Origin of the sequence: Candidatus Nanosynbacter sp. TM7-087, assembly GCF_022828365.1 — a bacterium.
Classification (GTDB): Bacteria; Patescibacteriota; Saccharimonadia; order Saccharimonadales; family Saccharimonadaceae; genus Nanosynbacter.
Window position 1 is genome coordinate 57,672 of record NZ_JAJQJU010000002.1, and the last position, 54,328, is coordinate 111,999.

59 protein-coding genes, 4 tRNA genes and 2 pseudogenes (1 of these 65 running past the window's edge) are annotated in these 54,328 nt (G+C 42.8%); 19 read left to right on the top strand and 46 right to left on the bottom strand.

Features of this window, described 5'->3' with window-relative positions; genetic code table 11:
- The 10 genes and pseudogenes from LRM41_RS03185 to tilS all read right to left on the bottom strand — a co-directional run.
- Positions 1-398 carry the 5' portion of a 5' nucleotidase, NT5C type gene (locus tag LRM41_RS03185; protein ID WP_243819428.1) on the bottom strand. Its footprint begins 61 nt before the window's first position, so 398 of the gene's 459 nt are visible here — the first part of the coding sequence; the start codon lies at positions 396-398; its stop codon lies off the left edge, out of view.
- A 2-nt stretch (positions 399-400) separates the two neighbouring features.
- Positions 401-1,363 carry an elongation factor 4 family protein gene (locus LRM41_RS03190; protein WP_129744684.1) on the bottom strand — a complete coding sequence of 321 codons (963 nt, stop codon included), beginning with the start codon at positions 1,361-1,363 and terminating at the stop codon, positions 401-403.
- Positions 1,364-1,473: 110 nt separating this feature from the next.
- Positions 1,474-1,944, bottom strand: coding sequence for a hypothetical protein (locus LRM41_RS03195; RefSeq protein WP_243819429.1), 471 nt, complete (start codon positions 1,942-1,944; stop codon positions 1,474-1,476).
- A 75-nt stretch (positions 1,945-2,019) separates the two neighbouring features.
- Positions 2,020-2,334, bottom strand: a complete 315-nt coding sequence (locus LRM41_RS03200) for a dUTP diphosphatase (protein ID WP_129744686.1) — start codon at positions 2,332-2,334, stop codon at positions 2,020-2,022.
- A 217-nt stretch (positions 2,335-2,551) separates the two neighbouring features.
- Positions 2,552-2,815, bottom strand: a complete 264-nt coding sequence (locus tag LRM41_RS03205; RefSeq protein ID WP_061582780.1) for a SemiSWEET family transporter — start codon at positions 2,813-2,815, stop codon at positions 2,552-2,554.
- A 46-nt stretch (positions 2,816-2,861) separates the two neighbouring features.
- Positions 2,862-3,038 (bottom strand): annotated as a pseudogene (locus LRM41_RS03210) (transposase); the annotation flags it as partial.
- 48 nt (positions 3,039-3,086) lie between these two features.
- Complete coding sequence (locus tag LRM41_RS03215; protein ID WP_243819430.1) at positions 3,087-3,962, bottom strand: GTP-binding protein; 876 nt, start codon at positions 3,960-3,962, stop codon at positions 3,087-3,089.
- The gene (gene murJ, locus LRM41_RS03220; RefSeq protein WP_243819431.1) at positions 3,962-5,614 is read right to left on the bottom strand and encodes a murein biosynthesis integral membrane protein MurJ; all 1,653 of its coding nucleotides are present in this window, start codon (positions 5,612-5,614) and stop codon (positions 3,962-3,964) included. Before murJ ends, LRM41_RS03215 begins: the two co-directional genes overlap by 1 nt.
- A gap of 6 nt (positions 5,615-5,620) precedes the next feature.
- Positions 5,621-7,489, bottom strand: a complete 1,869-nt coding sequence (gene ftsH, locus LRM41_RS03225) for an ATP-dependent zinc metalloprotease FtsH (RefSeq protein ID WP_243819432.1) — start codon at positions 7,487-7,489, stop codon at positions 5,621-5,623.
- A gap of 28 nt (positions 7,490-7,517) precedes the next feature.
- On the bottom strand, positions 7,518-8,354 hold the full coding sequence (gene tilS / locus LRM41_RS03230; RefSeq protein ID WP_243819433.1) for a tRNA lysidine(34) synthetase TilS: 837 nt from the start codon (positions 8,352-8,354) through the stop codon (positions 7,518-7,520).
- Between the two features lie 74 nt (positions 8,355-8,428).
- Here tilS and LRM41_RS03235 point away from each other — a divergent pair.
- Positions 8,429-8,505 (top strand) — tRNA-Met (locus LRM41_RS03235).
- Between the two features lie 51 nt (positions 8,506-8,556).
- Here the strand turns inward: LRM41_RS03235 and LRM41_RS03240 are convergent.
- Complete coding sequence (locus tag LRM41_RS03240; protein ID WP_243819434.1) at positions 8,557-8,721, bottom strand: hypothetical protein; 165 nt, start codon at positions 8,719-8,721, stop codon at positions 8,557-8,559.
- A gap of 140 nt (positions 8,722-8,861) precedes the next feature.
- On the opposite strand from LRM41_RS03240, the gene LRM41_RS03245 reads away from it, so the two are divergent.
- The 6 genes from LRM41_RS03245 (at position 8,862) to LRM41_RS03270 (ending at position 11,999) form a co-directional block, all read left to right on the top strand.
- Positions 8,862-9,599 carry a hypothetical protein gene (locus LRM41_RS03245; RefSeq protein ID WP_243819435.1) on the top strand — a complete coding sequence of 246 codons (738 nt, stop codon included), beginning with the start codon at positions 8,862-8,864 and terminating at the stop codon, positions 9,597-9,599.
- Positions 9,593-9,880, top strand: coding sequence for a hypothetical protein (locus LRM41_RS03250; protein WP_129631704.1), 288 nt, complete (start codon positions 9,593-9,595; stop codon positions 9,878-9,880). Before LRM41_RS03245 ends, LRM41_RS03250 begins: the two co-directional genes overlap by 7 nt.
- Before the next feature lie 8 nt (positions 9,881-9,888).
- Positions 9,889-11,259, top strand: coding sequence for a dihydrolipoyl dehydrogenase family protein (locus LRM41_RS03255; protein ID WP_243819436.1), 1,371 nt, complete (start codon positions 9,889-9,891; stop codon positions 11,257-11,259).
- Between the two features lie 30 nt (positions 11,260-11,289).
- Positions 11,290-11,365, top strand: a tRNA-Ile gene (locus LRM41_RS03260).
- Between the two features lie 64 nt (positions 11,366-11,429).
- Positions 11,430-11,879: a hypothetical protein gene (locus LRM41_RS03265; protein WP_243819437.1), complete on the top strand. Its 450-nt coding sequence runs from the start codon at positions 11,430-11,432 to the stop codon at positions 11,877-11,879.
- A gap of 43 nt (positions 11,880-11,922) precedes the next feature.
- Positions 11,923-11,999 (top strand) — tRNA-Met (locus tag LRM41_RS03270).
- Between the two features lie 37 nt (positions 12,000-12,036).
- Here LRM41_RS03270 and LRM41_RS03275 read toward each other — a convergent pair.
- The 3 genes from LRM41_RS03275 to LRM41_RS03285 form a co-directional block, all read right to left on the bottom strand.
- Complete coding sequence (locus LRM41_RS03275) at positions 12,037-12,528, bottom strand: hypothetical protein (RefSeq protein WP_243819438.1); 492 nt, start codon at positions 12,526-12,528, stop codon at positions 12,037-12,039.
- Between the two features lie 136 nt (positions 12,529-12,664).
- Positions 12,665-12,871, bottom strand: coding sequence for a hypothetical protein (locus LRM41_RS03280; RefSeq protein WP_082001355.1), 207 nt, complete (start codon positions 12,869-12,871; stop codon positions 12,665-12,667).
- Between the two features lie 67 nt (positions 12,872-12,938).
- On the bottom strand, positions 12,939-13,604 hold the full coding sequence (locus LRM41_RS03285; protein WP_243819439.1) for a hypothetical protein: 666 nt from the start codon (positions 13,602-13,604) through the stop codon (positions 12,939-12,941).
- An 84-nt stretch (positions 13,605-13,688) separates the two neighbouring features.
- Between LRM41_RS03285 and LRM41_RS03290 the strand changes: the two genes are divergently transcribed.
- On the top strand, positions 13,689-14,939 hold the full coding sequence (locus tag LRM41_RS03290) for a UDP-N-acetylmuramate--L-alanine ligase (RefSeq protein WP_243819440.1): 1,251 nt from the start codon (positions 13,689-13,691) through the stop codon (positions 14,937-14,939).
- Here the strand turns inward: LRM41_RS03290 and LRM41_RS03295 are convergent.
- Both LRM41_RS03295 and trmB read right to left on the bottom strand, forming a co-directional pair.
- Entirely contained in the window at positions 14,936-15,283 is a 348-nt protein-coding gene (locus tag LRM41_RS03295) for a nucleoside triphosphate pyrophosphohydrolase family protein (RefSeq protein ID WP_243819441.1), read from the bottom strand. The genes LRM41_RS03290 and LRM41_RS03295 overlap by 4 nt on opposite strands.
- A 17-nt stretch (positions 15,284-15,300) precedes the next feature.
- Positions 15,301-15,942 carry a tRNA (guanosine(46)-N7)-methyltransferase TrmB gene (gene trmB / locus LRM41_RS03300; RefSeq protein WP_243819442.1) on the bottom strand — a complete coding sequence of 214 codons (642 nt, stop codon included), beginning with the start codon at positions 15,940-15,942 and terminating at the stop codon, positions 15,301-15,303.
- Positions 15,943-15,966: 24 nt separating this feature from the next.
- Between trmB and LRM41_RS03305 the strand changes: the two genes are divergently transcribed.
- On the top strand, positions 15,967-16,869 hold the full coding sequence (locus tag LRM41_RS03305) for a mechanosensitive ion channel family protein (RefSeq protein ID WP_243819443.1): 903 nt from the start codon (positions 15,967-15,969) through the stop codon (positions 16,867-16,869).
- Positions 16,870-16,872: 3 nt separating this feature from the next.
- Here LRM41_RS03305 and LRM41_RS03310 read toward each other — a convergent pair whose 3' ends face one another.
- From LRM41_RS03310 to LRM41_RS03325, 4 genes are read right to left on the bottom strand one after another with little or no spacing between them, the layout of a single operon-like run.
- Positions 16,873-17,217: a hypothetical protein gene (locus LRM41_RS03310; RefSeq protein WP_243819444.1), complete on the bottom strand. Its 345-nt coding sequence runs from the start codon at positions 17,215-17,217 to the stop codon at positions 16,873-16,875.
- Positions 17,210-17,752 (bottom strand): hypothetical protein, encoded by a 543-nt coding sequence (locus LRM41_RS03315; RefSeq protein WP_243819445.1) that lies wholly within the window; start codon positions 17,750-17,752, stop codon positions 17,210-17,212. The genes LRM41_RS03310 and LRM41_RS03315 overlap by 8 nt, the downstream gene beginning before the upstream one ends.
- A 40-nt stretch (positions 17,753-17,792) precedes the next feature.
- Entirely contained in the window at positions 17,793-18,062 is a 270-nt protein-coding gene (locus LRM41_RS03320; protein ID WP_129631738.1) for a YtxH domain-containing protein, read from the bottom strand.
- A gap of 18 nt (positions 18,063-18,080) precedes the next feature.
- The gene (locus LRM41_RS03325) at positions 18,081-18,302 is read right to left on the bottom strand and encodes a hypothetical protein (RefSeq protein WP_129636661.1); all 222 of its coding nucleotides are present in this window, start codon (positions 18,300-18,302) and stop codon (positions 18,081-18,083) included.
- 162 nt (positions 18,303-18,464) lie between these two features.
- On the opposite strand from LRM41_RS03325, the gene LRM41_RS03330 reads away from it, so the two are divergent.
- On the top strand, positions 18,465-18,998 hold the full coding sequence (locus LRM41_RS03330; RefSeq protein ID WP_243819446.1) for a VIT1/CCC1 transporter family protein: 534 nt from the start codon (positions 18,465-18,467) through the stop codon (positions 18,996-18,998).
- Here the strand turns inward: LRM41_RS03330 and LRM41_RS03335 are convergent.
- The 3 genes from LRM41_RS03335 to LRM41_RS03345 are packed head-to-tail and all read right to left on the bottom strand — an operon-like array spanning position 18,945 to position 22,608.
- Complete coding sequence (locus tag LRM41_RS03335; protein ID WP_243819447.1) at positions 18,945-19,730, bottom strand: N-formylglutamate amidohydrolase; 786 nt, start codon at positions 19,728-19,730, stop codon at positions 18,945-18,947. The two genes, LRM41_RS03330 and LRM41_RS03335, sit on opposite strands and share 54 nt — an antisense overlap.
- Positions 19,731-19,768: 38 nt before the next feature.
- Entirely contained in the window at positions 19,769-21,547 is a 1,779-nt protein-coding gene (aspS, locus tag LRM41_RS03340; protein WP_243819448.1) for an aspartate--tRNA ligase, read from the bottom strand.
- Positions 21,548-21,585: 38 nt separating this feature from the next.
- Positions 21,586-22,608 (bottom strand): CBS domain-containing protein, encoded by a 1,023-nt coding sequence (locus LRM41_RS03345; RefSeq protein WP_243819449.1) that lies wholly within the window; start codon positions 22,606-22,608, stop codon positions 21,586-21,588.
- Positions 22,609-22,661: 53 nt separating this feature from the next.
- Between LRM41_RS03345 and LRM41_RS03350 the strand changes: the two genes are divergently transcribed.
- Positions 22,662-23,354, top strand: coding sequence for a DsbA family protein (locus LRM41_RS03350; RefSeq protein ID WP_243819450.1), 693 nt, complete (start codon positions 22,662-22,664; stop codon positions 23,352-23,354).
- Positions 23,355-23,705: 351 nt separating this feature from the next.
- Here the strand turns inward: LRM41_RS03350 and LRM41_RS03355 are convergent, their stop codons facing one another.
- The 7 genes from LRM41_RS03355 to LRM41_RS03385 all read right to left on the bottom strand — a co-directional run bounded on the left by LRM41_RS03355 (position 23,706) and on the right by LRM41_RS03385 (position 31,120).
- Entirely contained in the window at positions 23,706-24,626 is a 921-nt protein-coding gene (locus LRM41_RS03355; RefSeq protein ID WP_243819451.1) for a CorA family divalent cation transporter, read from the bottom strand.
- 57 nt (positions 24,627-24,683) lie between these two features.
- Positions 24,684-25,598 carry a magnesium transporter CorA family protein gene (locus tag LRM41_RS03360; protein ID WP_243819452.1) on the bottom strand — a complete coding sequence of 305 codons (915 nt, stop codon included), beginning with the start codon at positions 25,596-25,598 and terminating at the stop codon, positions 24,684-24,686.
- Between the two features lie 76 nt (positions 25,599-25,674).
- A complete protein-coding gene (arcC, locus tag LRM41_RS03365; RefSeq protein WP_243819453.1) occupies positions 25,675-26,625 on the bottom strand; it encodes a carbamate kinase in 951 nt (316 codons plus the stop codon).
- Positions 26,626-26,628: 3 nt separating this feature from the next.
- Complete coding sequence (locus tag LRM41_RS03370; RefSeq protein ID WP_243819454.1) at positions 26,629-28,173, bottom strand: YfcC family protein; 1,545 nt, start codon at positions 28,171-28,173, stop codon at positions 26,629-26,631.
- Positions 28,174-28,212: 39 nt separating this feature from the next.
- Positions 28,213-29,202, bottom strand: a complete 990-nt coding sequence (gene argF, locus LRM41_RS03375; RefSeq protein WP_243809784.1) for an ornithine carbamoyltransferase — start codon at positions 29,200-29,202, stop codon at positions 28,213-28,215.
- The gene (arcA, locus tag LRM41_RS03380) at positions 29,202-30,440 is read right to left on the bottom strand and encodes an arginine deiminase (protein ID WP_243819455.1); all 1,239 of its coding nucleotides are present in this window, start codon (positions 30,438-30,440) and stop codon (positions 29,202-29,204) included. The genes argF and arcA overlap by 1 nt, the downstream gene beginning before the upstream one ends.
- 47 nt (positions 30,441-30,487) lie before the next feature.
- Complete coding sequence (locus LRM41_RS03385; RefSeq protein WP_243819456.1) at positions 30,488-31,120, bottom strand: TylF/MycF/NovP-related O-methyltransferase; 633 nt, start codon at positions 31,118-31,120, stop codon at positions 30,488-30,490.
- 98 nt (positions 31,121-31,218) lie between these two features.
- On the opposite strand from LRM41_RS03385, the gene LRM41_RS03390 reads away from it, so the two are divergent.
- The gene (locus tag LRM41_RS03390) at positions 31,219-31,959 is read left to right on the top strand and encodes a hypothetical protein (protein ID WP_243819457.1); all 741 of its coding nucleotides are present in this window, start codon (positions 31,219-31,221) and stop codon (positions 31,957-31,959) included.
- A 7-nt stretch (positions 31,960-31,966) separates the two neighbouring features.
- Here LRM41_RS03390 and LRM41_RS03395 read toward each other — a convergent pair whose 3' ends face one another.
- Together LRM41_RS03395 and LRM41_RS03400 are read right to left on the bottom strand one after the other, a co-directional pair.
- A complete protein-coding gene (locus LRM41_RS03395; RefSeq protein ID WP_243819458.1) occupies positions 31,967-33,961 on the bottom strand; it encodes an ABC transporter ATP-binding protein in 1,995 nt (664 codons plus the stop codon).
- Positions 33,961-35,721 (bottom strand): ABC transporter ATP-binding protein, encoded by a 1,761-nt coding sequence (locus LRM41_RS03400; RefSeq protein WP_243819459.1) that lies wholly within the window; start codon positions 35,719-35,721, stop codon positions 33,961-33,963. Before LRM41_RS03400 ends, LRM41_RS03395 begins: the two co-directional genes overlap by 1 nt.
- Before the next feature lie 118 nt (positions 35,722-35,839).
- Here LRM41_RS03400 and LRM41_RS03405 point away from each other — a divergent pair.
- A tRNA-Pro gene (locus LRM41_RS03405) sits at positions 35,840-35,916 on the top strand.
- A gap of 65 nt (positions 35,917-35,981) precedes the next feature.
- Positions 35,982-36,449, top strand: coding sequence for an NUDIX domain-containing protein (locus LRM41_RS03410; protein ID WP_243819460.1), 468 nt, complete (start codon positions 35,982-35,984; stop codon positions 36,447-36,449).
- A gap of 14 nt (positions 36,450-36,463) precedes the next feature.
- On the opposite strand, the gene LRM41_RS03415 is transcribed toward LRM41_RS03410, so the two are convergent.
- From LRM41_RS03415 to LRM41_RS03425, 3 genes are read right to left on the bottom strand one after another with little or no spacing between them, the layout of a single operon-like run.
- Positions 36,464-37,186, bottom strand: coding sequence for an amino acid ABC transporter ATP-binding protein (locus LRM41_RS03415; RefSeq protein ID WP_243819461.1), 723 nt, complete (start codon positions 37,184-37,186; stop codon positions 36,464-36,466).
- The gene (locus LRM41_RS03420; RefSeq protein WP_243819462.1) at positions 37,167-37,877 is read right to left on the bottom strand and encodes an amino acid ABC transporter permease; all 711 of its coding nucleotides are present in this window, start codon (positions 37,875-37,877) and stop codon (positions 37,167-37,169) included. Before LRM41_RS03420 ends, LRM41_RS03415 begins: the two co-directional genes overlap by 20 nt.
- Entirely contained in the window at positions 37,874-38,665 is a 792-nt protein-coding gene (locus tag LRM41_RS03425) for a basic amino acid ABC transporter substrate-binding protein (RefSeq protein ID WP_243819463.1), read from the bottom strand. The genes LRM41_RS03420 and LRM41_RS03425 overlap by 4 nt, the downstream gene beginning before the upstream one ends.
- 52 nt (positions 38,666-38,717) lie before the next feature.
- On the opposite strand from LRM41_RS03425, the gene LRM41_RS03430 reads away from it, so the two are divergent.
- Positions 38,718-40,283: an LTA synthase family protein gene (locus tag LRM41_RS03430; RefSeq protein WP_243819464.1), complete on the top strand. Its 1,566-nt coding sequence runs from the start codon at positions 38,718-38,720 to the stop codon at positions 40,281-40,283.
- Here the strand turns inward: LRM41_RS03430 and galE are convergent.
- Positions 40,280-41,293, bottom strand: coding sequence for a UDP-glucose 4-epimerase GalE (gene galE, locus LRM41_RS03435; protein WP_243819465.1), 1,014 nt, complete (start codon positions 41,291-41,293; stop codon positions 40,280-40,282). The genes LRM41_RS03430 and galE overlap by 4 nt on opposite strands.
- Before the next feature lie 158 nt (positions 41,294-41,451).
- Between galE and LRM41_RS03440 the strand changes: the two are divergent.
- The 3 genes and pseudogenes from LRM41_RS03440 to LRM41_RS03450 all read left to right on the top strand — a co-directional run.
- Positions 41,452-43,590: pseudogene (locus LRM41_RS03440) on the top strand (ATP-dependent Clp protease ATP-binding subunit); the annotation flags it as partial.
- A 7-nt stretch (positions 43,591-43,597) separates the two neighbouring features.
- Positions 43,598-44,197, top strand: a complete 600-nt coding sequence (locus LRM41_RS03445) for a hypothetical protein (RefSeq protein WP_243819466.1) — start codon at positions 43,598-43,600, stop codon at positions 44,195-44,197.
- Positions 44,194-44,910, top strand: a complete 717-nt coding sequence (locus LRM41_RS03450) for a DsbA family protein (protein ID WP_243819467.1) — start codon at positions 44,194-44,196, stop codon at positions 44,908-44,910. Before LRM41_RS03445 ends, LRM41_RS03450 begins: the two co-directional genes overlap by 4 nt.
- 107 nt (positions 44,911-45,017) lie before the next feature.
- Here LRM41_RS03450 and LRM41_RS03455 read toward each other — a convergent pair whose 3' ends face one another.
- Together LRM41_RS03455 and LRM41_RS04020 are read right to left on the bottom strand one after the other, a co-directional pair.
- Positions 45,018-46,136, bottom strand: coding sequence for an ABC transporter permease (locus tag LRM41_RS03455; RefSeq protein WP_243819468.1), 1,119 nt, complete (start codon positions 46,134-46,136; stop codon positions 45,018-45,020).
- A 1-nt stretch (position 46,137) separates the two neighbouring features.
- A complete protein-coding gene (locus tag LRM41_RS04020; protein WP_243819469.1) occupies positions 46,138-46,899 on the bottom strand; it encodes an ABC transporter ATP-binding protein in 762 nt (253 codons plus the stop codon).
- 95 nt (positions 46,900-46,994) lie between these two features.
- Between LRM41_RS04020 and LRM41_RS03465 the strand changes: the two genes are divergently transcribed.
- On the top strand, positions 46,995-48,431 hold the full coding sequence (locus LRM41_RS03465; RefSeq protein ID WP_243819470.1) for a polysaccharide deacetylase family protein: 1,437 nt from the start codon (positions 46,995-46,997) through the stop codon (positions 48,429-48,431).
- 2 nt (positions 48,432-48,433) lie between these two features.
- Here the strand turns inward: LRM41_RS03465 and LRM41_RS03470 are convergent, their stop codons facing one another.
- From LRM41_RS03470 to LRM41_RS03505, 8 genes are all read right to left on the bottom strand, one after another.
- Positions 48,434-48,655 carry a DUF167 domain-containing protein gene (locus tag LRM41_RS03470; protein WP_243819471.1) on the bottom strand — a complete coding sequence of 74 codons (222 nt, stop codon included), beginning with the start codon at positions 48,653-48,655 and terminating at the stop codon, positions 48,434-48,436.
- Positions 48,656-48,674: 19 nt separating this feature from the next.
- Complete coding sequence (locus LRM41_RS03475; RefSeq protein WP_243819472.1) at positions 48,675-49,277, bottom strand: hypothetical protein; 603 nt, start codon at positions 49,275-49,277, stop codon at positions 48,675-48,677.
- Between the two features lie 90 nt (positions 49,278-49,367).
- Entirely contained in the window at positions 49,368-51,269 is a 1,902-nt protein-coding gene (locus LRM41_RS04030) for a restriction endonuclease (RefSeq protein WP_243819473.1), read from the bottom strand.
- Positions 51,270-51,908, bottom strand: a complete 639-nt coding sequence (locus LRM41_RS03485) for a DEAD/DEAH box helicase family protein (RefSeq protein ID WP_243819474.1) — start codon at positions 51,906-51,908, stop codon at positions 51,270-51,272.
- On the bottom strand, positions 51,889-52,125 hold the full coding sequence (locus tag LRM41_RS03490; protein ID WP_243819475.1) for a hypothetical protein: 237 nt from the start codon (positions 52,123-52,125) through the stop codon (positions 51,889-51,891). Before LRM41_RS03490 ends, LRM41_RS03485 begins: the two co-directional genes overlap by 20 nt.
- A gap of 8 nt (positions 52,126-52,133) precedes the next feature.
- A complete protein-coding gene (locus LRM41_RS03495) occupies positions 52,134-53,072 on the bottom strand; it encodes an SDH family Clp fold serine proteinase (RefSeq protein WP_243819476.1) in 939 nt (312 codons plus the stop codon).
- Between the two features lie 92 nt (positions 53,073-53,164).
- Positions 53,165-53,305 carry a hypothetical protein gene (locus tag LRM41_RS03500; protein ID WP_243819477.1) on the bottom strand — a complete coding sequence of 47 codons (141 nt, stop codon included), beginning with the start codon at positions 53,303-53,305 and terminating at the stop codon, positions 53,165-53,167.
- A gap of 1 nt (position 53,306) precedes the next feature.
- On the bottom strand, positions 53,307-54,328 hold a 1,022-nt coding region (locus tag LRM41_RS03505), incomplete at its 5' end, for a hypothetical protein (RefSeq protein WP_243819478.1).

The following is a 54,328-nucleotide window of genomic DNA, read 5'->3' on the forward strand; positions in this document are numbered from 1 at the left end:
AGCCGACCAGGAAACTCGCCCGCACCATTCGCCGTCCGATCGTCAATCAAAATATCGCCTCGACTCAAATTCTTTGCTGACGAAAAAATAACCTTACGGAAGAAAACATTATCCGAACCTTCGCCGCCAAAATACTTTTTCACCCACGCCAACTTATCACCCAAAGCCGTCGGATTTTCCCACGGAGAGGAAGATAAAATATATAAATCGTATTTGTCTTTCAGAGCGTAAACCGCCTCGATAGCTCCAGGCATAGGTTCCATCAAAGAAAAAATTCCTGGAATATTATCGTGCTGACCAGCAAACTCATCAATCAACTCGGGCGATATTTTTGTTAAAGCAGATTTGAAATCCGCCAAAACACCATCCATATCAATATAAACAATAGGTTTTTTCATAATTAATCCCTTTTTAGCATCACCATAAACGCTTCACTTGGTATGTCAACTTTGCCGAAGCGCTTCATTCGTTTTTTACCACGCGCCTGCTTGGCGAGAAGCTTCTTTTTACGACTGACATCGCCGCCGTAAAGATAACCCGTAACGTCCTTTCGGTAAGCGCCGATATTTTCCCTGGCAATAAATTTACCACCAATTGCCGCCTGCAATGAAACCTCAAAGCTCTGGCGCGGCACAACTTCTTTCAATTTCTTAACAATCTCACGCCCCAAATGTTGAGATTCTGACCGATGGCACATTACGCTCAACGAATCAACCATTTCGCCCGCCACATAAAAATCGACGCGCACCAAATCTTCCACTTGATAATCTGCCAACTCATAATTAAACGAACCGTAGCCGCTGGTAATAGATTTCAATTGGTCATAAAAATCCGTCAATAAATTCGCAAGTGGCGCCGCAAATGAAATCAGCGCCCGCTCGTCAATGTAACTCAGGTTTTTCTGGCGACCACGCTTACTCACAATCAGCTGAATCACCGCACCAATGTAATCCTGCGGCACGACAATTTCGCCATCAATCCACGGCTCGCGAATCTCTTTTATTTGCGCCGGGTCGGGCAATTCACTAGCAGATTTAATATCCAGCTCCTCTCCATTCGTCAAACTAACTTGATAATCAGTACTCGGATTGGTCACAATCAAATCCAAATTATATTCACGCTCCAATCGCTCGCGAATAATGTCCATATGAAGCAGACCCAAAAATCCGATTCGCACACCATAGCCCAAAACCGGCGAATTCTCCGGCTCGAATTGCAGCGCCGAATCGCTCAGGCTCAACTTTTCAATTGCTTCTTTCAGGTCATTATAGTCTTCATTGGACACCGGGAAAAACCCCGCATAGACAAACGGCTTAACTTCTTTATAGCCTGGAAGTGGCTGGACGGTAATTTTTTCAGTCATAACTATTTGTTATTATATCAGCTCAATGTTTTTATATAAACGCACAGTAAATCGCTACTTGCATACCTACTTATTCTCAGCAAATTATTCCTTACACACTGAGGTCTAATCTATAACTGCTCAAAAATCTTATGAGCTTGATTCTTGCTAATAGTCTGAACCAGTTCAGCGTAGCTCATCCACCGACCGCGTTTAGCTTTGTCGCGACGATAATCCTTCTCGTCAGTAATATCACCCTTAACTATCACATCAACATTACGCCAAGCGATCCAAGGTATGTCATCGCTCAAAAAGCTATAATCTAGATGAACATAATTTTCGTTGATCAGTTTATAGTCTGACGATGAAAATCCGCGCGCATACAACTCGCGGAGAATAACGTCTGCTAGTTCGGCAAAGTTGTCAGCAGTGACATACAGAAAGTCATCGTATTCTTCACCAAGTTCGTATGATCGTCCATTCATAAAAATACTATACGAATCATCGTCAACAATTTTCTCGTCCAACCACACGCGGTGGTCGCGTGTTATCGGAATTACGCGACATCTAATCTTCTCTGTAAAGTTTTTGAAATTACTCATAATCGCCAACAACAGATATATCAATACCTATTTCGTGCATTTTATTACATCTGCGCTTTTCAATACTGGTATGTACTATTTCCACTGTCGCGTCTGGTTGATCTTGTGCTTCTCAAAATACACTTCCGCCAAATTGACATCAAACCGATTTGCCAATTCCATCAAATAGTTCAGCACGTCCGCGAACTCCTCGCGCAGATTGTCGTGATTGTCAGGTTTTTTCTCACCCTTAAATCCTGTCTCTTTGCGAACTGCTTTTGCCAGCTCGCCAACTTCCTCAGTAAACAATAAGAACACTTCAGTGACAGAATTTTTATCCCACCCCTTCTCTTTACATGTTTGATCGAGGTGTTTTTGTAATTCAGTTAAGCTGATTGTTTGTGGATTCATGATTTTTCCTTCTTTAATCTTAATTAACTTACACTTGATGGAATATAAACATAGCAGGAAGCAAGAATCTGCTCGCTATCCAATCCTATTTTTAATTACTATTATACTCTGATTTATCAAACAATATATCACTTTGGTTAAATATTTTTTCCTGTGATAGTCCAAAATCTCTACCAGCAACTTTTTTATGAAGTTGCTGGTTTTGTTTATATAACTTTTATAAAGAAGTAATAAAAGTTAAACCGCCTAATATCACTCCCGCTGCATTGGGAATGATGAGGATCCAGTCTTTTTTAGGTTCTTTTGTCCAACCATAGATTACCCAAATTAAACAAGAAACTGCTGCGAATAGTGGTTGGAATGGTTGAGCTTTTTCTCCTTGTAGGTTAGCGATAATTTGTGGAATATATGCAATAAAGACAAGGATCCCAATAAAAGCTCCAATAGATCCGACAAAGCGATTAATTTTTTGTTTAGACATATAATACCTCATGAGGTTTTATTATATTATAAAGGAAAAGATGCTGTCAATAATTTTGTGTAAACACTCTAGTAGAGTCTTCAAACAAAGTAACTAAGTAACGTTCCAGAGCCTCCTCGTTAGGAAAAAGAACCTTCTATTTCGTTTGACGTTTGATTTCTTTATTAAGAGACTTAATGAGTTTTGTCGAATAAATGCTATGCCAAATCTGGTAAGGAAACTGATTTCAGCAATCATACGCGTCAATACTACGAACCAACGCCAAAAAAATTCAGTTAAGCTTATTGTTTGTAGATTCGTGGTTTCCCTTTTTAATCTTAATTAAATATCTCCCCAGTGTTACCGTATCGCCAACCCGCGCCTCGCGTGTCGTTTTCAGGTTTGTCACAATATAGCCAATTTCGCCAGTTTCAAGCGAAGGGTCGGGTTGCATGGCTGGGTTAAGATGACCGACTTCCAGAGCTAGTCCATCTGCGCCAGTCGCCATCATTCGGATAGATTCGCCCTTTTTAATTCGCCCGTCAACCACCCGCACGTATAAAATCACGCCACGATAATCGTCATAATAGCTATCAAAAATCAACGCCCTAGTCGGACCATCAGCCTCGCCAGTTGGTGCCGGAATTCGCTCGACAACCGCATCCAAAACCTTATCTACGTTTTGACCAGTTTTAGCAGAAATATGAATAATCTCGCTCTCGTCGCAACCCAACAAATTAATAACTTGTCTGGATACGCGCGGTATATCAGCGGCCGGCAAATCAACCTTATTCAAAACCGGAATAATTGTCAAATCCTGCTCCATTGCCAGATAAACATTCGACAATGTTTGCGCCTGAATTCCTTGGCTGGCATCAACCACTAATATCGCGCCCTCGCAAGCCTGCAAACTACGCGAAACTTCATAGCTAAAATCGACATGTCCCGGAGTGTCAATCAAATTCAGATCTACATTTTTATATCGCATTCGCACCGGCGCCAACTTAATAGTAATGCCTTTTTCCCGCTCCAAATCCATCGAGTCCAGCAACTGCGACTTCATCTCGCGCTTTTCTACCGTCCCAGTCATCTCCATCATTCGATCGGCCAGCGTAGACTTACCGTGGTCAATATGAGCAATAATACAAAAATTCCGAATATTTTCCATTAGTCCTTAAACTCCAATCGTCCAAATAACACTTTTTTCAATCGCGATAAGATCGGGTCAATTTCTGGCAATTTTAGCCACTTCGAAGCCGCGGCATACGCGCCAAAACTAACCATTGAAATGATAACGAATTTCGGAAAAGCGCTAAAGAAGCTGTCGTCATGGTAACGAAATGGCAAAACCAACACACCAATATAACAAACTACACCCGTAATAATTCCAGCAAGTATCATCTTAAAAATCGCTCGCACAAACGTCATATCGAATAATTTTGGCATTTGACGATTCATAACCGCCAAAAGAACAACCACTTCCAAAACCGCCACTGTCGATTGAGCCCAAGCCAATCCATACGCGCCCATTTTCAAGACCATCGATAAAACAATTGCTAAAATAATATTCAAAGTAATCGAGAAAATTGAAATATACAGCGGAGTTTTCGTATCTTGTCGAGCGTAAAATGCTCGCGCAGCCATATGGTAAATAGTTCGGAATAAAATTGCCACGACCAAACAGCCCAAAATTCCCGCGATTAGTGGAACACCACCATTACTAATAAAGTGCACGACGTATCCCCTGGTAAAGAAAATCACCACCGACACCGGAAGTGCCATCCAAAAAATAATTCTCAGCAGGGAACGCAGGTCTTTTTGAAATAGGTCATTTCGACCTTCGCCCAAATGTTCAGTCAATTGAGGAAAGGCGGCATTTGAAATCGCCACGCCAATAAGATTGATCGGCATCATATGAAGAGTTAAAGCCTGCTGGTACGCCCTAACCGTTCCATCAGCCAAGCGCGAAGCCAAATTGACCTCGACCAAGCTAACCACATAATCCATTCCTTGATCGACAGAACGCGCTGGCAGCAAAGATAAAACTTTCCTAAAACCCTTGTTTCGCCAATAAATCTTGAAATTGTAATCAAACCCAAGTCCAGCCAAGCCAACCGCGCTGACGATCAATTGCAAAAACGACCCCAAAACCACGCCTAGCGCCACGCCCATAATGCCGCCGTCAAAAATCTGCCAGCCGAATAAATTGACGCCACCAGTAAACCACACCGTACCAATAATAATACCGACGTTATACAGCATTGGCGCCAGCGCACAGAACATAAATCGCCCGACCGCTTGCTGAATACTAGCAATCACCGCCGCAACCGCAAAAATAAACGGATTAACCGCGATCACCTGCATCATACTAACCGCCAAAGCATGGCCAGACTCGCTCAGACCAGGTGCGATTAGATACTTCATCAACGGATCGGCAAAGATAATAATCAACACCGACGCCGCCATGGTTATTAGCGCCATAAAATTGATCATGCTCGAGCTAATTTGCCAAGCCGACTGCTTATTACCCTTGACCCAGCGCTCATTAAAAACTGGAATAAACGTCACACTAAGCGCACCAGAAACCAGCACTGCAAACATAAAATCTGGCACCATGAAAGCTGCCGTATAAGCATCTAGTCCAACCGGGTATCCCGCCGATACTCCATTTTTACTTGGCATGTAGGCTGAGTTTAGTAGACGATCACGGAAAAATCCCAGCAAGCTCGACAGCAACGTCGAGCTAGCCATAATCGTAGCAGCCAATTTAACATTAAGCCGCTGATTTATTTTCGTAACTGTACTACGAACGCGCCCCATAGTATTTTACGAATGCAGTTTAGCTTCTTTTGGTAATTTAGTGCCTTTAAGAATCTCGTCAACCTCAGATTCTTCCAGAGTTTCTTCCTTTAGTAGAGCCTCAGCCAACTTATCAAGGAACGAACGATTCTCTTTCAATACCAACATTGCACGATGTTTAGCTTCGGTAATCAATTGCGCGACTTCCTCATCAATCATCTTCGCAGTCTCATCAGAATACGGACGCTCTCTGGTCATCTTATCGAACATCAAGCCGCCGTTATCTTCATGGAATACTTGATCGCGCAAGCCCTTGCCCATTCCTTGCTCAATCACCATATCACGGGCAATTTCAGTCGCTTTTCGCAAATCCGAACCAGCTCCAGTAGTGATTCCGTCATCGCCGTAAATCAACTGTTCAGCGATTCGTCCGCCCATTGCCCGAGCCAAAATATCCTTAAACTCGTAAACATTCGTGTAGCTCTTATCTTCTGGCGGCAAGAACCACGTTATTCCACCGGTACCGCCGCGTGGAATAATCGTAACCTTGTGAACTGGGTCGGAATCAGGCAAGACGTGACCAACAATTGCGTGGCCAGCTTCGTGATAAGCAGTCAATTCTTTCTCGTGATCGTTCATTATCTTAGTCTTGCGCTCTGGACCAATTGCCACACGCTCAAACGCCTCAGTTAATTCGTCATTTGAGATCTTCTTCTTGTTGCGACGAGCGGCAATGATCGCAGCTTCATTAGCCATATTTGCCAAGTCCGCACCAGATGAGCCAGCGGTTTTTGCTGCCAATTTATCAAGATCAACAGTTTCATCAGTTGGCTTTTTCTTAAAGTGAACCTTCAGAATTGCCTCACGATCTTTACGTTCTGGTAATGTAATATTCACACGTCGGTCAAATCGTCCAGGGCGAAGCAAAGCCGGATCCAAAACATCCGCGCGGTTGGTTGCCGCCAAAACAATAACATTATTTTCGCCATCAAAACCATCCATTTCCACCAAAATCTGGTTCAGGGTTTGCTCGCGCTCATCATGACCACCACCCATACCAGAGCCACGCTTACGACCCACGGCGTCAATCTCGTCAATAAATATAATGCACGGCGCATTTTTCTTAGCCTTAGAAAATAGGTCTCGCACTCGGCTAGCGCCAACACCGACAAACATTTCCACAAATTCAGAACCGGAGATCGAGAAGAATGGCACACCAGCCTCACCAGCAACAGCTCGGGCTAGCATCGTCTTACCTGTACCTGGATTACCGACTAACAATACGCCTTTTGGAATCCTTGCGCCCAAATCTTTATATTTCTTCGGATGCTTGAGGAAATCAACAACTTCCTGCAGATCTTGCTTGGCGTTATCATTTCCAGCGATATCCGTAAACAGAACCTTTTCTTTATCTTGTCCATACAGGCGAGCCTTACTCTTGCCAAATCCCATCGCTTGATTATTTTGACCCTGAGCTTGGCGCATCATAAACATAAAGAACACCACGACAATCAGCACAGGCACAACCATAACCGCCAGGTTCCACATAGTTTCGCCGGTTGTGGATGGTGGAATAACCTTCACCTCAACCTTAGCATCCTTGTTCAAGCCCTGCTCATAAATGCTACTAGATTCCTTGACTGAACGTTCAGTAGGTTTTGACTCTCCCTTAGGCGTCACCTTAATATCGTTTCCTTGAATCTCCAATTGAGCAATTTTACCGTCATTTGCTCGACGCACTACATCAGATAATGCAACATCTTTAAGATTTGACGCAGGGAAGAGCGTTGCGTAAAAAATTAACGCTACAAAAATTATAATTGCCCAAAACAATCCAAATCGTAAAATTTGACTTATTCTATTCTTTCCATTTCTTTGAGGCATCTTAACAGCCATTCTCAACTAATCCTTTCGCCTATACTAATCAAACTCTCTTTATTATAACACTTCTTAGCGTCAATTTCATCACAATGCCGCCGCCAGCTTGCCAGCAAGAGCCAGCTTTTCCAATTTTTATAGCAATTAGCATACGCTCCAGTTGAGAACCCAGTAACGACACGTCATAATGTCGTAAAACGTAATAATATAGTAATTCTTGTGCGACATTATCATCTATCATTGTCAAAAAATACCGACTCAGGACTTCTCCATCAAACTTCTCTATCTCCTGCTCAATTTCCCCTCTTAATTCTCTCTGTTTTCGCCACGCCTCATATACTCCAAGCTTCTGGTATTCATCAAGTTCACGATTTATCTTGCGTCTAAATTTATTTCTCTGATACAAGTCGCTTTGATTTGTCTCATCTTCACACCATTCCAATTTCTGGCGAATCGCATATTCATAAATTCTCTGCTTCGTCCATCCATTCATAGGTCTAACTATTTGACTATCGCTCATCCCCGCCAAGCCTCGCCACCTGGAGCCACGCTTAAGGTTCATCGCTACAGTTTCAATAATGTCATCTCGATGATGCGCTGTCACTATCACGCCACCAAAATCCGTCGCCACGCCACGCAAAAATTCATACCGTCTTTGGCGTGCCAATTCTTCACTAGCATCAGCCCCCAACTTTTCACGCCGACAAACAAATTGTATTTTATACCTATCAGCTAAAGCCTCGACAAATCTAGCATCACTAGCCGAATCCTCACGAATTCCGTGGTCAAAATGAGCGACCACCAAATCTTTTTCCGTTCGCGACATCAAATCCAGCAAAACTACCGAATCAATCCCACCACTGACTGCGATAATATATCTCACATATCCATTATCTCACAATTTACCTAAAACGTATTTGGCAAATTTTATACTATCTGTTACAATCAATGCAGTGTGGCACCGTAGCTCAGCTGGTTAGAGCGCAGGACTCATAAGCCTGAGGTCGGTGGTTCGGGTCCACCCGGTGCTACCAGAAATTATCTTTCCTCGTCAATACGACGGGGAATTTTTTATAGATACTGAATTAAATTAGCTCAAGCTCTTCAGATTGAGCGCCGTCCAAAGCCGCCAATCGTCGTGACACAAAACTATCCAATTCCCATGAATTACGCTGACGCTCCCACGTTGCTAAATCCTTTTTTCGAGTTACTTCTAAAAATTCAGCTAATTCACTGGTGTTGATTTCCATATTTTTTCCTTTTTTGTGTTAATTATTTAACTGTCTTTATACTATCATAAATTTGACAAAAAAGCAATACCTTTTTCGGTCATTATTTACCTTTTCATTCCGCTTGTGGTACACTGGTAGAGAAGGATTTATACACAAAAATGACCCCTGTAACAATCTCATCACTGGCTACCATAATTTTTGCAGCGATTATTCACGCTAGTTTTCAGCTTAGCGTCAGTGTTTTAACGTTACTTAGCGGACATTCAATTGGCAAAAAAACCGCCCAGAGAAAAATTTTTCGTATGAGCAACAGTTTTGTACTTGGAGTCGCAATGATCACCTTGTTACTTATCAGCTCAATTTCCTATTTCTTATCACTATTCATCCACCACATCACCAGCGCAGAGCAACTCGTTGCCGCCATCTCTTCAGGGATGATGTTTGGATTAGGAATCGCAATTTGGGCATTCTACTTTCGACGACAACCAGGAACTTCATTATGGCTTCCACGCAATTTTGCGGAATATTTAAACAAGCGCACCAAAAAAACCAAAAATTCCATAGAAAGCTTTGCTCTGGGAATAATTAGCGTTATTGCAGAAATCATATTCATCATCGCGCCAATTATCGCCGCTAGTCTGGCTATTATCACCCTACCAGACCCCTTCTTGCAAATCATCAGCATGACAATCTACGTCATCGTGTCCACGCTGCCGTTGTTTGTCGTTATCGTCTTGATCGGCAGCGGACGCAGCATCTCTAATCTACAACGTTGGAGAGAAGAACATAAGAGATTTTTGCAATTCGCCAGCGGCGGTAGCTTACTAATTTTGGCGGCATTCCTATTTGTCGACCGCGCTATTGGCGTCATTAGCTATGGAGGCAATCTATGGTAAAGCCAGGTCAAATTGACGTCATCAAACAAGGAAAACGACCACCAGAGGAGTTTAGCCCAGATAAGCTCCACAATTCCATAATTGCCACCTGTCTAAGCGTTCGCACACCAGAAGGTCAAGCTCAAGACATTGCAAAAACCGTCACTTTGGGCGTCATGAATTGGTGTGAAACTCACCCAGAAATAACCTCTGCTGATATCCGCCGCCAAGCACAACGCATTATGAAAACTCTACATCCTGACGCAGCCTATTTATATAAAAATTATAAAACCATAATTTAGGAGATTTGATGTCGCAAAAACCAACTTTTGACTATGACTATATCGTAATTGGTAGTGGCGCTGGCGGTTCACCCGCAGCCAGCATACTAGCAAGTGCCGGAAAAAAAGTTGCTGTTGTAGAAAAATCAACATTCGGCGGGGAATCACCAAACTGGGGAGATGTACCAACTGGATTCTTAACTCACGCTCTTAACGTTTATCAAACAGCCAAAGATGCCGCTAGGTTTGGGTTGCGCACTAACTCGGTTGGGTATAATTACCCTTCTCTGCTATCCTGGAAAGACAAAGTTGTAAAGAGAACTGGAGCTGGCGGCAATCGCTATTATTACGAAAAACAAGGCATTAGTGTTTTTGCTGGCAATGCACATTTCTTGAGTCCGAACGAAATAGCCATCAATAGAAGACACTTGTCCGCTCGCAAATTTCTCATTGCAACTGGATCTGATTGGCAAATTCCAGAAATACCTGGGTTAAGCGCCGTTTCTTATCACACTCCAAAAACTATTTTTAGCTTGAAGCGCCCACCAAAAACCATATTCATTGTTGGCGCGGGAGCTACAGCACTAGAATTGGCGCACATCTTCTCCACCCTGGGAACAAAAGTTTACGTAGCAGAGAAATCGTCCAGAATATTATCAACATTTGACCCAGAAGTCAGCACTTTGGTTACGAATGACGCAAAAAATCGCAATATTTCAATCTTAGCTCGCACTAAGGTTATCGCTATACAAAAATCGTCTATACAAAAGCGCGTCACTTTTCTGCAAGGACGAATAGAGAAATCTGTACGCGTTGATGAGATTCTAATTGCCGACCAACAATTGCCTGCAACAGATTTAGGCTTAGAGAACGCCGGCGTAAAATATACCGAAAATGGCATTTTGGTTAATTCTTACCTGCAAACTTCCGCTCGACATATTTTTGCCGCAGGAAATGTAACTGACGCCAATATCCAAACCCACACAGCTTTAGCGCAGAGTCGTATTGCAGCTCATAATTTGCTACATAATAATAAGATTAAATTCAATGATTCCCCACGCCTACAAGTTGCATTTACTCAGCCAGAAATAGCTCAAATTGGAATGAATGAATATGATTGTAAGGTGAAAGGAATAAGCGCAAAAATAGCAATTGTTCCGCTCACGACTACCGTACGCAGCAATATTACCGACCAGCGAATAGGTTTTGTGAAATTGATCGTTGACAAGAAGCGAGTTGTCATAGGCGGAACGATCGTCGGACCACACGCTAGCGATATGGCAGCCGAGCTAACCCTAGCTGTTCGACATAAAATTACCAGCGAAGAACTGGCATCCACTCCGCATTGTTTTACTTCTTGGTCAGAAGCCGTGCGAATTGCCGCTGGAAAACTTCTATAATTACCTCTGATGCGCTATAATAAGTCTCACGGGGGCGTAGCTCAGGGGTTAGAGCAGTCGGCTCATAACCGATTGGTCGCTGGTTCGATCCCAGCCGCCCCCACCACATTCTGAATTCGAATTTGATAATCATAAGATGAATATTTTTACCATTCCTGCTACAATATTATGTGGTAGATATTAAATTTGCAAAAATGAACAAATTAAAACTCAAACGATTAATTTACAGAATACAGCACGACTATTTGACCCTAAATAATGTCGTTATTGCAGCTGCGATTTTAATTGCCATGAGTTGGGCCTGGGGCTCCATTGAATCAATGCAGAAAAACTACGAGTTGCAACGGTCTATAGACAATAAACGCCAACAAGTGGAAATAGAAAAATTGCAAGTCACCTTGCTGGAATACGAATCGAAATATTATCAAAGCGAAGAGTATCAAGAATTAACTATTAGACAGCGCACGGGAAAAGGTCTACCTGGCGAAAAACAGCTCATCACCCAGTCATTTGAAAGCGCCACGCCTGCCCAAAAATTCGCATCAAACACGAAACGGACTGACAGCAACTTCCAACAATGGATGAACTTTCTATTTGGTGGCAATAGTCATAAACACTAAGGTGTTGCAATTATCACGTTAAGCTGATATCATAATTATGTATCGCGGGGTAGAGCAGCCTGGTAGCTCGTTTGGCTCATAACCAAAAGGTCGTAGGTTCAAATCCTACCCCCGCCACCAAGAAAAATCCCTCTTCATTCAGAAGGGGGCTTTTTCTTTACGCATTATTATCTATACAGCCCTTATTCCAACCTGAACGTTTCTTGCCTGCTTTAGTCAGAGATGTGGCTGTGCGAACTTTTTTATAGTCCAAAACATCACTTAGGACAGCCCCTCCTAATTTACCATACAGTTCACAATCAAGCTTAAGTGGACATGCTTCACAAGCACTTATAGCAAGTCTGGCAACTTCAGAAATATCACTACCCCTGTTTCTTTCTATGCGACGAGCTCGATCATAGTCACCACGACCTCTATGACATTCGGCAAAGCCAGCACGACGACGAATCCTGCCGAAAAGATCACACATCTCAACTATAATTCTATTTCTCTTCGTAAAATCTTCATCACTATAACTATTCGCATCAGGAACAAAATCTTCGCCTAAATAATCCAACGGCACAACATTACCGTCCGAATCAACAACATCAATAACGCCCGCTCTGTTTGGCCTAGCAAGCTCCAACACTTCAACCGTCTTCGACTTCATATAGTAACTATTATACCACAATATCCACAAATAATCAACCCCACAAAAAACTCCCCTGCTTTTTACAGAGGAGTTATGGCACCTGTTTGTTTGGTTTTACTATATCACCAAACGCGCTTATGGTGCAAGCAAAGGACTATTTTTTCTTAGAAATTGTCAAAAAGCCGTTGCGTGGGTTTTCTTTCACAATACGATCTTCTGGTAGATCACATGGTGTACCCTTTTCATTCTTCTCAACCTTAGCGAAGAAGTAAATAGTTTGAGTCTTGCCGCCGCGCAAAGTTACGTCAGTCTTATGCAAGTAATATGTGATGCCCTTTGAGTTGGTATGTTTATAAGCCATTTGGTTATATACCTCCTATTAATGATATACCTATATAGATTACTATCTCTATATCACCCCTGTCAAGCTAAAAAAGCTTATTTCGCCGCCTAATCATCAACTTTAACATCCCCAGAACAACCAACCTCATTACGATAATCATAGCAATGAATATCGTCACCAGCAAAGACCACCCCGCGTAATCAGCTGACCATATCGGCGAGACGAAAGTGTGATAATACGGCTCGGTTGAAGGTGCTTCAAACTGCAAGTTAGTGGCTTTCGCGGCAGGATATTTCGCCCACTCCTCGTTAATACAATTGATATACCTCGGATCCGCCTGTGTCGTAAATCGGCCGTAACCGCCTTGTTGCGCCCTAGCATCACAAACAGCCCTAACTTTCGACACAGTGTCATTGTTAGACTGATTTTTTATCTCCTCCTCGAACTCTTTCAGCTTCCGGTCATACATTTGTTTATACGTATGATCCAGCGCAATCTTCCCCGGATCAGCGTTCATATGTGTAGATACATAACGCTGCAAATCGTATAGTCGCTGCTGAAGATTGACTATATCTCCAGCCTTATCTGCATTTTCTACAGATTCTCGTCGCTCGACCATACCAACATTATTCAACCTCAAAAAAGTCGCAGAAATAAATCCAGACATAATCAATAAAATAACCAACTGCCAAGTCTTAATCTGACTGAGTCGCTTAATTCTGAACTTAGTTTTCTTCTTGTCTATAGCCATCCCACCGCCTTCTCTATGATTTTAGTATAGCAAATTATCCCAATGACGTGAATATTGTTACCGCTGCGGTGGTATAATATTTGTATGCGAATTTATTTTTCAGGAATTGGCGGCGTTGGTATCGGACCACTGAGTAGAATTGCTTTAGAAGCTGGATATGACGTTTGCGGCTCCGACAGATCACCAAGTCTAATCACAAACGAATTAGAGTCAGCTGGAATACCTATTTCTTTAGATCAATCTGGCGCATTTTTACAATCAGAACACGAAAAGTCACCATTTGACTGGTTTATTTACACCGCTGCTTTACCGGAAAATCACCCAGAATTAGTCTTGGCGCGAAAATTAGGCATAAAAACCAGCAAGCGTGATGAGCTTTTGGCGCAGATTATTGCTGATAAAAATCTCAACCTCATTGCAATCGCTGGTACGCACGGAAAAACCACAACAACAAGTATGCTAGTCTGGACAATGGAGCAATTGCAAATTCCTGTTAGTTATTCTGTGGGTTCGACTTTAAGCTTTGGACCAAGCGGAACATTTGATAAAAATAGCCAATTTTTCGTATACGAATGTGACGAATTTGACCGCAACTTTTTGCATTTTTCTCCAGAAATTAGCCTTATCACATCTGTTGATTACGACCATCCAGACACATATCCAACAAAAGAATCTTACTTAGACGCCTTCCGTGAATTCGGTGAAAAATCTAAAAAAGTTATCGCGTGGCAAGAAAATTCCGCCATATTTGATGAGAAAAATCTAACAATCTTGCACGATTCCAACAAAAACATCACTCTGCCCGGCGAGCACAACCGAAAGAACGCTACTTTGGTGATCGAAGCTTTGAAGCATATGGGAGTGGACGCGGAGGAGTTAGAAATATACCAAGCAACAAACTCCTTCCCTGGCTCAGGACGACGTTTTGAAAAGCTCGCCGAAAATCTATATTCTGACTATGGACATCACCCAGTTGAAATTCAAGCGACATTACAGATGGCTAAGGAGTTGTCAAACGATGTAATCCTGGTTTATCAGCCACACCAAAATGTTCGCCAGCACGAGATAATTGATCAATACACTGATGATATTTTCCGTGATGCCAATGAAATTTACTGGCTGCCGACTTACTTAACTAGGGAAAATCCAGATTTGCCAACCTTGACGCCGCAACAACTTGCTAAAAATATTGACAAAGAAAAAGTTCATTTTGCCGAATTAGATGGCAGTTTATGGCAAGAAATAACCGCGGCAAGGAACTCTGGCAAGCTCGTCCTGTGCATGGGCGCTGGCACAATCGACGGATGGATTCGCGAGCAATTAGCTAAAAATTAGCGATCATCTCCGCTGCCATGAATCTTTCCCCGACTCTGGCGACTGAGCAGTTTATCATTATTTCTGCGAGCCACTTCCTCTAAACTACAACCGAGCAAATGCGCTATAGAATTGACATACCAAAGCACGTCACCGAGCTCTTTTATTATTGCGTCGCGGTCATTCTCCGAAATCTCGCCATTTTTATCACGTAAAATTTTCTTAAACTTCTCCATAACTTCGCCAGATTCGCCACTTAATCCCAATATCTGTGCCGTCAATCTCGCGTCAACATCGCCATATTTATGAGAATCTTTATCTGTTAAGGTAGAAATTGCTTTAGTTGAATAATCGTTAAATTGCATAATATTCCTTTCATTTATTAGCGGGTAGTTCTTACGAAATTAATAGTTTTTCCTTCGCCAATCCACCTTTGCTCGTAAGTCGTCATTATTTTATATTCGTCATTTAGCGCGGATTCATGAAGATCAAAACTCAACTCTTTAATTTGCCATTTTTCTGCCACCAATTGCTCCAAGCTCCAGCAGAAAAAAATGTGATCGTCGTGTTTGATTAATAAAGACCCGTCCGATTTTAGCAATGAAGAATACTTCTTCAAAAAATTAGGATGAGTCAAGCGGCGCCCAGCGCTATGCTTCCTCGGAAACGGATCAGGAAATGTTACCCAAATTTGCTCCAAAGAATTCTGCTCCACTAATTGGTCTATTTGGTCAGCCCGCGCCCGAACAAAAAACACATTCTCCAGCCCTTTTTCTTCAGCAATTTTCGCGCCCTTCTGTAATCGATCGCCTTTAACGTCAATTGCTAAAAATGTTTTTTCAGGATGGCGCAATGCAAGCTCCACGCTGAATAGTCCAGTTCCGGCACCGATTTCCAAACAATCGATTTCCCGCTTTGCCCACTCGTCAAATTCAAAACACAGAGGTGAATTGTGAAATAAAGCAAACTTATACTTCTTACGTTTTCTAGTGATAATAAATTGATTCGGATCGACAAAACTCATATTTTCTATTATACTAAATCAATAATGGATAAGCTTATAAAACAGTTCTTAAATTCTTCTACGTTAGGTCAATGGCTACACGGCAACAACCTTGGCTGGCTAATTAGTGAACGCATTATCGACACAGTCAGCATTATTATCGGCTCTGTTTTTGTTTATTTTCTGGGGAAATATTTATTATCTTGGACTATCCATTATTCTATACGCTCCACCGCTAAACATCGTTCCTGGCACCGTAAAGACATAGAAAAGCGCGAAAAAACTCTCATCCAATTAACCCGAAGTTTCTGGCAAATCATAATAATTTTCTATGTAGCCGCAATTGTCGCCAATAAACTATTTCTATTTGATTTATCGCCGCTATTCGCTAGTGCTGGCATAATCGGTGTGGCATTAGGATTTGGCGCTCAATCGCTCGTTAAGGACTTCTTGTCTGGTATTTTCATCATCGCCGAAAATCAATATCGTGTTGGCGATGTTGTTGACGTAATGGGAGCCGCTGGAACCGTCGAGAGAGTCGGCACTCGCACTACTGTTATACGAGATTCTGAGGGTAATGTTCATTATGTTCCGAATGGCACGATTCAGCACGTTATCAATAAAACTATGGGCTATAGTATGTCGCGCTTCAGCATTTATATCGACCCAAGTTCCGACATTTCTGCAGTTACAGACATCATTAACGCTACTGGTCAAGAATTGGCTAAAGAAAAGGCTTGGCAAAAGAAAATTATCGATCCGCCTAAATTCGTTTCCGTTGGTGATATTACTGGACGAGGAACAGAATTGATCATTGCTGGAAAAACTCAGCCATCCGATCAGTGGTCTGTGACTTCCGAGATGCGACATCGATTGCTACAGAACTTTGACCGCGAAGGCGTTCTTTTGGCAACCCTGCCGACCCCAACCTCAATAACCAGAAGATAAAGATTAATTATTAGACAAACCTAACTCTTTATCGCTCAACACATCATTAGAAAACGCTTTGATTTTATTAACGCTCTCTACTTCTTTATCATAAATTCCCAAAAATTCCTTCAATGTATCCTTGCTTACTGTACCTTGCGCGTCAAATTCGTGACTTTTTTCATCCGCATCCTTGCTAATTTGATTGCGGCGAGAAGCGTATTCTGGGCGACTCAAGTCTAATCGATAAGCGTCAGTCTTGTAATACATAAACATCGCAATCGATACCAACACAACCGAGACCGCAATAGTCAGCCCAATAAATGTAGCGAATTTATAACTACGAAATAATTCCTTAGCTCTATTCATTAGAACCTCCAGACAGCGAATTTTTAATAACTTGCACTTCTTCTTTATATCTCACCAATAATTCATCCAAGACCTTCACGTCCTCAGAAAGTTTATTACGAGCCTCGCGAGCGACGGTCAATTTTTGATAATAGTCTGCCACATTATTAGAGCAATTTGCGCGCTGAAGATCAGTCATCGCAGTATCGTAATCGTTGTAATTGCTATTAAACTTAAGTCTCGTCAACTCGAATTCATTAGTAATATTCACTAACTTTGAGCTGTCCAGCTTATTGATTGCCAATCGACCGTTCAGCCTGGCCATAAGTTTGGTAGAAATAGAATTATATCTCTGTCCAACGTTAACTCTAGTTAGAGCGTCATTGGTATGGATATTTTTAATAGCAACTCTTACGGAACTACAGTTTCGATCAAGCGTTTTTATAATCTCAGAATCAGCCGTAGCATCGACGGACTGAGCCTCAACTGCCCGTGGCGTCACTAACAAACTAGAAGTAATCAAAAAAGACGCGAGATAGAAAGTAACTTTTTTCATCACTTATATTATCTCACGTCTTCTTGAATAGAGTCAAATATTACTTGAAACGTTTTTCGACGTTACCCTTAACGTCTTTTGCGGTTTCTGCTACAGCATCTCCAACTTTCTGAGAGCCAGCTTTTAACGAACTTAAGCTGTCTTTTGCTGCGGCAGTCGCTTTGCAAGCCACCTTTTCAGTGTCGGCTTTCATTTTTACAGCTTTATCCTTCAAGTCTTTCCTTGTTTCCTTACCGCTCTTTGGTGCAGTTAAAATTCCAGCTGTAAAACCTGCTGCTACCGCTCCGATAATTGCTAAAACTTTTTTCATATATTTACTCCTTTTTAATTATTTTTTACGAAATAAACCTGATATTTCACTAAAAACTTTTGTTGGCGACAACCACTCAGTCGCACTAGCTACGTTAGTTGTAATTTTGCTAACGCTTTTCATGACCGTATTAAGTCTTACCAACAAGGCGATGACCACCGCCAGTAGCGTTACGATAATAACCGACAACAATCCTACGATAATTGATAATAAAACGATGGCTGTTTGGATATCTTCCACGCTTTACCTTTCTGCAAAAGTTTATATTTGTTATGTTTATTTTAGCATGCTTGTTAAATTGTTTGTATTAGATAATCTAACTATTTCACTATAGCATAAGCTTATTAAATTGTCAATAGAGATGTACGCTAATTGTTAGTAATATGATAAACTGGTATGGTTATGCGAGATTTTTTCAAACGATACATACCAGAATTTGTTTACGGCGCCGTCGACGGAACAGTAACAACATTTGCAGTCGTGGCGGCTTCAGCCGGTGCTGGAATATCCAGTTCAGTAATTCTTATATTAGGAATTGCTAATTTAATAGCCGACGGATTCTCAATGGGATCTAGCGCATATTTAGCAGCCAGCGCTGAACACGAAGAATCCGTTCGCGACAGCCAAAAACGCTCATCCCCAAAGATCATAGGCGTAGTAACATTCTTAGCTTTCGTGGTGGTCGGTAGCGTACCAGTATTGCCATATTTGATTGACGTAATTGCAAACTTAAAGGCGCCAAACGCGGTATTATTCTATGTTAGCTCGGCGCTAACTGCGGCAACGTTCTTAGCAATCGGCTTCATCAAAGGCAAAGTCAGCAAACAATCACCCTGGCAGTCTGCAGGCATCACGTTACTCCTTGGGGCAATTGCAGCAGGGCTAGCCTACTTCGCGGGCGACATTTTGGCAGCGTGGCTTGGTATTAGGATTTAGATTTTCTGCAATAAAATTTATTATTTTATCTATATTGCACACAGCATTTTCGCTTACCACACCACCATTCAAATAGATGCGCCTATTGATTTCCAACATCACCGACTGTATCTTTGGATTTTCATCGTGATAAAATTCCATCGGAACTAGCGCCCCAGAATACGGATAATTTAACTCACAGCTATATCCCATTTTTTCAATATATGTCTTTAATTTTGATGCGTTGTCTTTATCGAACCATTTTTCATCATAGCCGAGGCAAATATCAGGTAAATTCTCCGTCCAGCCAAACAATCTTCGCACTAATTCATCGCTATAACTATGAATATCAATAATCACACACGATCCATATCGATCAACAATTTCCCTACTCAATACGTTTAGCTGTTTGTGATGTAAGTCGTATGATTTGCCCAAAATTTCCTCCCGGCGGGATAGTCCTATTTTGCGATATTGCGTACCGTCAGATAAATGCGTATAAGTCGCCCCCATACCCAGCTTAGCCATCGACTCAGCTTCGTCATCACGAAACCTCTCGACGTCACAATATAGCCGCGAATATTTAGCTATAATTTTATGGCTATCTATATTTTTAACAAGCTCATCAACTTTATAATCAGCAATGAAACGCAATTCCCTCTCGATAGTCTCTTTATCTACCGTAACATCGCGCCAAAAATCTGGCGGCAAGCACAACGAGGCGTGAGGAATGTGAAGAATAATATTATCCATCACCCTACGAGCATCTCCCGTGAACTCAATGCTAAATCTCACAAACCCAATTCGCGTAGCTGAGCGGGATCGACAACCGATGGTGAATTCATCATCACATCCACGCCAGAGCCATTCTTTGGAAACGCCAGAGTCTCGCGGACGTTTTGCTCATCGGTCAATTCCATCAAAATACGATCAACACCAAAAGCACATCCTGCGTGAGGCGGAGCGCCGTATTTGAAAGCGCCTAACATAGCACCAAACTTTTCTTCAACATAAGACTCACTGAAGCCCAGCAACCCAAACACTTTATAAAGCACTGCTGGGTTGTGATTGCGCACGCCGCCAGAGCAAATTTCGTAGCCGTTCATCACCATATCAAACTGATCAGCGACAATGGATAATTTTTCGGCATCAGTTTCAGCAGACTCCAGAGCTTGCAAACCACCCTTTGGCATACTGAACGGATTATGACCAAAGTCAAGTTTTTTACTTCGGTCATCCCACTCGTAAAACGGAAAATCAATAATCCAAGCAAACGCCACGACCGATGGATCCTTAAGATTAAAGTGCGAGGCAAATTCATTACGCAAGCGCCCCAATACCGCGTTAACAACCGAGCGAGAATCAGCACCAAAGAACACTGCATCGCCATCAACCGCACCAGTTTTTTGCTGGATATCAGCTAATTCCTTCTCACTCAAGAATTTCGCAATTGGAGATTTTGCTTCACCGTCTTGATATGTGATGTACGCCAAACCGCCAGCGCCTTCGCTTTTAGCGATATTAGTGAAATTGTCAATTTGCTTGCGGCTCAAACTTACGCCATTTTTTACACAAATAGCCTTAACGCATTCAGCATTTTTAAATACACCAAACTCAGTCTCCGAGAACACGTCCGCCAGTTCTATCAATTCCATACCAAATCGCAAATCCGGCTTATCAGAACCGTAAGTTTCCATGGCGTCGCGATACGAAATTCGCGGAATTGGACTACCATCACCAACCGCCAAATCGCTCAAATCCAACAATTTTTTACCAGCAAAATCAGTCGCAAGCTGCTTCATTAAAGGTTCGACCTCAGCACGAACTTCTTCGCCATTTTCAGCAAAACTCATCTCTAAATCAAGCTGATAAAACTCGCCATATAAGCGATCTGCTCGTGGATCTTCATCACGGAAACAAGCCGCCAACTGATAATAACGCGACACACCACCAACCATCAGCAGCTGCTTAAACTGCTGTGGGGCTTGTGGCAAAGCGTAAAACTTCCCTTCCTGCAAACGACTCGGAATCAGAAAATCACGCGCACCCTCAGGACTTGAGTTAGCCAAAATTGGCGTTTGAATTTCAATAAAATCTCGATCGTCCATATATTTATGGATTCGACGATACATTTCGGCGCGCTTTTTAAGCATATTTTGCATTTTTGGACGACGCAAATCAAGATAACGATACTTGAATCTTAGTTCTTCGCCAGCTTGATTATCCTCGGCAAATGGCTGAATTGGCAAAGTTTCGGCTCGGTTCAAAATCTCCAAATTGTCCACAACAATTTCCACATCACCACTGGCAATATTCGGATTTTTCAGACCTTCGCCACGCTCCGCAACCACGCCACAAGCACGAACCACAAACTCATCTCGTAAGCTTTCCGCCAAAGAAAAAGCATCTTTTCTATCAGGATTAATAACCAACTGAACCAGACCTGTATGGTCGCGCAAATCAATAAAAATCAATCCGCCATGATCACGCCTGGAATGAACCCAGCCCGCAACTGTAATATTCTCACCAACTTTTTTAGAAGTTTCTGCCGCCAAAATTCTATTTTTCATATCTGTTATTATAGCATAATCTGGTCAAATTCCCAGAATTAAACGTCACGGCGAGTTTTTGTGGGCAAATTATTTTTCTGCGGATTAGCCGTGGCAGCCTTACGAATATCTCCATAAACATCATATTCGTCAATGATTTTCTGACCTAATAGCGCTTCAATTACGTCTTCTAAGCTCAGTAGGCCAACTGTTTCTCGAAACTCATTTACAACAATAAACAAGTGATGCTGCGTTTTCAAAAATGCAGCCAAGGCGTGCTGTAGAGTTTGATTTTCGCGAATATAATAGACATCTTTACTCATGACTGTTTCCGCACGGTGAGATTTTGCTTTGCGATCAATCGTTAACAAATCTTGAATCCTCAACATTCCAACAACATGGTCAATGTCGCCATCAATGACAGGAAATCTGCTATAACCTTTTTTATGAAGATCATCAAGCACTAGCGGCCCGAGAAGTTCGTTCATAGGTACCGATTCAATCATGCTTCGCGGCGTCATAATTTCCTCGACCTTCATATCGTTGAACTTCAGTCCGTTAGTAATAAGCTTTTTCTCAGAAGATGAAATCGCCCCGCTAGATTGAGCAACCATTTCCAGCAATTCTTCTTTCGATTCAACCACCCGACTATCACCAACCACTGGCGACACCGAACGGATTAGCGACAAAATTACTTGATGTCGCTCAATTGTCGTTAAAATTAGCGGTTCGTATTTCTCGTAAAGTTGCTGTGAATATTTCTGCCACAAGCCAATTCGCGCGACGGCTCCGATTTCTAGAGCTATTATAATTGACAAAAAGAGTCCAGCCGCCCAATTGAACAAATAAACACTAATAGCACTTAAAATTACCAAACATAAAGAAGCCACGGCGCGCTGCAGTGAAATAATATCTCGTAAAAATTCTCTTTGCCGCAAAAGAATTTTAGCCTTTTCATCGCCCAAACTACTTCTCCGCCGCAGCTCAAATTGACTATGCGAAGACGTTTTCGGCTGAACTCCCAGCACTATCAGCAAAACCGCCAAAGTAACCAAATATCCAAAAATTAGCACAATCGTCATAGTTTTATTGTACCGCATTCCGTGCTATACTTACTAGAGTAAATGGAGGTAAAATGAATAAGAAAAGCTGGATAATTTTCGCGATTATTGTAGTGGCGATTGTTGGTGGAATGGTTTATATTTCGACGCAAAATCGACTAAACATTAGCGATATCAATAACGATCAACTGAACACAACTATCAGCGCAGAATCAAGAAATGGCAATATTGCAGATCACGAAATTGGCAGTAAAGACGCCAAAGTAACAATTATCGAATACGCCGACTATCAATGCCCTGGCTGTGGCACCGCTGCACCAAAAGCCGAAGCGCTAGCTAAAAAATATAAAGATCACGTTCGATTAATTTTCCGTAATTTCCCAATTGCTAGCTCACACCCTAACGCGCGCGCTGCCGCTGCCGTAGCTGAAGCTGCTGGCCTGCAAGGTAAATTCTGGGAAATGAATGAGCTTCTATATGCAAATCAGGATGCTTGGAAAAACGCCAACGCTACAGAACGCGACAACATTTTCAAATCTTATGCTGAACAATTGAAGCTTAATATCGATCAATATAAAACCGATATCGCCAGTAACAAGGTTAAAAATAAAATTGACTTCGATATGGCTCTCGGTCGCAAACACGGCGTTGCCGCGACACCAACTTTCTACATAAATGGAAAAAATACTGAGATGGACAGCTCTGGCTCAATCGAATCATCAGTTAAGGAAGCCTTGAAAAAAGCTGGCGTTGAAGTAAAAGATTAACGCATTTTCACACAAACCAAAATCCCGCTCCGGTGCCTTGGAGCGGGATTTGTTTATAGTCGTCCCTATTCTATCATTGGATCGACTGCACTCTTTTTATTGTGCTATGTATGTTTGCCATTCGGCAGGCACCACATCCACCGCGATCTTTTTGCGCCTTGATGGCACAAATTTGATTGCTATTGGCATGTGTTTTGCACTCCTTATTATTATGTGCAGCCCCACGCGCTTCGACCTTTATCACTTAATATCAGCAATTTAATGCTTCGGCGCGAGACATGCTAACAATGTTACCAAACGTTTATTGGTACGTCAATCAAAAACATTTTGAAAATGCTTATTATATCTATATTAGAACAAGCGGAGTCGCTTAGCAATAACCATAACAAGTAAAATCAACAACACTGTAAAGCTAGTGATAACTGGGTATGCCCAAGGTTCACCCTGAAACGGTAACGCGATATTCATTCCATACATCCCGTAAAAAACGTTTGGAATAGCCAGAAGAATTGTTATGGCGGTCAATGCCTTCATGCGTTGGTTCAGCGTATTATTAGCAACCGTCGAATAAGCGTTTTGGATACTGGAAATTGTGTGCGTACTGGAACTGATTGCCACTAAAACTTGCCTGATGTGTAGATCGACGTCCTCCAAGGCTTCCAGATCTCTAGTCTTAAATAAATGACGGCGATTTTCCATCAGTTGTGTAATAACGCGAGACATGCCTTCCAAACTGCTTCGATATTCATTGAGTGTATCTTCAATTGCGACAAATTTAATAAAATCCGAGTTCTCAACTTCATGACGGCTTAATCGCCGACGAGCATCACTAATTTGCTCCGTTAACAAATGCACGCGCTGTTCATATTGAGAAATAATATACGCCAAATTCGCAGCAAAAACTCCCGCTGGACGCTCGGTTGTGCTAAATAAATAATCACTAACCTCCAGAGGTGAAAATTTAACATGAGGTGATATTGTAATATAATGACCGCCGCTAATTGCAATCAAAAACGGTGCCGTTTTGCCAGAATCAGTTTGACCAAACGGTATGCGCGTAAAAATATATTCAACGCCATCAGAAAACTCCGCTCGAGGTAATTCGTGGATGTCCAGTACGTCACGGACAATATTAGCAGACAGCGACAAAGCCTTTGAAACTCGAGTAGCATCAAGGCTCCCGGTCAAATTAATCCAACCGTTTTTATGCATTCGTTGAGCTTGCGTCAACTTCTCAGTCAACGATCTGCGTTCAAAATAGCCCACCATCATAAGAAAATTATAATATACACAAGCAATATTAGCAATCTGTCGAATTGCGATTAAGCTTTATCGGCGGCGCAGAAAATAATAGCCCACAACGAATGCCAGCACTACACTAACTGCGGTAATTCCCCAAAACATCAATGGATTATCGGCACCCGGCACCGGCACATTCATACCATACAAACCAGCGATCATCGTTGGAATAGTCAAAGCTACGGTAATTACGGTTAGCAGGCGAATCGTCTCATTAAGACGCGTATCCATCACCGCCCTATAGCTATCGCGCACATTAGTAATCGTCCTCAACAAACTTTTACAACGCGCGATCACCTGCTCCAAATCAATCGAAATATCCTCAACGTCTTCCTTATCATCAGCTTTCAATCGCAATTTCTGAGTCGCCAAAAGTCTCTCAATTGCCCAGTTCATCGGAATTAGCGCGTCAAGATAATCATTCAATTTTCGCTCATACTCCGCCAAGGTGGCAATGTCATTAACTCTCAGTGTATGAATACTGTCCGTAGCCGCTCGCATTTGGCGATTAATTGTTGCCACGCGCCGCTGATATTGCATTGAAATCGCCTCAACCATCGCCACCAAAAGCTCAACTTGCCGATCCGTCCTAATTCGCACTTTATCAATAAATGGCTGCCACAATCGTCCCAAACTATCTCTAGACAACGTTACGATATGATCTTTATTGATGCAGAATAAAATCGGCGTGGTAAAATCGTTAAAATCGTCATCAGTGTCTGGCAATCGCGCAATCAAATAAGTCCACTCATCGTCAAACTCAATACGCGGCACCTCGTGCGGATCGAGCGCGTCACTTATCAAATCCTCATCCAAGCCCAGCGTCAACAATTGCGACACTTCTTCGTCGCTCGGTCTTTCGCAGCGCACCCACGAACCAGACTGCAAATTTTCTTGCGGGCTAATTATTGAATCACTATTTGTCGAACGAAGATATTGCAACATAATTTCATATTATAAAATAAAACATACATAAACACAAGAAGCTCCTGCGCCATTCACAGGAACTTCTTGATTTTTATTACGATTTGACTATCGTGCCTGCCGAGCCGCTAATGGCTTCAGCGGTTTTATCCAACGAAGTAATAATCGCTGTACGCCCCGACTTTCCATCCAGGAACGACAAGGCAGCCTGAGTTTTTGGCAACATCGAACCTGGCGCAAATTGCCCATCGTCAATATGCTTTTGAAGTTCTTCTATTGAAACTTCCCCGAGAGATTGCTCATCTGGTTTGCCAAAATTAATTTTAGCAGCATCAACCGAAGTCAAAATCAGCAAGGTGTCAGCGTCCAAAAGATCTGCCAATTTTGCCGCGCCGAAGTCCTTGTCAATAACCGCAGCGACGCCTTTTAATTGACCAGTTTCGTCTTGTAAAACAGGAATGCCGCCGCCGCCAGTTGAAACGACCGTCACGCCAGCATGAACCAACGCCTTAATCACATCAGCCTCGACAATTGTCTGAGGTTTCGGCGAAGGAACGACACGCCGCCAGCCACGGCCAGCATCTTCTTTTACCGTGTAGCCGCGTTCGCTAGCGACGGTTTTTGCCTCATCTTCCGAATAGAACGGACCAATTGGCTTGGTTGGGTTTTGGAATGCTGGGTCGCTTAAGCTAACAATTGTTTGGGTTATAACGCTAACAGCGCGATTGTTCATTTGATTAACCATAAAGGCGTCATGAAAAGCCTGTTGTAGCCAAAAGCCAATTAACCCCTGGCTCATAGCGCCAGAATCTTCCAGCGGCAAACTTGGCACATCTGGCGTGTTAATCGCCTCTTCGTGCAACACAATGTTGCCAACCTGAGGACCATTACCATGAACGATTGCTACGTTATGACCAGCCTGGATTAACGGCAAAAGTTGCCGAACCGTTTCATCAGCTACTCGTTGCTGTTGCTCAGACGCGGCTTCGCCCTGCCGTTGCAGGGCGTTACCACCGAGCGCTACTACAATAGTACGCTTCTTATCCATAGGCTACAGTGCTCCGAAAATTGCAATAACTGTAATGCTGATAATAGCAAATATCGCCATAATTGGAGCTGAGCGTTTTAGCCAGTCGCGATATGAAACGCCAGCCAAAGCCAATCCACCCATCAACGACGCGATAGTTGGAGCCATCATGTTGATCAAGCCAGACGCTGTCGCAAATGCGGCAACCATAACTTCTTTGCTTGAGCCAACCAGGTCAGCAATTGGCGCAATAACCGGCATAGTTGCTGCCGCCAAACCTGATGATGACGGAACGATAAATGACATTGGCAAGTAGAATAGATATGCCAACACACCGACAACACCGCCACCAGCATCTTTCAGAAGAGATTCACCCCAGCTGATGATCGTGTCCTGGATTTCGCCATTAGACATCACCACAGAAACACCTGTCGCCACCGCGATAATCAGAGCAACCGGCAAGATGTCTTTCACGCCGTCAATAAATGTATCAACTGGGAAAACACCCTCTTTCTTAAACTCTTTGTAGTAAATTGCGGTTATGACAATTGTTGAAATTAGGAATAGTGCGGTGATTTCATTGAAATACCAATCGCCAAAGGCTGCACTGTGGACTACACCAAGTACCGCGCCAATAACCGGCAAACCTGCAGCCCATTCAAACATATCAGCGAAGAATGTGATATTCCAACTTCCCCATGGAATCAGGGAAAGGATCATTAATACAAACGTAATAGCAAACACAGACATAACAACTTTTCGCGGACCAGTGAATTTTGGTACGTTTGTCATGTCGAGAGCAGCCGTAGCTGGCTTGTAGCGAACATCTTCTTTGTACTTGCCAGCTTTAACTTTTGCGGCGTAACGCATAGTAAAGACAATCGCGGCAATCAAACAGAGTACTAAGATGATAGACATTATTGGAATAACGCTACCCAATTTCACGTCTGCGGTTTTTGCTGCAACACCAGTAGAGAATGGGTTGATTGTCGAGCCGAGCACACCAGTACCAGCACCCAGCACAATCACCATCACGCCGGTCATGGCGTTATAGCCAGCAGCAATCATCATCGGTATGACGAGCGCATAGAACGCCACAGTTTCTTCTTGCATACCGTAAGTAGTACCACCGATAGCGAATAAAATCATCAGAATCGGGATGAGCCACTTTTCCTTGCCCTTCATCTTTCGGAGCAGCGCGCCAAGAGAAGCGTCAAGCGCACCAGTTTTCATAGTGACGCCTAAGAATCCACCAAGCACCATCACGAAGACGATGACATCAAGCTTGTCTGACATACCTTTAATAGGTGCGGTGAAGACGTCCCACAAACCTTGCTGGTCGTGTTTTTTGACCTCTTCCTTTTTGCCGTCTTTCTCTTCCGTGACGGTTCGCTCTTTGTCGACTACGTGATACGAATTAGCTATACGATCGCCGTCCTCGTTTGTCTTATATAAACCCGAAGGAACTATCCACGTTAATGCCGCCATGATAATAATCACGACAAACAAAATAGTAAACGCCGACGGTGATCGAAGCTTCTGCTTTGCTTTTTTAATTTTTTCTACCATTGCCTCGGAGCCTCCTTAACCTCCTTATTACGACAACAACTACAACGTCAAAGCCATCACAGCCTTGATTGTATGCATACGATTTTCCGCTTGATCAAAAACTATCGAATGTGGCGAGCGGAACACCTCATCCGTCACTTCCATTGAATCTAAACCGAAATCTTCCTGAATCTTCTTCCCAGTAATCGTCAATGCGTCATGAAATGCTGGCAAACAGTGCATAAACTTGACCTCAGGATTTCCTGTCAGGTTAATCATCTGGCGATTAACCTGGAAATGTCGCAATTGGTTAATGCGTTCAGCAAACTTGTCTTCTTCGCCCATTGAAACCCAAACGTCCGTGTAAATTACATCAGCACCGCGCAAAGCTTCTTCGAAGTTGTCAGTGATAGTAATGCGTGCGTGACTTGACCTGGCAAAGTGATTTGCTTTATCAACCAAAGCCTGATCTGGATGCAATTCACGAGGCGCCAAAATGCGGAAATCAAGTCCCATAATAGCCGAGCCAATCATCAACGAGTTCGCCATATTGTTGCGGCCATCGCCAACAAATACCAGCTTAGTTCCCTTCAATTTTCCGACATGCTCTTCAATTGTCATGAAGTCAGCCAAAATCTGTGTTGGATGAAACTTATCGGTCAATCCATTCCATACTGGAACGCCAGCGTGACGCGCCAATTCCTCAACAGTTGCGTGATCAAAGCCACGGAACTCAATTCCGTCAAACATTCGACCCAAAACCTTGGCAGTGTCTTCAACCGTCTCTTTCTTACCCAATTGAATATCATCTTTACCGAGGTATTCTGGCGCAACTCCGAGGTCATTAGCAGCCACTGTAAATGCGCAGCGCGTTCGTGTTGAAGCCTTTTCGAATAGCAATGCCACATTTTTACCCTCATGAATTCGGTGCGGAATGCCGGCATATTTCAATCGGCGATATTCACGAGCCGTGTCTAATAGCAAGCGAATCTCTTCAGCAGTGTAGTCGCTTAAAGTCAGTAGCGATCGTCCTTTCAAACTCTGAGCCATTAGAATACATCCTCTCGTACTAGCGGCATACTCATACAGCGTGGACCGCCACGACCGCGTCCAAGCTCAGCACCACTAATTTCAATAACTTCGATACCGTTTTCGCGCAATTTCTGGTTAGTTACGTAGTTGCGATCATAAGTCACCACAACACCCGGCGCAATCGCCAAAGTGTTTGATCCATCATTCCACTGCTCACGAGCAGCAGCAATCGGATCACCACCGCCACACTCAATCAACGTAACACTTGGCAAACCAAGCGCAACCCTCAGAACGTGCTCCAAATCTGTTTCGTGTGTAATTCGTGGGAATGGCTGACCTTCAACCTTCTCCAAAATAAAACAATTCATCCTGCCGCCGTGGTCGCGAATTTCTGGGTGAATCGTAAACTTATCACGATCAATCATCGTAAACACCGTATCAAGGTGCATAAAGGCGTGAGATTTTGGAATTTCCATAGCGATGACTTTCTCGAATTTCGAGCCAGCAAACAGTTTGGTTGCCATCTTTTCAATTGCCTCAGCGGTTGTTCGCTCTGAAACACCAATTGCCATAACCTTATCGCTTAATATTAATTCGTCGCCGCCTTCCATTGAGAATTTCTCTGTGCGGTTGTACCAAACTGGCGCACGATTAGCAAAGCGTGGATGGTGGTCGATGATGTAGCGCATAAATAGCGATTCACGACGACGAGCCGTCCAGTGCATCTTGTTGATTGTCAAACCGTTACCAATTGCGGCAGCTGGGTCGCGTGTAAAGTATAGGTTTGGCATTGGATCGAGATAGAACGGATAATGATTTTTCTCGATCATATTATGAAGTTGCTGATGCTGATCTGGAGGCAAAGTAATTTCATCCTTGCGAACACCAGCCATAATCTTGCGAATCATAGCGTGAGTTGGCAAGTCCAACAAGAATTGGCGCAATGTTTGAGTAACACGGCGTGAATCCTGCTTAGAAGCAGCCAACATTTCATCGACAAATTGTTCACGCAATTGATCTGTGCTAATTGCCTCGGCGACCAATTGATCCAGATACAAAACTTCGATTCCACGACTTCTCAATACTTCCGCAAAAGCATCGTGTTCAGCCTGCGCCACCTTCAGATATGGAATATCGTCAAATAAAAGATCGGTCAGATAGTCTGGCGTCAAATTTTCCAGCTCTTCACCTGGCCGATGCAATAGAACGGTCTTAAGTTTCCCTATTTCAGACGTGATGTGAATTGGTTCGTCCATCACAACCCTCCCCTGTTTATATTAGTGATGTTTTAATTGTAACACGTTTATGTTTTTGGGCAAGAGGAGATAATTGCCAGACTAGCTTCAGTCCTGACTGTGAATTGTCGGTTAATTTTTAGCCATTCATCAGTAGCTTTTGCGGCGCCCGGCAGAGCTTCATTTGCGTAATCATCAACAATAATTATTGCGTCTTCGTTAAATTTACTTTCACAAACCCGAAAAGAATCGACAATTGATTCGTAAAAATCGCCATCAAAAAACGCAAACATAATATTTTCCGGCACGTCATCAGCAGTAAAATCAGAAAACCAGCCTTTATGAATAATCGGCGACTTCAATCCTGCTTTCTTAAAATTCTGGACAAACGTCTTACGCGGCGCTAATAACTCGCCAGCCTTAAATTGATCACCCGCGGCGCTATTGTCCTTCTGGGTTTTTTCCGGCAATCCCGCAAACGAATCGTAAACATGAAACTCGCCCGTAAAATCATAAGCGTCCAACAGTCGCCGAATAAACAAACTAGTCGTGCCAACATAACAACCAAACTCCACAATATTTCCAGTGGCGCCACGGCGTAAAGTTTTTTCCAATTCTCTTAAAAGCGCACCAAGCTCTTTTATATCGACTTGGTCAGAAATGATCGGATATTTAGCGAGGAGTTGATCTGTGATATTCATGACTTAATTATAAATAGTTCGCCAAATATCGACAAATTTATCAACGACGCAGCCCTATATATTTACGGTTTTATGAAGTAAACTATCAATTAGCACCTATGAATAATCACGATATTATCAAAACATTTTTACCGAAACAATTAGACATAAAACGGTTAAATTCGCTTCAATCCACATTGCGAAAATCAAACATAATTGTATATGGCGAAATTCACGGCATAAAAGAAAATTCCGACGTCATCTATACTCTGGTTAAGAAACTTGGCGTAAAACGATTAGCTATTGAAGCCAGCCCCGTCGTATCCAACTTCATCAATTCAGTAAAGACCGGCTCTTGCGATTTTTCCTTAGTTGATGAAGACCTTTTTGATTCGAGCATTTTATCTCTTGAAATGATAAAGACAATAGCAATTCTTCTGCAGCAAAATCAACTTAAAGAGCTCGTTTTTATTGATACATTTTTTGACAATTTAGATGAGGATGTCATCATACCACCAAGCCCGCAAGAACGAGAAGAGCAGCTAGCTAAAAATATCCTCGGAATTGACGACTCTCTACCAACATTATGTATTATAGGGCAATGGCACACGCAACCTAACGTTATTGAAAATGACAAAACGCAACATAAATCAGCGTTATATCGCTTGAGAAAAACAAAACCAAATGTACCGTTTATTCACAATGTTTACAGACAAGGACAATTATTCAACGACGGAAAAATAATTGAACTTCCGAAAAACCCATCAATTCCGCCTTATTATGAAATTGTCCAGAAAACTGATATTGATTTTGAACTACACATACCAAAGGCTACAAAAATATCACTGTATAAAAAGTAACAGACAGCTACTCAGCAAACTGGCTATTGTAAAGCTCAGCGTAAAATCCATTTTGCTTCAGCAGAGTTTCGTGATTGCCTTGCTCGATAATATTTCCGTCCTTAACCACCAAAATCAAATCAGCGTCGCGAATAGTACTCAGACGGTGCGCAATAACAAAACTAGTTTTTCCCTGCATCAACTTATCCATGGCTTTTTGTATAAGGACTTCGGTGCGCGTATCAACCGAGCTTGTCGCTTCATCCAAAATCAACATCGGCGCCTTCTCTAACATCGCCCTGGCAATTGTCAGCAGCTGCTTTTCTCCCTGGGAAATGTTAGCAGCCTCCTCACCAAGAACCATATCATATCCACCCGGCAACGACCTCACAAAATGATCAACATGCGCTTCTTTGGCGGTTTTTATCATCTCTTCCTCGGTAGCTTTTGGATTGCCATACATCAAATTCTGACGAATCGTGCCATTAAATAGCCACGTATCTTGCAGCACCATGCCAAACATTTGACGCACATCGCTACGTTTCATTTTACGAATATCCACGCCGTCAATTTTAATCGAACCACTATTAATCTCATAAAATCGCATTAGCAAGTTAACCAGCGTCGTTTTACCAGCACCAGTCGGACCGACAATCGCCACGCGCTGACCTGGCTTAATGTGCGCCGACAAACCTTTGATGATAGTTTGGTCTGGCTTATAACCAAAGACGACGTTGTCGAATTCAACTTCACCTTTTATGTCGGACAATTTTACCAAGTTATTCGATTCAACCGCTTCTTCTGGCTCGTCCAAAAACTCAAACACTCGCTCGGCGGCAGCAGCTGTCGATTGCAAAATATTAGCGATATTAGCGACCTGAACCAGCGGCTGATTGAATTGATCGACGTATTGAATAAACGCCTGAATGTCGCCGATTTTTAGCCGACCATTAATCGCCAGCCAACCGCCCAAAATTGTCATAGCTACGTAGCCAATATTGCTGATAAAATTTATAATCGGGTGAATCAAGCCAGAAAAGAACTGAGCCTTCCAAGCACTCTCTTGAAGCCGATTATTGATCTTAGAAAACTTAGTAATCGATTTTTTCTGACCATTAAAGACGCGCATCACTTGATGTCCGCCATACATTTCTTCAATGTGTCCATTAAGTTCGCCAAGCTGCGTTTGCTGGCGTAAGAATTGTTTTTGCGAGCTCTTTGCGATCAGCGTAATCACGCCACCCGCCAGCGGAAGCACCAGTAGCGCAACTAGCGACATCTGCCAGCTAATCGAAAACATCATCACCAAAATTCCCAGCACCGTAACTGTTGAAGTTATAATTTGCGACAAACTCTGATTTAGCGTTTGGCTAATCGTATCGACATCATTAGTTATGCGACTAAGAACTTCGCCGTAAGTTTGCTTATCGAAATAACTCAGCGGCAAGCGATTTATTTTTTCGGACAATTGTTGTCGCATCCTGAAAGTTACGGTTTGCGTTACCTGAGTCATTATCCAAGTTTGAATATAACGAAAAATTACACTCAACACATACATTCCGACTAGCAAAATAATTATTCGCCAAATAGCGTCAAAATGAAATTCTGGACGCCGACTAAGATCTAGCTTTTTAATCGACTCAAGCTGACTGGACGGAATCTGTTTTTCAATCTCCGACTTATTCGGCAATCGGTTCAAAATGTCCGCGCCAGTAGTTCCCGCTGGCAAAGAAACACCTTTTGGCAATTTGCTAGTGATCGCCTCGTAGGCTTTCATATTGGCATAATCATCAACAATTTGATTCGTCGCGCCGCCTAAAATCTTCGGGCTGGCAATCGCAAAAATCGTACTCCCAATTGCAAAAACTAACACCATCAACATTTGCCATCGAAAATCCGACAAATATTTAATCAGCTTCTTGACCGTTCCCTTGAAATCTTTAGCCTTTTCGCCAGTGCCCATTCCGCCCATCGGGCCGCCCATTCGTACTTGCTGACGTTTTTTCGTGGTTTGCCTAGACATTACAACACTCCTTTCGCAGCAATAGACATTTTCTGTAAATCATCTTCCGAGAGTTGCGAAGCGGCAATTTCTTGATAAACTTCGCAATCCTTCATCAATTCCTGATGAGTTCCTTGACCGACAATTTTTCCCTCATTAAGCACAATAATTTTATCCGCATTCATAATTGTATTTATTCGCTGACCGACAATTAACACAGTTTTATTCTTAGTTTCCTTCGCAAGCACAGCCCGTAACTTCGCGTCCGTCTTAAAATCAAGCGCCGAAAACGAATCGTCAAAAATGTAAACATTCGGCTCAACTGCAATAGCCCTCGCAATCGACAAACGCTGACGCTGACCGCCAGAAACATTGCTACCGCCCTGGGCGATTTCACTTTTATAGCCATTTTTTAACTCGCTAATAAATTCTTCCGCTTGGGCAATTTTGGCCGCCTTCTCGACCAACTTATCACTAGCCTCAGCGTTGCCGTATTTGATATTGCTAGCAACCGTTCCACTAAACAGCACACCCTTTTGCGGCACGTAACCAATTTGACCAGACAAATCTTCCAATTTCAGATTTTTAATATCAACGCCATCAAGCAAAATCTGCCCCGCCGAAACATCATAAAAACGAGGAATCAAATTAATCAACGTCGACTTTCCCGAACCAGTACTGCCAATAAACGCCGTTGTCTGACCAGGTTCGGCTACAAAATTAATATCCGAAAGCACCGGCAAATCCGCGTCAGGATAAGTAAATGTAACGTCCTTAAATTCAATTTTTCCCTTGGCGTCTTTTGGTAATTTTTTCGGCGACTTCGGGTCAGTAATTGACGGCAAAGTATCCAATACTTCTCCGACTCGACGCACTGATACGGCGGCTCGCGGCACCATAATAAACACCATTGACAGCAACAAGAACGAGATTATCACCTGCATCGCGTATTCCAAAAATGCCATCATATTACCAATTTGCAAATTGCCGCTACTTATCAAATGCGCGCCAAACCACACAATTGCCACACTCGAAAAGTTCATCACTAAAGTCATAATCGGATCAAGCAACATCATCAAACGGTTCACAAATAAATTCATTTTGTTCAATTCCACGTTGGCTTTTTGGAATTTTTTCTGCTCAATCTTCTCGTTATGGAACGCACGAATAACTTTCAGTCCAACCAAATTTTCCCGCGCCACCAAATTAAGCTTATCCACCAGCGCCTGCAATTTCTTAAACCTAGGTACAGCAATCGTAAATAGTGTAGCGATCACCACAAGCAAAACAAACACCGCCAAAGCGATAATCCAGCTTAAATCGGGCGCATTATTCATGGCTTTTTGCAGACCACCAATTGCCATAATCGGTGCCATTAGCGCCAAGCGCAACAACATTAATGATGTCATCTGAATTTGCTGGATGTCATTCGTCGAGCGTGTAATTAATGACGCTGTAGAAAATTTATTAAAATCCGCCAAAGAAAAACTTTCCACTCGCTCAAATAATTTTTCTCGTAGTTGGCGCGCCATCCCTGTAGCAATTCGCGCCGCCAAAAAACCCACGACAATTGAACAAAACCCACCAGCCGCCGTCACCAAAATCATCATCAAGCCATTATTCCAAATCGCCGACATATCTTGTTTAATAATGCCGTTATTGACAATTTCCGACATTTTATCCGGCAGCCACAAATTCGCCATCACAACGCCATACGTGAATCCAATCAAGATAATAAACAGCAACCAATAGCCTCTAAAAATTCGTAAAATATGTTTCATTTATAGCCCTTTACGCTCTAAGTCCACCTTATATTATATCATTTTAGGACTAGTTGATTCCGTTTTAATAATTACAATTGGACAAAAATATCTGTTAGTTTTATACTGTTTTTAGCGTCGGGGTGTGGCGCAGCTCGGTAGCGCGCACCGTTCGGGACGGTGAGGTCGCTGGTTCAAATCCAGTCACCCCGACCATGAAATTATTGGGCGTACGTTCAGCTTAATTGAACCTCTGGCTATTAGCAATCAAAGGAGGTTTTATGCGACGAAGAGTAAACGTACGCGGAATTATTATCAACAATAAGGGCGAAATTTTCTGCCAAAAACTAACAGCAAACACCGGCAAAGGTCGTGATTTTTGGTGTACGCCGGGCGGCGGCTTGGAAATTGGCGAAAGCTTGTTGGACGGCTTGCGTCGAGAAATGATTGAAGAAACTGGCGTCAAACCAGAAATCGGTAAGTTGTTATTTGTCCAGCAATTCGCCGAATCAGGCGAACAATCAGCACACGGCCCAAATGAACAATTGGAGTTTTTCTTCCTCATCACCAACTGGCAAGATTACCAGCACATCAACCTGGGGCAAACATCGCACGGCGTCGAGGAAGTAGCGGAATGCGGCTTTATCGATCCGAAAACGACGCGAATTTTACCGAGTTATCTGACAGAGGTTGACCTGGACCAGCTGGTTAACAAATTGACAGAAGTCCCAGTTCTAAGCGAATTATAGCGAGGTCACTCGGGCTATTTGGCGAAGAATTTTTTGGCACGTTCAGTTTTCGGGTGATCCATAACCTGTTCAGGTGTTCCATTTTCGATAATCTCACCCTTGTCTAAGAAAATCATCCTAGTTCCAACTTCGCGGGCAAATTTCATTTCGTGAGTAACGATTACCATCGTCATTCCCTTTTTGGCAACTTTTCTAATCACATCCAAAACTTCACCAATCATCTCTGGGTCTAGCGCTGAAGTCGGCTCATCAAAAAGCATAATCTTCGGCTCCATCGCTAGCGCCCGCGCAATTGCTACTCGCTGTTTTTGACCGCCAGACAAACTATTCGGCGAAGCGTCCGCTTTGTCTAATAGTCCAACATCGTCCAATAAACTTCGCGCCAATTTTGTCGCTTTTTGATCTGAAAATTTACGCAGCTTTTTCGGAGCTAATTTAATATTTTCAATCACGCTCAAATTCGGAAACAGATTAAATTGCTGAAAAACCATGCCAATATTCTGACGCAAGGCGTTCAAGTTTACGTGTGGATCAGTAATTTTCACTCCATCGACAATAATCTCGCCCGAAGTCGGTTCCTCCAGCAAGTTCAGACAACGCAAGAATGTCGACTTGCCGGAACCAGACGAGCCAACCACCACGACAATCTCGCCCTCTTCAATTTCTACGTCAATATCGCGAAGAACTCGATTTGCGCCGAACGTTTTTTTCAAGTTTTTAACGCTGATTATCGTCATGTTTCAATTTCCTTTCTACTCGCGCCATTACTCGCGTAAAAATCGCCGTCAAAATTAAGTACATCGCCGCAGCAGCAAATAGCGATTGAAAAGCTGTCGCCGTCTGAAAACGAATATTGTCCGCGCCCCGCATAATATCATTCAAGCCAATCCAACCAACAACCGAAGTTTCCTTTAATAGCGCGATAAATTCACTAATCAACGCCGGCAATGAATTTCTCATTGCTTGCGGCAAAATGACTAGCCGCATTGCCTGCCAATTACTCAGACCCAAAGATCTAGCCGCTTCCATTTGCCCCTTGTCAATACTCTGAATTCCGCCACGAATAATCTCGGCGATATACGCACCGCTATTTATCCCAAACGCCACCGCCGCCACAAAAATCTTCGGCATAAATTGATACGACCCAAAAACGACGTAATACATAATCAATAACTGGACCAAAAGTGGCGTGCCGCGAATAATATCGACATAAATTTTTCCCAAACTAGCCAGCGGATTAAAGTTCGCGAGTCTGCTCGTTTTCATCCTGCCAAATGGGCGTAAATTCGACGTACGCATCAGAGCAACAAGTACACCAATTGCCGACCCTAAAATAAGCGACAACACAGTCAAAACCATTGTCACCTCTAATCCATGCCATAAAAATAGCCATCGACCGCCGCCAAAAATCACTTCCCAAAAATTCACGATTTAGCCTCCTCGCCAAAATATTTGCGGATCAGCTTTTCATAGCGACCATCTTTTTTCATCTTGGCAATTTCTTTATTAACCTTTTCTAAGAGGTCTTTATTATCTTTTTTAATAGCAATCGCATAACTTTCATCGCTGAGCGCGCCCGGTAAGATTTCTAAGTCAGAAAACCCAGCCGAATACTGCTTTGCGGGAGCGTCGTCCAGAATGACCGCTTCAATTTTTCCCGAACTTAATTCCTGCAAAACACTCGGCGCGGTTTGGAACTGCGTGACTGATGCGCCGGTAATCTTAGACGCCAAAGTATCGCCAGTCGTACCCAGCTGCACGCCAATTTTTCGCCCTGGTAATTGATACTTATTGCGAATTGGACTTCCCTTTTTAACAATTATTCTCTGCGACGCCGAATAATACGAATCTGAAAACAACGCATTTTTTTCTCGCTCAGGCGTTACTGTCATTCCAGCCGCTACCATATCAATTTGCCCACTATCCAGCGCCGGGAGTAGCCCGTCAAACGACATGTCTTCGACCTTCAAATCTTTACCCAAGCTTTTAGCAATTTCCCTCGCCAGATCAACGTCAAAGCCAACCACTTGATTATTATCAATATATTCAAACGGCTTAAATCCAGCATTCGTGCCCATCACCAAAACATCAGTTTTTGAGCCAATTACGCCATCTCGATGTAAAATATCGCCCAACATCAAACAAATCATCCCCGCAAATAAAACCAGCCCAATCCACCAACTAATTCCGAATGTGTGCGTCTTGTTCTTGCTCATGCTTTTATTATACCCCTCCATCCGCAAAAAACGTAAGTGATATAATAGAATAGTGAGAAAAATTAAATTTACCAAACGTTTCTGGATTAAATCAATATCAATCATCTTGCTTTTTTTGGCGGCATTTTGCTTAATTGCGGCGCGCTATAAATATATCGTCTTTAAAGGTTCACAAATCGACGAGATAATTTTTTATTTCGTCAACGGATTAGCTGGTGGCAAATCTGACAATTTATGGTCGGCCGTCCTGCAAAATCTTCCGCTGGTTTTCCTATTATTCGGCGCATTATTAATCCCAATGTTCGACAAATCGATCTCTTTCATCAATCGCATAATCGCCTTTTGCTTGAAAAAAATCAAATCATCACGAAAATTTACCCTGCCGTTTTTACGATTACGAAATCAAGCAATTTACTCGCTGAGTATGTTTTTAATTGCGATCGTCCTTCTAATTCAAAGTTTCGGCATTCCTAACTATATTTATGCCTTGACCCAATCAACCAAATTATACGAAGAAAATTACGTCAATCCAAAAACCGCCAAATTGACTTTCCCAGAGAAAAAGCGCAACTTAATATACATATATTTAGAATCAATGGAAAACACTTTAGCGTCAAAGGCTAATGGCGGCAGCTCCGAAACCTCCGTTATTCCAGAGCTGGAAGAATTGGCGTTAAAAAATACCTCATTCTCAAACAAAGCATCCGGTGTCGGCGGCGCCTTGCCTGCAACAAACACCGGCTGGACCGTGGCGGGAATGGCTGCGCAATCTACTGGTGTCCCACTGAAAGAAAACTTGGTTGGCGGACGCGACCATAACGCCCTGGGCGAGTTTAAGAAGTTCTTACCAGGCGCTTACAGTCTTGGTGAGATTTTAGAAAAACAAGGCTATAATCAAACATTTATTATGGGTTCTGAAGCAAGTTTTGGCGGACGCGATAAATTATTAACTCAGCATGGCAATTTCAATATCGAAGATTACAATTACGCCAAAAAACACGGAAAAATATCCGAAGATTACAAAGTTTGGTGGGGTTATGAAGACAAAAAATTATTCCAATTTGCCCGCGAAGAAGCCTCGCGCTTGGCGGCATCAGACAAGCCGTTCAACTTACAACTACTCACCGCCGACACGCATTTTACCGATGGCTATTTGGATGAAACCTGCGCCAAAACCTTCAGTAATCAATACGACAATGTTCACGCTTGTTCCTCAAAACAGGTCGCCGCATTCGTCAATTGGGTTAAATCTCAGCCATTTTATGAAAACACCACGATTGTCATTTCTGGCGATCACTTAGGAATGCAGACTTCATACTACGACGAAAAAATTGGCGGAACTAATTATCAGCGAACCATTTACAACACGTTTATAAATCCAGCCATTCCAACTAGTCACTCAAAGAATCGTCAATTCACGACATTCGATATGTATCCGTCAACTTTGGCCGCGCTGGGAGTTAAAATTGATGGCGACCGATTAGGTCTGGGTACAAACTTATTTTCTGGAAAGAAAACCTTGGCCGAACAGTACGGCGGAATTGAAAAATTAAATTCAGAACTTTCCAAACGTTCCGCTTATTACGAAAATAAGATTTTTACCAAATCTGGCAATTAGCCATTGTAGCCATTTGGATTATTGCTCTGCCAATTCCAAGCGTCGCGGCAAGCATCTTCAATTGTCAATTCTGCTCGCCAACCTAATTCTTTTTCTGCCAAGCCTGGGTCTGCATAACACGCCGCAATGTCACCTGCTCGACGTGGCGTAACTTGATACGGAACATCGCGACCAGACGCCTTCTCAAACGCCTTCACTAATTCCAAAACTGAAGTGCCACGACCAGTGCCGATATTATAGACTTTATATTCGTTCGGTCGGCCCAAATTCTCCAGAGCTGCCACGTGAGCCTTTGCCAAATCAACCACGTGAATATAATCGCGCACGCCAGTTCCATCTGGGGTGTCATAATCATCGCCAAAAACGCTCAAATACTCTCGCTTACCAACAGCAACTTGCGACACGAACGGCAGAAGATTGTTCGGGATTCCCGAGGGATTTTCCCCGATGCGACCACTCGGATGCGCGCCAACTGGATTAAAATAGCGGAGAGATGTAAATTGCCAATTTTGATTTGTCGCAGAAATATCGCGAAGCATTTGCTCAATCATCAACTTTGTTTGGCCATATGGATTTGTGGCAGACAACGGCATATCTTCGGTAATTGGTAATCGAGCAGGATCGCCATAAACTGTTGCCGAACTAGAAAACACCAATTTCTTCACGTCAAATTCTTGCATCACATCAAGCAAAACCAGCGTGCTTTCAAGGTTATTTTTATAGTAAAGAAGCGCCTTTTCAACCGACTCGCCAACCGCCTTCAACCCAGCAAAGTGAATCACAGCATCAATTTTTTCAGACTTAAACAATTCTGATAGTCGCTGATGATCACATAAATCGAATTCGTGAAACGGTATTGATTGACCCGTAATTTCTTCAACTCGCTTCAGACTTTCGACGGACGAGTTTGATAAATTATCAACAACCACTACTTTATGATTTGATGACAATAGTTCGATGATAGTGTGACTGCCGATATATCCAGCGCCACCAGTGACAAGAATATTCATACGCTTATTATACTACAAAAAGCCTATTTATTTTATTAGCACTCTTGCACTGAGAGTGCTAATTTGCTATTATGACTATACCAAATTTCACCATTCTGTCTTTTACTGGGGCGCAACAAATTAGGACTAAAAACCAAAAGGATGATTTTATGCCACCAAACATGAATCAAGAAGAAACAACTAAACCGCTCGAAAAGTTCGGTACAGATATAACAGCGTTGGCGCGCGAAGGTAAACTCGATCCAGTAATCGGTCGAGATGAAGAAATTCGACGCACTATGCAAATCCTAAGTCGTCGCACTAAAAATAACCCAGTTCTTATCGGTGAGCCGGGAGTTGGTAAAACCGCAATTGTTGAAGCGTTGGCGCAACGAATTGTTAAAGGCAACGTTCCCGCTTCACTGAAGGATAAGCGACTAATTTCCCTGGAAATTTCCAGTCTTTTGGCGGGCGCTAGTTTTCGTGGACAATTTGAGGATCGATTGAAAGCCGTTCTGAAAGAAGTAGAAGACGCAGCCGGTGAGATTATTCTTTTTGTCGATGAGATTCACACCATGGTTGGTGCTGGAAAAAGCGAAGGTAGCATGGACGCGGGCAATATGTTAAAGCCAGCGCTGGCTCGCGGAAAATTGCACATGATTGGCGCGACGACTCTCGCTGAATATCGTCAATATGTCGAAAAAGATGCCGCTCTAGAACGAAGATTTCAACCAGTTTACGTTGGCGAACCAAGCTTTGACGACACTGTCGCCATCTTGCGCGGATTGAAGGAAAAATACGAAATTCATCACGGAGTAAAAATCGCCGATGACGCAATCGTGGCAGCCGCCAGATTATCTACCAGGTATTTGCCTGACCGATTTCTACCAGACAAAGCAGTCGACTTGCTTGACGAAGCGACCAGCTCGCTCAAAATGCAGTTAGAAAGCGTGCCAATTGCACTAGATCGATTGAACAATAGACGCTTGCAATTGGAAATCGAGGAAGCGGCGCTAAAAAAGGACAAATCCGACCACGCCAATATTCGCAAAGACGAAATCAAGGAGCAAATTGCCGAAATTCGCGCAAAAGCCGAAGTGATTGATAAAAAATGGCAGCACGAAAAAGACATTTTGCAAACCGTCAACACGACTACCGAAAAAATGGACAATCTGCGTTCGCAATTGGAGATTGCCGAACGCGACGCGGACTTAGCCACCGCCAGCCGCATTAAGTATGGCGATTTACCGGAGCTGGAGAAAAAATTGGCAAACGCTCGCGAGGAATTGGCGGCAATTCCAACTCACGACCGATTGCTCCGCGAAGAAGTTACGCCTGACGATATCGCTGGCGTGGTAGCGCGCTGGACCGGAATTCCGGTGGAGCGATTGATGGAAAGCGAATCCAGCAAATTGACCAAATTGGAAGAATCAATTAGCCGCCAAGTCATCGGACAAGATCGCGCCGTGGCAGTCGTAGCAAGCGCCATTCGTAGGTCACGCGCTGGACTCGGCGACGTTAATCGACCGATTGGCTCATTCCTATTCCTCGGACCTACTGGCGTGGGAAAAACAGAAGTCGCGCGCAGTTTGTGTCGTGAATTATTCGACGACGAGCACGCCATGATTCGAATTGACATGAGCGAATATATGGAACGCCACGCCGTAGCCAGATTGATCGGTTCGCCTCCAGGATATGTCGGTTACGATCAAGGTGGTCAATTGACGGAGGCTGTTAGGCGACGCCCTTATAGCGTGGTTTTGTTTGACGAAATCGAAAAAGCACACCCCGACGTGTTTAACGTTCTGTTGCAAGTTTTGGACGACGGTCGATTGACGGACGGACAAGGACGAACGATTGACTTTAGCAACACCATTATCATCATGACCAGCAACGTCGGATCGCAAATGATTATGGACTACACGGGCGACGACATTAGTTCGCTCGACAATCAAATTTTAGAAACGCTTCGTGGTCATTTCCGCCCAGAATTCTTAAACCGAATTGACGACATTGTGATTTTTGATCGCATTCATCCTGAATCGATGCACGCAATTGTTGATGTGCAATTAGAAAAAGTTATTCGCCAAGTTAAGGATAGTCGCGACATAACGTTGGATTTTAATAGTAGCGTCCGCGATATGTTGGCGCGAGACGGCTATGACCCGAGTTTCGGCGCTCGCCCACTTAAGCGTTTGATTCAAAAACGCGTGCTTGATCCTTTGGCGCTCGAACTGATCGACGGCAAGATTCACGACGGCGACACAGTAAAAGTTGCCGCCGTGGATGATCGAATTGCCTTTACGAATATCGTATAATAGGCGCATGGGTCGAATTCACAGCAAGCAGGAATCCATCAAATCAGCGATTTTAGGAGTCGGCAGAATGCTTGGTTTGCCGAAATATTTCCTAATAACAATTGTCGCGACCGTCGTCTTCGCCGTGATAATTTATTTCGCAATCAACGCCAATTTTTACGGACCACTAATGACATCACGCCTGCCAATCCTCGATAAAATCACGCTGCTCGGTTCGATGATTATAGACATTTTCAAGCAAAGTTTCATTTCGCTAAATGGTGCGCTGCTTATAGTAGTGTCAATTCTTCAAGGCATATCGATCGCCGCTGTAATTTTTACAGCAAAGAATAATCGCGACAATGAAAAAACTGTATCTCGACAAGTCGGACTAAGCGGAATCACATCAATTGCCGCAACAATTGGACTCGGCTGCGTTCCCTGCGGAACATCACTAATCTTGCCAATTGTAACTCTATTTTTCTCGGGAGCTGCCGCCGCTACCGCCGCAAATATCGCCAGCATAATAGTCCTTTTATTAGCTTTACTACTCAGTTTATTCTCGCTATATAAATTAGGTCAAATTATTTTTATGTACACAGAATTATCTAAACAGGAGAAAATATGAATCGACAAAAATCATCAGGCATAGCACTTATTTGGGTTCTTTCGGGAATTGTAATCGTGGGAATTGTATCTTTGTTTATTTATGGAATTGTCAATCGTCCGCCGAATCGTCACATTGGTGATAATAAACCGTGGAATGAAAAAATGTCACAAGGATCCGCTGACGCGAAAAACGTGTTCATTGATTATACTGACTATTTTTGTTCATTTTGCGCCGAGGTCGAAGCCGCAACCAGCACAGAATTCTTCAAAAATGACTATATTAAATCCGGAAAAGTTCGTTATGAGCATCGCGTAGTAACACTATTAAAAGAGATGACCAACAATACCGAAACTGGTGCTCACGCTGCATTTTGTGCTGCTGATCAAGATAAATATTGGCAGTACACCCACGATATCGTCCCGCGCATTAAAACTGATTATTTTAATAAAGGAATTGGCGTAAAAAACGTTGCTGTGCCGAAAAAAATCCCTGCTCTTCCGCTGGAATATTTCCTGACTTCCGCCAAAAATGTCGGCATGAATGAATCGCAATTTTCCGACTGTATGATTAAAAAACCGCACCAAAAAGAAATTGATAGCAACACACAAAAAGCCTTGTCTCTTGGCGTAAATGGCTTGCCGTACATGGTCATTAACGACTATCAAACCAGCGGATTCGTCGGTGGAGAGAGTGGCTTAAGGGCAATTTTGAAGGCTGGCGGCGTCGAATAATTATTTGATTTGTCGCGCGGAATTAAGCAACTCCCGTGATAAAAATATCAAGCATCCGCTTACGATAAGCGTAACGTCTTTCTATTTGTTTCACTATCCTTGAATAGTTATTCCCACCTAAATAGCTTAATGGCTAAGAAATAGACAACAAAAGTCCAAGCCGCGATAACGCCGAATTGTGGCAAGACTTCCATAAAACTTGCATGTTCAGTCATAATTAACCGGAAGCCATCTGTAACCGGAGTCAGAGGAATAAACTGAGCTACACTTCGCAGCCATTCTGGAAATAGATGAAGTGGAAAAAACGTACCAGATAAAAACATCATCGGGAAAGAGATTAGGCTACTTAATGACGATGACTGATCTTCGTTCTCTGACAACCCAGCAATTAATAACCCCACACCCACAGTCATAAATGCAGACAATACAGACATCATTGCAAATAGCACCCAGTCGCCTCGCATATTAAAGTGGAATATCAACGTCCCAGCGACAGCCATCATCACCAAACTAAGCAAGGAAATCGTCGTATAATGAATTGCTGTGGAGATGATTAACTGACCAGAAGTAAACGGCGCCGCGCGTAACCGACGATATAAACCACGTTTCTTTTCAGCCGGTATTTGATTAGATAGGCCAAAAATACCCATACTCATCAAACTGAAAGTCAATAGTCCCGTAAACATGTAGTCAAACGATTTTAATTGCTCATCACCAATCGCTTTACCAACAGCTTTAAGCGGAGCTTCAGGTTGACCCATCTGACTATTGATACTATTGGTAATTTGATTCATCACTGCCACCAACGCGCCGCCTGTTTGTTCAGAACCCTTGGAGTAAATAACATTCATTGTGCCTGTTGGAATAGGATGATTGCCATTATTTTTTATCGCGCCAAAATCACTTGGAAGCTCAATAATACCGTTAAGCTCCGACCGCTTCATCTTTTCACGTGCGTCATTCATATCTTTAACGTCTTTAATTTTTAGAATCGAATCCTTCGAATTTTCTTTGGCATTTTTAACAAAACTTTTGGCAAATTCTGTCTGCGAATTGTTGACAATTGCAATATTAAAACTGGTCGAATCATTACTAAAAACTGACCCAAAAACTAATAGGAAAATCAGCGGAAAAAGGAAAGTAAAGAATAGCGCCATTTTATCTCGAACGAAACGCTTTTGCTGAGCGCGAACTTGCCCGAATATTCCAATCCAATATTTTTTCATGTTAATCCCGAATTGCCTTTCCTGTTAAATCAATAAACACGTCCTCTAAGTTGGCCTGCTCGACAACTTGTTCCTTCTTAAAACCACGCGCCAATAATTGCTGAATGAGATTATGCGGCGTATCAATTGTTATAATCTTACCGCTATCCATAATCGCCAGACGATCACACAATAATTCCGCCTCGTCCATATAATGCGTCGTCAAAAGAATCGTAATTCCCTCGTCGCGGATTTCCTTAATCAAGTCCCACAAATTTCTACGCGCCTGCGGATCAAGTCCAGTGGTCGGCTCGTCCAGAAACAACACTTTTGGATTATTCACCAATGTCGAAGCAATCGCAAAACGCTGTTTTTGACCACCAGAAAGCTGCTCGACGTAATTCTTAGCCTTTTCTGTCAATTGAACCTTAGAAAGTAGCGCCTCGGCATCAACTGTCCGACCATATAAACTACCAAACATTTTCAATTGTTCACGCAAAGTCAGTTTGTCATAAAAAGCCGTCGACTGAAGCTGAATACCGATTATATTCTTAATGTCCTTAGGTTTCTTAGCGACATCTATGCCGTCAATTGTAACCACGCCGCCATCAATTGGTCTGAGCGCTTCCAGCATTTCCAACGTTGTTGTTTTGCCCGCGCCGTTAGGGCCAAGAATCCCAAATATCTCACCCTTTTTAACTTCAAACGACACGCCGTCGACCACGTTATTTCCATCATAAGTTTTAACGAGTTTATCGACTTTTATAATTGGCTCAAGTTCCACTCCGCAAATTCCTCTCTGTTGTAATTTTTGATCAAGCTAGTCTCTACTTATCATCAATGATAACAAAACCAAAATACTAGTGCTATACTTATAATATGCGCATTCAGAGAAAAAAAGCAAAACCAAAATCAAAAAAACTATTTATTATCATACCGTTTTTGATATTGCTATTTTCGGCAGGGCTATTTGGGATATATTTCCTCAATCAATCACACTCGCGACAAACGACTGCACCTTCTGACGAAAAGTATTATTTTGCCGACTCGAAATATTCTGGCATTCGCTCAAAATTTGTCACCAGAGATAACAAACGGGAAAAAGTTTCAATTGAATATCCGATCACGGAAAATGAAAAGATTAATCGCTTAATTAGCGAGTCGATTGATAAAATTGATCGCGATTTTCAAAATACGGTTTTACTGGCGACAGTTTTTGACAAACCAATGACCGAAACAATTGGTTATCAAGTCACGCACAACACTTCAGAAGCGCTGTCAATTGTCGTCAATATTAAGCAAGATATGAATGGCGCCCATCCAGCATCAATGACGCAATTTTGGACTTTCGACAAAAAATCTGGCGAAGTCGTCGGATTAGCTGATTTTACGGAACAGTCCGATGAAGCCGCCGAAGCAATCATATCCGCTGCCAAAAATAATATTTCTCAGATCATCAAGCAACGCCAGCAGCCAGAAATTGACCTGAATGAAATCATAAATAAAGAAGCTTTGTCTAATTTCATCATCACCAACGACGGCAATGCACTGGCTTGGCCGCTCGGTCAGGCGTCGCTACTGCCATCATCTTACGGTGAATTGACAATTACCGTGCCAATTTCCTCCGTTTCTAAATACCTGCAAAACCCAACGGCGAGAAAATTCGCCAACATCCCCAAACCTGCAGAAAAACCAAAACCGGCACCTGCTGCGCCAACACCTACCGTCGCGAATAAAACAATTGCTCTAACTTTTGATGACGGACCCGGACCATACACCGAAAAACTGTTGAATATATTGGATAAGTACGACGCCAAGGCGACATTTTTCCTAATCGGTAGCAAAGTTTCAGCACGTGCCAATACATTGCGCCGTATGCAGTCGCGCGGACATCAATTAGGTAATCACTCTTGGTCACATCCAGAGTTAAATAAGGTTTCGGCAGAGCAACTCGCTAGTGAAATTGACCAGACGAATAACGCCATAAAACAAGCAGTCGGCACCAAGCCTAATATCATACGTCCGCCATACGGCGCGTTTAATCGGGCGGTTTTGGAGCAATTCCGTCAACGCGGAATGTCGGCAGTTGTTTGGTCTGTCGATACGCGCGACTGGGCTGATCGTAATAGTGAAATCGTCTGTTCAAGAGCTGTTGCTGGCGCTCGCAATGGAGCTGTGATTTTAATGCACGACATTCATCAGACATCCGTAAATGCCGTTCCTTGCATTCTTGACTCACTCAAACAGCAGGGCTATTCATTTGTAACGGTACAAAATTTAATCGGCGATATGACACCGGGCGCCGTTTATCCGTAAACTTAATCAATCTCAAATATCTTATATTTTGAAGTTGCACCGCGCACTAATTTAACTTTGGACGGCGAAACCTTAAAATGTTTTGCCAATAATTTAATAGTCGCCGCGTTGGCTCGACCTTCAATTGCTGGAGCTTTGGCATAAACCGTCAATGTGTCATCGTCATTTTTCACGACTTCCTCACGATGACGAGAGTTTGGTTTAATGTGTACGGAGATTTTCATAATTCAATAATCATTACCCTTAAAACGACATCACATCCAACTCCCGCGGCAAAATCTCCTGCACTTCTACCGAACCTGCTACCAAATGATAGCCGTGCAACTTTGACGGCAAATCACGCTCGACAGAACGCCAATTAACTGGGCGATTTTCATCAAAATAATCGAGCAGTTCTGCGTTCAAAAAATGGTTGCGTGGCAGATCCACCGAACCATCCTGGTTAACAATCAGCGCTATCGACGAGCCCGACGTCACGCCATTTTCATTCTTGGCATACGCCGCTGTCACCAGATAGACCACTGGCTCAAATTCTAACACCGACTGATTGATCGCCTCCACCTGCACCTGGCTACGACGCGCAAGCTGCTGATTGATTTTTGTTGTTAATTCATCAACGCTATCCTTACCGTCACCAATACGGCAATAGTCGCAACCATCCGCTGCCTCGACATATTCCAGCAACAAATCCATATCGACTTCAGTATCCTTAACGCCATGCTGTGACAATTGCTCCACCATCTCATGCAGCGCGCCCAGCAAACTATAATCATTAACATTTCTGGCAGCATCACCGATGCGGATGATGGCGCGAGCGATAGTGATGGTTTTGTTTGTTTTGTTCATACATTCTCCTTAGCATCTTTACTCCGCTCCAAAAGCATTTGTAAGCACCCAGTAGCCAACAACGGGCGAACATAATAATTTGCGTGTGTATCAGGTGCCACAATTACCATCTCCGACCATAGTCAACGCCTGCCGCAAACTCCGCACCGGCGCCGCATATGGTACATTAATTTCTGCAAAATGCTGACGGGCCGCAGTAATTTTAGCTCGTTCATTAGCACTCAAGTGATTATCATTAATATCATCTGAGCCTTTCGTCTCAGCAACAAAGTAAATCCGCTCATCGCCGTCAAACGCTACTGCCCAATCTGGATTATACTTACCAACCGGTGTATCAATCTTGAACCAACTTGGTAGCTTAATATAAAACTTAACGTCGGTATTGTCCTCCAGCGACTGCATGAATTCACGCTCAACTTCCGAATCAACCGCCACATAATCGTAGATGGTTTTTGCCAGGTCGGTCACTGCAACTACCCCACTCTTCATCGCTGCATCATACAGGTATGTCTGTAATTCACTATTCTCAAACAACGTCATGTCATAATGCTCACCCGTTCTGTGATATTTAACACCGTCAACTGCTAAGCGCCGCTTCACACGATTAATCGCCCGAGCCGTCTCATCAATAACCTGCTGTGGATTAATAGCAATCTGCTCAAACATCTCCGCCTGATCAAGCACATCAAATATCACCCGGCGGGTCATTTGTGTCTGACGCTGAATATCCGCTAATAAATTCGGTATCTTAACTTCAGTTTGGCGTGCCGCATAGGCGTTAAAGCCGGTCTCGCACACCATAAAACCGCTGTCATTATTCATCGAGTCAATCAGTGTTTTAGTATCAGCAATGTGCGGTTTGCTAATAGTGATCTGTGCTAATTCATTAGCCGACTCCGCTGCTAACTTCTCTGTATCAATTGCCACCCGGTAGGTCGTTTTATGTTTAATTTTATCCCATAATTCCTTGAAAGCCGGATCAAGCGCCCGTGATTTCTGAAAGCTGACGACTTGCCGATTATCACGATTCTTGATTCGCCCACCAAAGTGAATGCCCGTTTCTTCCTCAATTTCCGTCTGGAGCTTGCGACTAAAATCTGCATAACTCTCGTTAGCAATCACCGTTAGTATATTGACGTTATCGTCATACACTCGTTGCCCATCGATATTAACCGGCAGACGCAGTCCTCGTCCGATTTCTTGGCGCTTTTTCATTTGGCTCGACGTTTCGTTAAGCGTACAAATTTGGAACACATTAGGATTATCCCAGCCCTCACGTAGTGCGGAGTGGCTAAAGATAAATCGTAGCGGCTCGCCGGTATCCAGTAGTCTTTCCTTGTCTTTCATGATTAAGTTATACGCCGTATCGTCATCCTTAGTACGGCCACCCTCGCCCTTGGTGTCACGAGAGTCTTTCAACTGACCGCTCTTATCCGCAGCAAAGTAGCCATCGTGCACCTCACTCGCCGACAAGCCGTCCATCACACCGGCATATTTTGGTTTAGACGCCACCTTGGCGTACGCCTCCTCAAACCACTTGGCGAATTTACCTTTCTGGGCGCCATTCGCCGTATACTCACGATAATTTGCCACTATATCAATGAAAAATAGGCTCAGCACTTTGACGCTACTCCCCAGTCGGCGCTGTTTGTCAAAGTGATCATCAATCGTCAGTTCAATCTGTCGCTTGATGATGTCATCATGCAGACTTTCATCACGCTGACCAACATAGACTACTTTGCCATTACTAAACTCGACGCAATTATCGCCGTGATTGATCGACTCGACGTAGTAGCCGGCATAGACTGAACGCCCTGTCTTCGCCTCCAGGTCATCACCCGGAAAAGCCTTGATGATCTTGCGCTGCAAGCCATACTCATCACTCGCATCCACCTCTATCTTGGCGAATGAGTGAGTCTTCGACTGACGCTCCAGCGACAATACATTGATATATGCATCATTATAATTATCCTCACTCTGGACACTATGCACCTAGATCTTCTTGACCAAGCCTTTATCATAGGCATCGACTGGAGTCAGCCGATAAAGCAAATTATATAAGTGCTTGTGCGTGGCACTATAGCGCAATGTGCACAGCGGATTGAGACTAGCAATAGCATTCCGCCGTATGTCCGTCTCCATATTTTGCGGCTCGTCGAGAATAACCACCGGTCGAGTAGCCTTGATGAAATCGAGCGGCCGACCATAATCGCTCTGCTTGTTCATCACATTCTGCGCCTTGGCAAAGCTATCGATAGTAATCACCATAATCTGCAAGGTATCGTTCGTCGCAAACTCACGAGCCTGACCAGTTTTCTTACTGTCCCAGACGTAGTAGTCCATCTCTGGCTTATTATAGAGATCGGCGAAGTGCTCCCTGGTGATCGCCAAATTCTTCAGCACACCCTCACGAATCGCCACACTCGGCACCACGATAATAAACTTCTTCCAACCGTAGCACTGATGTAGCTCATGAATCGTCCGCAAGTACACATATGTTTTGCCCGTGCCAGTCTCCATCTCGACGGAGAAGTTCATGCCGTGCTTCAGAGATTTTTCGCTAATTTCTAGCGGAGAAGTCATCGGCAAGTTAAAGCCAACTTCTTCAGCCTCACTTTTTCTCGATACCATTTTTCTCTTGAATTTTATGCGTATTCTCAACTATCTGCGCTATATCTAACGTCAAGCTATTCCCCTTGGCGATTGTCGCCTCTAAGCTTAATTGTCTACCTCGATCCATATGACGATTTGTACTGTCACCGTCTTTTGGCTGGCCGGTAAATATATCGACTACTGCCTGAATAGCATCAAGTTGATACTGCTGATTGGGGTCAAATTTTAGTTTCATATCTACGATTATTTTTCTTTTGAAGTACTCTCTTTTGACTTTTGAATATCAATTACTTCATGAACAACTTGCTTAAGATCAATTAATGGACGCATAGCCTCGGACACCGAATTCTCGTTATCATCCTTCCTGCTCATTGCAAATTCAAACACATCCCATATCTTCTTATAACCATACATCAAATCATAAAGAGCATCTCTTTGATTGTCTGGCACTTCTTTTACTACTAGTCCGATATCCTGAGCCTCTTTAAAGTCTATACAATACCCATGATCCGGATAGCCCAAAACTAGCTGCTCCGCTACAGCAGCTGCTTTTTCACTGTCACCTGCAAACATCCGTGAAACAAGCAGTTTTCTCAGATAATCCTTACCAGTTTCAAGTGATTTTAGTGCTTCTCCAAGAGAGAGTGGATCAGGCAATTTCTCCGCCAGAGTCTTAACGATTAGATCATGTCCGTTAGAAATCTCTCCATGCAACAATTCTAAGGAATGTTTAATTGCAAGTGGACTAAACCTTCTCTCAATACTGGGTAACTTTATTTGTGGATCCATAGGGCCAAGCTCTGAGAGTTCAGACATGACCATATTATCTGCCGCCGAAGCTATAAGGGTTGCTGCACTTTTTGCCTCGCGTAAAGGATATATTTGTAATTTTTTATTAGAATAAGCTTGGAGTAGTCGACCAATATGAAATGCCGTTCGTGCGTCACCTCCATATGAATATAACAGCACATTTAAATTATCTTGCTCTCCGATTTTACGTAAATCAGAATAAACCTCAAAAAGAGCATCCTCGTCTATACTCTGAACTGGGGGTATTATTAGTGGATAAACGAATCCTTCACTCGATTCTATAAACTTTAGTAAGCTGTTCTTAAACTGATCAGAAACTGTACCTTTTGAGTTCTTACTTTTATTATTTGCTATAGTGTTACTCTTCTTCATAATATAACTCCTGTGTTATTTTATTGACCCTTAGAATATCTCGGAAGGTCACTGACTAAAGTCATACTTCTTTATAAAAGACCTATACTTCATCACGTCACCTCCACAAAATCTGGAAATCCCGGATTTTCTAGATAACTATTCACAATTTCCGAACAAGTAATTATCTCGTTAGTTGTCTGGTTTTTCCGGACAACTGAACAACTATCTCCGTTTACAGTAAACAACTTCATCCTATTCACCTACTTCCTGTTTTGCAAGATCTTTTAAATTATCGACTTCTTGATGAATCTTACCTACGGTTTGGTTTGTTTCAGCCGTTAGTTTTAATATTTTATTGCCTACACCGAAAGACCATCGCTCCTTTTTGGTCTCTATCGGCTCTTGATATATAGAGTTAAATGTGCAAATCGCAAAATCGGTAATCTTTTTATCTCTACTTTGGTCAGATAGTCCTTTAGTAGAACGCAGCAGAGTATTTAGTGACGTCTCGATAGAGTAGGTACTTATAGCTTTGAATGCATATTTCTCATACAAACGCCTTTCCTGAGAGTATTGATTTAATGAATATATAAAAGCAAAGGTTGTAGGCGTTAGTATGCTGAAGCGTAGTAAAAACGCACTTAGGTTTATGTCAGGGGATGTTTTCATATCGTCTGCCATTGGTAAAACAAAATGCACAGCTAAATATATGGTTGCTACGATAAATATAAAAGATATTATCATCCATGTCATAAACATCAACCTGAGCTGGTTTCGTCTCTCTACAAAATGATTGGCATGTGACCCTTTAGTGCCTATGCTATATATTTCTTGGATCTTTTCTTTAAATTCAACACTTTCATCGTATTTGTTTTGAATTCCTTGAGCTACATTTTCTGCATTACCCTTAAAATTTTCAATATCTTTGATATAGCCGGCCGCATTATCACGGAAAATACGAATTTCTTTATATACAGTTTCCGCATTGGATTTTACGGCAACAATTTCAGATTTTAACTCAACCGCTTGGTCCAATATTGCCTGAAGACCTGTTTCCTCGTCGGTGATTTTTTCATTAAGCTCGGTAAATTCGGTATATGCAGTCTCCATTTCTTCAATGTTCGACTGGACACTATTTAGGGCTTCAGTAATTTTCTGAAGTTGAGCGTCGGCATTCACCTTTGATGTATTGATATTATTCTTCAGCTCCTGTGCAGACTCCAATATTGCCTGAAGACCTGTTTCCTCGTCGGTGATTTTTTCATTAAGCTCGG

Coding starts and splice junctions, on each gene's coding strand:
- LRM41_RS03200 (WP_129744686.1), bottom strand. CDS start 2,334: ATGAATCCACAAACAATCAGCTTAACTGAATTACAAAAACACCTCGAT.
- LRM41_RS03495 (WP_243819476.1), bottom strand. CDS start 53,072: ATGAAGAAGAGTAACACTATAGCAAATAATAAAAGTAAGAACTCAAAA.
- LRM41_RS03360 (WP_243819452.1), bottom strand. CDS start 25,598: ATGTTGCAATATCTTCGTTCGACAAATAGTGATTCAATAATTAGCCCG.
- LRM41_RS03465 (WP_243819470.1), top strand. CDS start 46,995: ATGCGCATTCAGAGAAAAAAAGCAAAACCAAAATCAAAAAAACTATTT.
- LRM41_RS03190 (WP_129744684.1), bottom strand. CDS start 1,363: ATGACTGAAAAAATTACCGTCCAGCCACTTCCAGGCTATAAAGAAGTT.
- LRM41_RS03250 (WP_129631704.1), top strand. CDS start 9,593: ATGGTAAAGCCAGGTCAAATTGACGTCATCAAACAAGGAAAACGACCA.
- LRM41_RS03400 (WP_243819459.1), bottom strand. CDS start 35,721: ATGAAACATATTTTACGAATTTTTAGAGGCTATTGGTTGCTGTTTATT.
- LRM41_RS03320 (WP_129631738.1), bottom strand. CDS start 18,062: ATGAAAAAAGTTTTAGCAATTATCGGAGCGGTAGCAGCAGGTTTTACA.
- LRM41_RS03415 (WP_243819461.1), bottom strand. CDS start 37,186: ATGACGATAATCAGCGTTAAAAACTTGAAAAAAACGTTCGGCGCAAAT.
- LRM41_RS03335 (WP_243819447.1), bottom strand. CDS start 19,730: ATGGATAATATTATTCTTCACATTCCTCACGCCTCGTTGTGCTTGCCG.
- argF (WP_243809784.1), bottom strand. CDS start 29,202: ATGGCTCAGAGTTTGAAAGGACGATCGCTACTGACTTTAAGCGACTAC.
- LRM41_RS03485 (WP_243819474.1), bottom strand. CDS start 51,908: ATGGTATCGAGAAAAAGTGAGGCTGAAGAAGTTGGCTTTAACTTGCCG.
- LRM41_RS03295 (WP_243819441.1), bottom strand. CDS start 15,283: ATGCAATTTAACGATTATTCAACTAAAGCAATTTCTACCTTAACAGAT.
- LRM41_RS03205 (WP_061582780.1), bottom strand. CDS start 2,815: ATGTCTAAACAAAAAATTAATCGCTTTGTCGGATCTATTGGAGCTTTT.
- LRM41_RS03445 (WP_243819466.1), top strand. CDS start 43,598: ATGGGTCGAATTCACAGCAAGCAGGAATCCATCAAATCAGCGATTTTA.
- LRM41_RS03390 (WP_243819457.1), top strand. CDS start 31,219: ATGAATAATCACGATATTATCAAAACATTTTTACCGAAACAATTAGAC.
- galE (WP_243819465.1), bottom strand. CDS start 41,293: ATGAATATTCTTGTCACTGGTGGCGCTGGATATATCGGCAGTCACACT.
- ftsH (WP_243819432.1), bottom strand. CDS start 7,489: ATGGCTGTTAAGATGCCTCAAAGAAATGGAAAGAATAGAATAAGTCAA.
- LRM41_RS03310 (WP_243819444.1), bottom strand. CDS start 17,217: ATGAATAGAGCTAAGGAATTATTTCGTAGTTATAAATTCGCTACATTT.
- LRM41_RS03215 (WP_243819430.1), bottom strand. CDS start 3,962: ATGGAAAATATTCGGAATTTTTGTATTATTGCTCATATTGACCACGGT.
- LRM41_RS03195 (WP_243819429.1), bottom strand. CDS start 1,944: ATGAGTAATTTCAAAAACTTTACAGAGAAGATTAGATGTCGCGTAATT.
- LRM41_RS03410 (WP_243819460.1), top strand. CDS start 35,982: ATGCGACGAAGAGTAAACGTACGCGGAATTATTATCAACAATAAGGGC.
- LRM41_RS03315 (WP_243819445.1), bottom strand. CDS start 17,752: ATGAAAAAAGTTACTTTCTATCTCGCGTCTTTTTTGATTACTTCTAGT.
- LRM41_RS03345 (WP_243819449.1), bottom strand. CDS start 22,608: ATGACGATTGTGCTAATTTTTGGATATTTGGTTACTTTGGCGGTTTTG.
- LRM41_RS03475 (WP_243819472.1), bottom strand. CDS start 49,277: ATGAACAAAACAAACAAAACCATCACTATCGCTCGCGCCATCATCCGC.
- trmB (WP_243819442.1), bottom strand. CDS start 15,942: ATGAGTTTTGTCGATCCGAATCAATTTATTATCACTAGAAAACGTAAG.
- LRM41_RS03500 (WP_243819477.1), bottom strand. CDS start 53,305: ATGAAGTTGTTTACTGTAAACGGAGATAGTTGTTCAGTTGTCCGGAAA.
- murJ (WP_243819431.1), bottom strand. CDS start 5,614: ATGGGGCGCGTTCGTAGTACAGTTACGAAAATAAATCAGCGGCTTAAT.
- LRM41_RS03305 (WP_243819443.1), top strand. CDS start 15,967: ATGGATAAGCTTATAAAACAGTTCTTAAATTCTTCTACGTTAGGTCAA.
- LRM41_RS03240 (WP_243819434.1), bottom strand. CDS start 8,721: ATGGAAATCAACACCAGTGAATTAGCTGAATTTTTAGAAGTAACTCGA.
- LRM41_RS03455 (WP_243819468.1), bottom strand. CDS start 46,136: ATGAAAAAATATTGGATTGGAATATTCGGGCAAGTTCGCGCTCAGCAA.
- LRM41_RS03370 (WP_243819454.1), bottom strand. CDS start 28,173: ATGGTAGAAAAAATTAAAAAAGCAAAGCAGAAGCTTCGATCACCGTCG.
- LRM41_RS03290 (WP_243819440.1), top strand. CDS start 13,689: ATGCGAATTTATTTTTCAGGAATTGGCGGCGTTGGTATCGGACCACTG.
- LRM41_RS03245 (WP_243819435.1), top strand. CDS start 8,862: ATGACCCCTGTAACAATCTCATCACTGGCTACCATAATTTTTGCAGCG.
- LRM41_RS03255 (WP_243819436.1), top strand. CDS start 9,889: ATGTCGCAAAAACCAACTTTTGACTATGACTATATCGTAATTGGTAGT.
- LRM41_RS03490 (WP_243819475.1), bottom strand. CDS start 52,125: ATGAAACTAAAATTTGACCCCAATCAGCAGTATCAACTTGATGCTATT.
- LRM41_RS03330 (WP_243819446.1), top strand. CDS start 18,465: ATGCGAGATTTTTTCAAACGATACATACCAGAATTTGTTTACGGCGCC.
- arcA (WP_243819455.1), bottom strand. CDS start 30,440: ATGGACGAACCAATTCACATCACGTCTGAAATAGGGAAACTTAAGACC.
- LRM41_RS03285 (WP_243819439.1), bottom strand. CDS start 13,604: ATGGCTATAGACAAGAAGAAAACTAAGTTCAGAATTAAGCGACTCAGT.
- LRM41_RS03450 (WP_243819467.1), top strand. CDS start 44,194: ATGAATCGACAAAAATCATCAGGCATAGCACTTATTTGGGTTCTTTCG.
- LRM41_RS03425 (WP_243819463.1), bottom strand. CDS start 38,665: ATGAGCAAGAACAAGACGCACACATTCGGAATTAGTTGGTGGATTGGG.
- LRM41_RS03355 (WP_243819451.1), bottom strand. CDS start 24,626: ATGATGGTGGGCTATTTTGAACGCAGATCGTTGACTGAGAAGTTGACG.
- LRM41_RS03350 (WP_243819450.1), top strand. CDS start 22,662: ATGAATAAGAAAAGCTGGATAATTTTCGCGATTATTGTAGTGGCGATT.
- arcC (WP_243819453.1), bottom strand. CDS start 26,625: ATGGATAAGAAGCGTACTATTGTAGTAGCGCTCGGTGGTAACGCCCTG.
- LRM41_RS03395 (WP_243819458.1), bottom strand. CDS start 33,961: ATGTCTAGGCAAACCACGAAAAAACGTCAGCAAGTACGAATGGGCGGC.
- aspS (WP_243819448.1), bottom strand. CDS start 21,547: ATGAAAAATAGAATTTTGGCGGCAGAAACTTCTAAAAAAGTTGGTGAG.
- LRM41_RS03275 (WP_243819438.1), bottom strand. CDS start 12,528: ATGAAGTCGAAGACGGTTGAAGTGTTGGAGCTTGCTAGGCCAAACAGA.
- LRM41_RS03470 (WP_243819471.1), bottom strand. CDS start 48,655: ATGAAAATCTCCGTACACATTAAACCAAACTCTCGTCATCGTGAGGAA.
- LRM41_RS03280 (WP_082001355.1), bottom strand. CDS start 12,871: ATGGCTTATAAACATACCAACTCAAAGGGCATCACATATTACTTGCAT.
- LRM41_RS03385 (WP_243819456.1), bottom strand. CDS start 31,120: ATGAATATCACAGATCAACTCCTCGCTAAATATCCGATCATTTCTGAC.